Origin of the sequence: Mesorhizobium sp. WSM1497 (genome assembly GCF_001672455.2) — a bacterium.
In the GTDB taxonomy this organism is placed as follows: Bacteria; Pseudomonadota; Alphaproteobacteria; order Rhizobiales; family Rhizobiaceae; genus Mesorhizobium; species Mesorhizobium ciceri.
This window is the reverse complement of sequence record NZ_CP021070.1, coordinates 1,700,001-1,757,671: the sequence shown is the minus strand read 5'-3', so window position 1 is coordinate 1,757,671 and position 57,671 is coordinate 1,700,001. Positions and strand designations below refer to the sequence as shown.

General features: G+C 59.2%; 43 protein-coding genes, 1 tRNA gene, 2 rRNA genes and 1 pseudogene (2 of these 47 cut by a window edge). 11 read left to right on the top strand and 36 right to left on the bottom strand.

Features of this window, described 5'->3' with window-relative positions; genetic code table 11:
* The 14 genes from A9K65_RS08580 to A9K65_RS08515 all read right to left on the bottom strand — a co-directional run.
* Positions 1-1,167, bottom strand: the 5' portion of a protein-coding gene (locus tag A9K65_RS08580) for a GMC family oxidoreductase (RefSeq protein ID WP_064995523.1). Its footprint begins 450 nt before the window's first position; the window shows 1,167 of its 1,617 coding nt (coding positions 1-1,167); it begins with the start codon at positions 1,165-1,167; its stop codon lies beyond the left edge, outside the window.
* Complete coding sequence (locus A9K65_RS08575; RefSeq protein ID WP_064995522.1) at positions 1,164-2,678, bottom strand: FGGY-family carbohydrate kinase; 1,515 nt, start codon at positions 2,676-2,678, stop codon at positions 1,164-1,166. Before A9K65_RS08575 ends, A9K65_RS08580 begins: the two co-directional genes overlap by 4 nt.
* 22 nt (positions 2,679-2,700) lie before the next feature.
* The gene (locus A9K65_RS08570; RefSeq protein ID WP_198327620.1) at positions 2,701-3,519 is read right to left on the bottom strand and encodes an aldolase; all 819 of its coding nucleotides are present in this window, start codon (positions 3,517-3,519) and stop codon (positions 2,701-2,703) included.
* A 14-nt stretch (positions 3,520-3,533) separates the two neighbouring features.
* A complete protein-coding gene (locus A9K65_RS08565) occupies positions 3,534-5,231 on the bottom strand; it encodes a glycerol-3-phosphate dehydrogenase/oxidase (RefSeq protein ID WP_064995520.1) in 1,698 nt (565 codons plus the stop codon).
* Between the two features lie 21 nt (positions 5,232-5,252).
* A complete protein-coding gene (locus A9K65_RS08560) occupies positions 5,253-6,248 on the bottom strand; it encodes an aldo/keto reductase (protein ID WP_064995519.1) in 996 nt (331 codons plus the stop codon).
* A complete protein-coding gene (locus tag A9K65_RS08555) occupies positions 6,245-7,225 on the bottom strand; it encodes a sugar-binding transcriptional regulator (protein ID WP_024504451.1) in 981 nt (326 codons plus the stop codon). Before A9K65_RS08555 ends, A9K65_RS08560 begins: the two co-directional genes overlap by 4 nt.
* A gap of 25 nt (positions 7,226-7,250) precedes the next feature.
* Entirely contained in the window at positions 7,251-8,174 is a 924-nt protein-coding gene (locus A9K65_RS08550; protein WP_224674565.1) for an ABC transporter permease, read from the bottom strand.
* A gap of 76 nt (positions 8,175-8,250) precedes the next feature.
* Positions 8,251-9,786, bottom strand: a complete 1,536-nt coding sequence (locus A9K65_RS08545; protein ID WP_064995518.1) for a sugar ABC transporter ATP-binding protein — start codon at positions 9,784-9,786, stop codon at positions 8,251-8,253.
* A gap of 93 nt (positions 9,787-9,879) precedes the next feature.
* The gene (locus A9K65_RS08540; RefSeq protein WP_013529471.1) at positions 9,880-10,911 is read right to left on the bottom strand and encodes a substrate-binding domain-containing protein; all 1,032 of its coding nucleotides are present in this window, start codon (positions 10,909-10,911) and stop codon (positions 9,880-9,882) included.
* A 185-nt stretch (positions 10,912-11,096) separates the two neighbouring features.
* The gene (locus A9K65_RS08535; RefSeq protein WP_086081297.1) at positions 11,097-13,223 is read right to left on the bottom strand and encodes a recombinase family protein; all 2,127 of its coding nucleotides are present in this window, start codon (positions 13,221-13,223) and stop codon (positions 11,097-11,099) included.
* The gene (locus tag A9K65_RS35110) at positions 13,220-13,570 is read right to left on the bottom strand and encodes a hypothetical protein (RefSeq protein WP_157678459.1); all 351 of its coding nucleotides are present in this window, start codon (positions 13,568-13,570) and stop codon (positions 13,220-13,222) included. Before A9K65_RS35110 ends, A9K65_RS08535 begins: the two co-directional genes overlap by 4 nt.
* Before the next feature lie 49 nt (positions 13,571-13,619).
* Positions 13,620-14,234, bottom strand: a complete 615-nt coding sequence (locus A9K65_RS08525; RefSeq protein WP_245322011.1) for a hypothetical protein — start codon at positions 14,232-14,234, stop codon at positions 13,620-13,622.
* Between the two features lie 690 nt (positions 14,235-14,924).
* Positions 14,925-15,794, bottom strand: a complete 870-nt coding sequence (locus tag A9K65_RS08520) for a hypothetical protein (RefSeq protein WP_064994444.1) — start codon at positions 15,792-15,794, stop codon at positions 14,925-14,927.
* A gap of 10 nt (positions 15,795-15,804) precedes the next feature.
* Complete coding sequence (locus A9K65_RS08515) at positions 15,805-16,347, bottom strand: deoxynucleoside kinase (protein WP_280953814.1); 543 nt, start codon at positions 16,345-16,347, stop codon at positions 15,805-15,807.
* Positions 16,348-17,064: 717 nt separating this feature from the next.
* Here A9K65_RS08515 and A9K65_RS08505 point away from each other — a divergent pair.
* The gene (locus A9K65_RS08505) at positions 17,065-17,454 is read left to right on the top strand and encodes a hypothetical protein (RefSeq protein WP_086081295.1); all 390 of its coding nucleotides are present in this window, start codon (positions 17,065-17,067) and stop codon (positions 17,452-17,454) included.
* Between the two features lie 344 nt (positions 17,455-17,798).
* Here the strand turns inward: A9K65_RS08505 and A9K65_RS08500 are convergent, their stop codons facing one another.
* The 6 genes and pseudogenes from A9K65_RS08500 to A9K65_RS08475 all read right to left on the bottom strand — a co-directional run bounded on the left by A9K65_RS08500 (position 17,799) and on the right by A9K65_RS08475 (position 27,086).
* Positions 17,799-18,734 (bottom strand): hypothetical protein, encoded by a 936-nt coding sequence (locus A9K65_RS08500; RefSeq protein ID WP_064994441.1) that lies wholly within the window; start codon positions 18,732-18,734, stop codon positions 17,799-17,801.
* 319 nt (positions 18,735-19,053) lie between these two features.
* Positions 19,054-19,146, bottom strand: a pseudogene (locus A9K65_RS35910) (pseudouridine synthase); the annotation flags it as partial.
* Positions 19,147-19,176: 30 nt separating this feature from the next.
* Positions 19,177-22,296 (bottom strand): helicase-related protein, encoded by a 3,120-nt coding sequence (locus A9K65_RS08490; protein WP_064994440.1) that lies wholly within the window; start codon positions 22,294-22,296, stop codon positions 19,177-19,179.
* Positions 22,286-24,124 carry a phospholipase D family protein gene (locus A9K65_RS08485; RefSeq protein WP_245322010.1) on the bottom strand — a complete coding sequence of 613 codons (1,839 nt, stop codon included), beginning with the start codon at positions 24,122-24,124 and terminating at the stop codon, positions 22,286-22,288. Before A9K65_RS08485 ends, A9K65_RS08490 begins: the two co-directional genes overlap by 11 nt.
* Positions 24,125-24,131: 7 nt before the next feature.
* Positions 24,132-25,334 (bottom strand): DUF6361 family protein, encoded by a 1,203-nt coding sequence (locus A9K65_RS08480; protein ID WP_245322009.1) that lies wholly within the window; start codon positions 25,332-25,334, stop codon positions 24,132-24,134.
* A 408-nt stretch (positions 25,335-25,742) separates the two neighbouring features.
* Positions 25,743-27,086, bottom strand: coding sequence for a hypothetical protein (locus A9K65_RS08475; protein WP_245322007.1), 1,344 nt, complete (start codon positions 27,084-27,086; stop codon positions 25,743-25,745).
* Between the two features lie 722 nt (positions 27,087-27,808).
* Between A9K65_RS08475 and A9K65_RS08470 the strand changes: the two genes are divergently transcribed.
* The 6 genes from A9K65_RS08470 (at position 27,809) to A9K65_RS08445 (ending at position 36,620) form a co-directional block, all read left to right on the top strand.
* The gene (locus tag A9K65_RS08470) at positions 27,809-28,975 is read left to right on the top strand and encodes a hypothetical protein (protein WP_064994437.1); all 1,167 of its coding nucleotides are present in this window, start codon (positions 27,809-27,811) and stop codon (positions 28,973-28,975) included.
* A gap of 133 nt (positions 28,976-29,108) precedes the next feature.
* Positions 29,109-29,606 (top strand): hypothetical protein, encoded by a 498-nt coding sequence (locus A9K65_RS35610; protein ID WP_198327573.1) that lies wholly within the window; start codon positions 29,109-29,111, stop codon positions 29,604-29,606.
* Positions 29,607-29,837: 231 nt separating this feature from the next.
* Positions 29,838-31,043 (top strand): SIR2 family protein, encoded by a 1,206-nt coding sequence (locus tag A9K65_RS08460; RefSeq protein WP_064994434.1) that lies wholly within the window; start codon positions 29,838-29,840, stop codon positions 31,041-31,043.
* On the top strand, positions 31,040-32,851 hold the full coding sequence (locus tag A9K65_RS08455; RefSeq protein ID WP_064994433.1) for an ATP-binding protein: 1,812 nt from the start codon (positions 31,040-31,042) through the stop codon (positions 32,849-32,851). Before A9K65_RS08460 ends, A9K65_RS08455 begins: the two co-directional genes overlap by 4 nt.
* Positions 32,841-33,050, top strand: coding sequence for a KTSC domain-containing protein (locus tag A9K65_RS08450; protein ID WP_064994432.1), 210 nt, complete (start codon positions 32,841-32,843; stop codon positions 33,048-33,050). The genes A9K65_RS08455 and A9K65_RS08450 overlap by 11 nt, the downstream gene beginning before the upstream one ends.
* 180 nt (positions 33,051-33,230) lie before the next feature.
* Positions 33,231-36,620 carry a TM0106 family RecB-like putative nuclease gene (locus A9K65_RS08445; protein ID WP_245322006.1) on the top strand — a complete coding sequence of 1,130 codons (3,390 nt, stop codon included), beginning with the start codon at positions 33,231-33,233 and terminating at the stop codon, positions 36,618-36,620.
* A gap of 516 nt (positions 36,621-37,136) precedes the next feature.
* On the opposite strand, the gene A9K65_RS08440 is transcribed toward A9K65_RS08445, so the two are convergent.
* The 13 genes from A9K65_RS08440 to A9K65_RS08380 all read right to left on the bottom strand — a co-directional run bounded on the left by A9K65_RS08440 (position 37,137) and on the right by A9K65_RS08380 (position 50,776).
* The gene (locus tag A9K65_RS08440) at positions 37,137-37,790 is read right to left on the bottom strand and encodes a response regulator transcription factor (protein WP_064994430.1); all 654 of its coding nucleotides are present in this window, start codon (positions 37,788-37,790) and stop codon (positions 37,137-37,139) included.
* A 115-nt stretch (positions 37,791-37,905) separates the two neighbouring features.
* The gene (locus A9K65_RS08435) at positions 37,906-38,337 is read right to left on the bottom strand and encodes an NUDIX domain-containing protein (protein WP_064994429.1); all 432 of its coding nucleotides are present in this window, start codon (positions 38,335-38,337) and stop codon (positions 37,906-37,908) included.
* A complete protein-coding gene (gene fghA / locus A9K65_RS08430) occupies positions 38,327-39,187 on the bottom strand; it encodes an S-formylglutathione hydrolase (protein ID WP_064994428.1) in 861 nt (286 codons plus the stop codon). The genes A9K65_RS08435 and fghA overlap by 11 nt, the downstream gene beginning before the upstream one ends.
* A 195-nt stretch (positions 39,188-39,382) precedes the next feature.
* Complete coding sequence (locus tag A9K65_RS08425) at positions 39,383-40,510, bottom strand: S-(hydroxymethyl)glutathione dehydrogenase/class III alcohol dehydrogenase (protein ID WP_064994427.1); 1,128 nt, start codon at positions 40,508-40,510, stop codon at positions 39,383-39,385.
* A gap of 62 nt (positions 40,511-40,572) precedes the next feature.
* Entirely contained in the window at positions 40,573-41,223 is a 651-nt protein-coding gene (locus A9K65_RS08420; protein ID WP_064994426.1) for a glutathione S-transferase, read from the bottom strand.
* Between the two features lie 9 nt (positions 41,224-41,232).
* A complete protein-coding gene (locus tag A9K65_RS08415) occupies positions 41,233-42,999 on the bottom strand; it encodes a Rieske 2Fe-2S domain-containing protein (protein WP_064994425.1) in 1,767 nt (588 codons plus the stop codon).
* A 19-nt stretch (positions 43,000-43,018) separates the two neighbouring features.
* Positions 43,019-43,906 (bottom strand): aromatic ring-hydroxylating dioxygenase subunit alpha, encoded by an 888-nt coding sequence (locus A9K65_RS08410; protein ID WP_064994424.1) that lies wholly within the window; start codon positions 43,904-43,906, stop codon positions 43,019-43,021.
* Between the two features lie 28 nt (positions 43,907-43,934).
* Entirely contained in the window at positions 43,935-44,867 is a 933-nt protein-coding gene (locus tag A9K65_RS08405) for an ABC transporter permease (protein WP_064994423.1), read from the bottom strand.
* The gene (locus tag A9K65_RS08400) at positions 44,864-45,991 is read right to left on the bottom strand and encodes an ABC transporter permease (RefSeq protein WP_084015974.1); all 1,128 of its coding nucleotides are present in this window, start codon (positions 45,989-45,991) and stop codon (positions 44,864-44,866) included. The genes A9K65_RS08405 and A9K65_RS08400 overlap by 4 nt, the downstream gene beginning before the upstream one ends.
* Positions 45,988-47,490: an ABC transporter ATP-binding protein gene (locus tag A9K65_RS08395; protein ID WP_245322004.1), complete on the bottom strand. Its 1,503-nt coding sequence runs from the start codon at positions 47,488-47,490 to the stop codon at positions 45,988-45,990. Before A9K65_RS08395 ends, A9K65_RS08400 begins: the two co-directional genes overlap by 4 nt.
* Positions 47,491-47,552: 62 nt before the next feature.
* Complete coding sequence (locus tag A9K65_RS08390; protein ID WP_245322107.1) at positions 47,553-48,515, bottom strand: BMP family protein; 963 nt, start codon at positions 48,513-48,515, stop codon at positions 47,553-47,555.
* A 106-nt stretch (positions 48,516-48,621) separates the two neighbouring features.
* Positions 48,622-49,665: a hypothetical protein gene (locus A9K65_RS08385; RefSeq protein ID WP_198327571.1), complete on the bottom strand. Its 1,044-nt coding sequence runs from the start codon at positions 49,663-49,665 to the stop codon at positions 48,622-48,624.
* Between the two features lie 16 nt (positions 49,666-49,681).
* Positions 49,682-50,776, bottom strand: coding sequence for an aromatic ring-hydroxylating dioxygenase subunit alpha (locus A9K65_RS08380; RefSeq protein WP_245322002.1), 1,095 nt, complete (start codon positions 50,774-50,776; stop codon positions 49,682-49,684).
* Positions 50,777-50,948: 172 nt separating this feature from the next.
* On the opposite strand from A9K65_RS08380, the gene A9K65_RS08375 reads away from it, so the two are divergent.
* The 4 genes from A9K65_RS08375 (at position 50,949) to A9K65_RS08360 (ending at position 53,736) form a co-directional block, all read left to right on the top strand.
* Positions 50,949-51,866, top strand: a complete 918-nt coding sequence (locus A9K65_RS08375) for a LysR family transcriptional regulator (protein WP_064994420.1) — start codon at positions 50,949-50,951, stop codon at positions 51,864-51,866.
* Between the two features lie 462 nt (positions 51,867-52,328).
* The gene (locus A9K65_RS08370) at positions 52,329-53,009 is read left to right on the top strand and encodes a hypothetical protein (RefSeq protein WP_198327569.1); all 681 of its coding nucleotides are present in this window, start codon (positions 52,329-52,331) and stop codon (positions 53,007-53,009) included.
* A 4-nt stretch (positions 53,010-53,013) separates the two neighbouring features.
* Complete coding sequence (locus A9K65_RS08365; RefSeq protein ID WP_064994418.1) at positions 53,014-53,397, top strand: calcium-binding protein; 384 nt, start codon at positions 53,014-53,016, stop codon at positions 53,395-53,397.
* 3 nt (positions 53,398-53,400) lie between these two features.
* A complete protein-coding gene (locus A9K65_RS08360) occupies positions 53,401-53,736 on the top strand; it encodes a hypothetical protein (protein ID WP_245322001.1) in 336 nt (111 codons plus the stop codon).
* A gap of 721 nt (positions 53,737-54,457) precedes the next feature.
* Here the strand turns inward: A9K65_RS08360 and A9K65_RS08350 are convergent.
* The 3 genes from A9K65_RS08350 to A9K65_RS08340 form a co-directional block, all read right to left on the bottom strand.
* Positions 54,458-54,534: transfer RNA gene (locus tag A9K65_RS08350), tRNA-Met, on the bottom strand.
* A 154-nt stretch (positions 54,535-54,688) separates the two neighbouring features.
* Positions 54,689-54,803: ribosomal RNA gene (gene rrf, locus A9K65_RS08345) — 5S ribosomal RNA — on the bottom strand.
* A gap of 269 nt (positions 54,804-55,072) precedes the next feature.
* Positions 55,073-57,671, bottom strand: a 23S ribosomal RNA gene (locus A9K65_RS08340) (it continues 223 nt past the right edge of the window).

Sequence of the window (57,671 nt, the reverse complement as noted above, 5' to 3'; positions counted from 1 at the left end):
GCAGACCGAGACGGTGACCGCGGGAAAGCGATGCAGCGGCTCGCCCAGACGGTCGGTGCTCAGCGGTTGCACATGATATTCCAGATCGGGCGTTGCGAGGCGCGGATCGCTCCTGGCGAAGATGCCGAGCTGGCTTGGCGCCATCGACAGCGGCCCGCTGCGCTTGAGCGCGTATTCCAGCCCCATCGACGCACGGCTGACCAGATTGTGGTAACGCTGGTTGAGCGTGGCAGTGTTGGCGACCTTGAAGACGGTGCGGATCTGCAGATGGTCCTGCAGGTTTTCTCCGACGCCCGGCAAAGCATGACGAACATCCACGCCGATGCCCGAGAGCAGGTCGGGGCGACCCACCCCCGACAGTTCGAGCAGCTTGGGCGAGTTGATGGCGCCGGCCGCAAGGATCGTCTGTCCAGCGCGGACCTGATGCAGGCGGCCGCCTTGGCGGAAAACCAGTCCGGTGACGCGCCGGCCGTCGAATTCGAGACGTTCGGTCTCCGCGCCGAGCACTACGCGCAGGTTCTTGCGCCCCGCTATGCCACGCAGGAAGGCCTTCGATGTGTTCCAGCGCACGCCCTTCCTCTGGTTGACCTCGAAATAGCCCGAGCCTTCATTGGTGCCGGTGTTGAAGTCTTCGGTGCGCGGAATGCCGAGTTCCTCGGCCGCGTCCCGGAAGGCGTCGAGGATCGGCCATGAAAGCCGCTGCCGTTCGACCCGCCACTCGCCGCCGCTGCCGTGCATGGCGCCTTTGCCGCCGTGATAATCTTCCGATTTGAGGAAATAGGGCAACACGTCGTCCCAGCCCCAGCCGGCATTGCCGGCCTGGCGCCAGCCATCATAGTCGGCAGCCTGGCCGCGCATGTAGATCATGCCGTTGATCGATGAACAGCCGCCAAGCACCTTGCCGCGCGGATAGTTGAGGCTGCGTCCGTTGAGACTGGCTTCCGGCTCGGTCTTCATCATCCAGTCGGTACGCGGGTTGCCCATGCAGAAGAGGTAGCCGATCGGGATATCGACCCAGTGATAGCGGTCGCTGCCGCCGGCCTCGAGCAGCAGCACCTTGTTGCGCGGATCGGCCGAGAGCCGGTTGGCGAGCACGCAGCCGGCGGAGCCGGCACCGACGATGACGTAGTCGTAACTGCCGAACGGAGACGGTGAAGCTTCGGTCACGTGCGCGCCTGCTGTCCGGCGATGCGCTCCCACATCGGGGTCATCGCCTGGTTGATCTCGCCATAGAGTCGATACCGCCGTGCGTATGCGTGAGCAACCGTCTCGTTGGGTACAAAATGTCGGGCGGCCGCTGTCATGGCGGCTGCACCGGCACTGTAGTCCGCGAAAATGCCGACGCCGGTGCCCGCCGCGATCGCCGCTCCCAGCGCGCCGGTTTCGCGGCTGCGCGCCACGGTGACGGGCACGCCGAGCACATCGGCGAAAATCTGCGGCCAGACGCTGCTGCGCGAGCCGCCGCCGGACAGCACCACCTGGTCGAAATCGGCGCCCGCTTTGTGCAAGGTCTCGACATGGCGCTTGTGCTCGAAGGCGACACCCTCGAACAGCGCACGCAGCAGATGGGCTCGGCTGTGCCAGCCGGCGATGCCGTAGAAGCCGGCGCGCGCATGGCCATTCTGCTGCGAGCCATAAAGGAAGGGATGATAGATCGGGATGTCGCTGTTGGGATCGACGGACGCCACCAGTTCGCTGCACAATTCGAATGGCGACTTGCCGGCTTCGCCGCCATGTTCGAGGAATTCGCGAACGATCCATTCGAGATTGGCGGCCGAGGTGGCACTGGATTCGATCGCCAGATAGCGCTGGCGATCGAAAGTCGACAGCATGAAGATCGAAGGGTCGCGGATCGGCTTGTCGGTGATGACCTGGTTGATGCTCCAGGTTCCGGCGATGACCGAGGCGGCACCGGTTCTGGTCACGCCCGAACCGACCGCGCTGGCGACGACATCGAACAGCCCGGCAACGACCGGCGTGCCGGCGCGCAGTCCCGTCAGGGCCGCCACCTCCGCGCTGACATGGCCGGCAATGTCGGCCGATTCCAGCACTGGCGGCAGCAGGTCCATGCAATCGCCGAGCCCATAGGCGGCAAGCAGGTCCGGCTCGTAGCGGCGGTCCTGCATCTGCAGCAGGCCGCAGCCCGACATATCTGAAGTATCGCTGCTGCGCGCATCTGTCAGGCGGTTGACGACGAAATCCTTGCACAGGAACACAGTTCCGATGCTGGCAAACAAAGCCGGCGAAAAGCGCTTGAGCCAGGCAAGCAGGGTCGGCGTCTGCGCCGCCCACGGCCGCTGCAGGCAGTGTGCGTAGGTGCGGTCGCCGACATTCTGCTCTGCCCACTCGGCAACGATATCGACGGCGCGTGTGTCGAGCGACTGGATGCCGATCAATGGCGCGCCCGCACGATCGAGCGCGTAGAGCCCGTTGCCATGGCCGGCGCAGCCGATGGCGACGATCTCGCCGGCGTCGATACCGGCTTCAGCGATGCATTGACCAATGACCGAGACCGCATTGCGCCAGAGTTCGTCGAGGTCGCGTTCGACATGTCCGGGCTTTGGCATGGACGAGCGGCCGTCACGGGCGGCGAATGCCAGTTCGCGGCCCGACAGGTCGAAGAGAATGGCCTTGATGACGGTGTTGCCGGCATCGAGACCGAGGATATAGCTTGCCATTGGCGCCTCCCGAGACTGCAGCCTATGCCTGGTTGTACAGATCCCAGGCTGCGCCGCCATCGGCATCGTCGTGAATGATTGCCATCAGCCCGCGCACGACAGCGCTCGGGTTGGCATGCTGGTAGATGTTGCGGCCATAGACCATGCCAAGCGCACCCTGTGCCATCAAGGCGGCCGACTTGTCGAACACGGCACGCAGATCCTCCTTGCCGCCGCCGCGCACCAGCACCGGGCAGCGCGCCGCCTCGACAACGCGGTGGAAGTCGTTGGGATCGGTGGTCGGGTCGGCCTTGACGATATCGGCACCCATCTCGCGGGCAAGCCGGGTCAAGGTGACGATCTTATCGGCGTCGCCGTCTACCATGTAGCCGCCATGCTCGGTGACCGGCAGCATGGCCAGCGGCTCGATCATCAGCGGCAGGCCGTATTTCTCGCAATCGGCGCGCACGCGGGCGATGTTCTGCACGCATTGGCGGAACAGGTCCGGCTCGTCGGGTAGCATGAACAGATTGACCACGACGCAAGCCGCATCCATCTCGATGGCGCCAAGCAAGGGCTCGGCCTCGTTCTGCAGCACCGCCCACATCGCCCGGTGGCGTATCCTGTTATAGGGATTGCCCATGTCGATGCGCATCACCAGCGCCGGCTTGTCCTCGCCAGGCACGGCCTGCAGCAGGTCAACCTGGCCGTAGTTCATCTGGATGGCGTCGGGGCCGGCCTTGACCAGCTGGTTGACCACGCTGGCCATGTCTTCCAGCCCGGCAAGGAAACTCGGCTCGTTGCAGACGCCATGATCGATGGCGACGTCGAGGCAGCGGCCGCCGCCGAACAGCCGGTTCATACGGACTTTCTTGTTTACGCGCATAGGGCGCTCCTTTGATGTGTCTGGAGGTCGATGCCGTGCCGGTCGGCCAGCAAGGCGAGGAAGGTCGAGCGCTCGGTGGCAGCCTCGCTGGCGCTCCAGTCCTTGTGCGCCGCCAGCATGTCGAGAACGGCGTTGACGAGGTCGAAGCTGAGACCGCCTGAAATGGCGATGGTGGTGCGGCGCAAGAACAGGTCGGCAAGGCACTCGACCTGCTCGCGCTCGATGATGCGGCCTATCTCGCTTGCCGAATAGTCCGACAGTGGCAGCATCTGTTCGCCCGCCGGGTGCGAAACGAAATCCCTGGCCAACGTGCCATAGCGCTGCAGAAGCGTTTGCGCGCGCTCGACCGTCAGGCCATGCTCGGCGGCGAATGATGCGCACCAGGCGTCCGGATCGGCCGGAAAATCACGGCCGCCACCGATGGCCATGTCCTGCGTTCCCTGGCTGCGCGCGAGGCCGAGCCGCTTCAGTGCCATGTCGGCGGCCAGCGCTCCAAACGAACGGAAGGTGGTCCACTTGCCGCCGATCATGCACAGTGTCGCCGGCAGATGCCCGCTCGCTTCTACGAACTCGCAAAAATGATCGCGCGGTATGCGGCTGGTAAAACTGTCCTCGCTGGCGGGCAAGGGTCGCACGCCGGCGAAGCGGAACACGATCTGGTTTTCAGCTACTTTGATCGAGGGGAATACAAAGGCGAGCGACTGCAGGATGTAGCGCTGCTCGTCCTCCTCGCAACGCACCTTGTCCGGATCGTCGACCCGGATGTCGGTCGAGCCGATCAGCACCTTGCCGAGATAGGGAAACAGGATGCAGATGCGCCCGTCCTCGTTCTCGTAATAGACCATATGGCCGCCGAGCGCGTCGAACAGTTCTGCATTGTCGACGATGAGATGCGAGCCCTTGGTGCCGCCCATCATCGTCTGCGCCGCCGCCCCGATGGCCTTGTTGGTCAGGTCGATCCAGCCGCCAGTAGCGTTGATGACCAATTGCGCCCGTACCGGCAGTTGTTCGCCCGTCAGCGTGTCGGTAATGGCGAGGCTATCACCTGTCGACGATACCTGAGCGTAGTTCAAGGCGCGGGCGTTCGCCGCGCTCGCCGTGGCGTCCAGCAGCATCTCCAGGCCGAGGCGTTCGGGCCGGCTCACCCAGGCGTCGTAATAGGTCGCCGAATTGCGGATCGCCGGATTGATCGCCGGCCATTTTCTCAAGGTTTCGGCGCGGCCCCTGAACCTGTGCGTCGGCATCAAACGCCGTGCGGCGGTGAACAGGTCGTACATGGCAAGGCCGGTCTTGATGACCAGCGCACCACGCCGGCTCGGCCGCCGCGTCAGACCCAGGAAACGCACCGCACCGTTGGCAAGGCCGGAGAAAATGTCGAAGATCGGCACCGTCGTCGGCAACGGGGCCACATAGTGCGGGGCATTCCTCAGCAGCCGGTCACGTTCGAGCAGCGATTCGCGCACCAGTTTGAATTCGCCGTTTTCGAGGTAGCGCAGGCCGCCATGCACCATGCGTGAAAGGGCGGCACTGGCGCCGCTGCAATAGTCGCCCTTTTCCGCCAGCACGACATCGACGCCTTGCAGCGCCAGTTCGCGAAAGACGCTGATGCCGTTGATGCCGCCACCGATGACGAGCACGGCGATATCAGGCCGGTCGCGCAGACCGGCTAACGTATGGCTACGGTTCATCGGGGCTGTTGCCTTTTTTTCTCAGGCATCCATCGCGGTGAGATGCGCGGCTGCCGCGGCGTCGATTGCCGCAAGCTCGCCTGCCGCAAGCGTGATCTCCCCGGCCCGCGCATTGTCGAGCGCCTGTTCGGGATTGCGCGCGCCGCACAGGGCGAAGGTGATGCCCGGCTGGGCGAGCGTCCAGGCGATGACGATCTGCGCGGTCGACGCCTGGTGGCTCTCGGCGATAGGGGCGATGGCCTCCTTCAGCTTTGCCACCTTCTGTCGGTTGGCCGTGGAAAAGCGCGGGTTGTCCTTGCGCTGGTCGTCGCCGCCGAATGTGCGGCCGGGGTCGACCGTGCCGGTGAGCAGCCCCAGCGCCAGCGACGAATAGCTGAGCGTGGCGATGTCATGGCGGCGAGTGATCGGCAGCAGGCTGCTCTCGATGTCGCGGTCGATCATCGAATAGCGCTCCTGGATCGCATCGAGCTGGCCGGCATCGATATAATGGCCAAGATCCTCGGCGCTGATATTGCTGGCGCCGATGGCGCGGATCTTGCCGGCTGCCTTGAGCTTTTCCAATGCCGCCATCGTCTCGGCGATCGGCGTCGTCGGGTCCTGCCAATGGGTGATGTAGAGGTCGATATGATCGGTGCCGAGACGCCGCAGGCTCTGCTCGACCTCATAGGCGATGCCGTCGGCGCCGAGATAGCGATGCACTGGCTTGTCGTCCTGGTCGAAGAAATGCCCGCCCTTGCCCGAATGCCAGTTCAGCCCGCATTTGGTCGCGATCACCACCTTGTCGCGCTTGCCCTTGATGGCGGTGCCGACGATCGCCTCGCTGCGGCCAAGACCGTAGGCCGGCGCTGTGTCGATCAGGCTGAGGCCGGCATCGATCGAGGCTTCGATCGCCCGCACCGACTCCTTTTCGTCGGTGCCGCCCCACATCCATCCGCCAATCGCCCAGGTGCCCAGGCCCACGGCCGACGCCGATATGCCGGACTTGCCGATCTGCCGCTGGATCTGTCGAGAATTCATGCTGCCTCCTGTTCGGCCAGCTCGAGGATCTGGAGCCCCGTGGCCTCGTCCGTGACGATGGTGTCGAGATGATTTCCGCGCATTGCGGCGAGGATCGGCGCGACCTTGCTGGCGCCACTTGCAATGCCGATCGAGCGCGGGATGGTCGCGAACTCGTCAAGCGTCAGCGAGACCAGCGAACGGTTGAGCGAGTAATTGCAAAGCTTGCCCCGGCGATCGATGAGATGGGCGAGCAGCTCGCCTGTTGCCCCGGACTTCTCGATCGCCTGGCGATCGGCATTCGAGGACGGATGCAGGTCGTAGTAACTGGAATCGTCGGTCAGGATGGATCCGACACCCACCACCGCGACATCGGCCTCGCGCGCCTTGCGAAACACGTCTGCGACGGAGCTGATGCCCATCAGCATCTCGCGCTGCTGCGCGGTATCGGCAAACAACGGCGCATGGATCTGATAGGCGCGGCCGCCGAGCTTGTCGGCCATCAGCGAGGCGACATGGTTGACATCGGTGTAGTGCTTGCCCTGGACCAGCCCGGTGGCGGGAATGATTTCGACGTCGTAGCGGCGCCCCGGCTTGAGACCGGCGACCAGCGCGCTGACGCCCTTGCCGCCGGTGATCGAGATGGTGTCGCCGTCCTTGATGGTGTCGAGCAGCAGCCCAGCCGCAGCCTCGCCGACCCGCTGCAGGGCGGTGTGCGGATTTTCGGAGACCGACGGCACCACCATCGCCCGCTCGATGCCGCCCAGCGCCACCAGCCGCGCTTCCAGGTCGACCAGATGGTCGATCGGCGACTTGATCTTGATCTCGACGAGACCGAGCTGGTGACCGCGCTTGATCAGCCGGTTGACGGTCGCGTGCGAGATGCCGAGTTCCCCGGCGATCTCGGCCTGGGTCTTGCCTTCGACATAATGCAGGACAAGCGCCTGGTGCATCTGACGAACAGCGGCGATGTCGTCGCGGGTGTTGGGAGGGGCCATGGTCTTGTTTCGCCGCCTTTGAGGTTCAGGATTTCTTGCGGTGCAGGAAGTGATCGATCGACACCGCTGCCAGCAGGATGCATCCCTTGATCATGTCCTGCCAATAGACCGAGACATCGAGCAGGATAAGCGAGCTCGTCACCACCGACAGCAGAGCCATGCCGAGGATCGCCCCGAAGATGGTGCCCGAGCCGCCATTCAGCGAGGCGCCGCCGATGACGGCCGCGGCGATGATGTTGAGCTCCATGCCGGCGCCGAAGGTCGGCGTCGCCGCGCCGAAGCGCGCCATGTAGATGACGCCGGCCACTCCGGCGAGGGTCGAGCACAGCACCGTGACCCAGAACTTCACCTGATTGGTCCTGATGCCGGAGAACTGCGCGGCCTTCTCGTTGGAGCCGGTGTAGAAAACCTTGCGGAAGGCCGTGGCGCGACGCAGCAGGAAGTCGAAGATCGCCACCACGACGATGAAGATCAGGATGACATAGGGGATGTTGTTGAAACTGCCCTGGCCGATGGCCTTGAAGGCCGGCGGCAAGGTGAACAGCGACAGCGGCGTGCCCTTGGTGACCACCAGGCACATGCCGCGCACGATGACCATGGCGGCCAGCGACGTGATGAAATGATTGAGCCCTATCACGGTCACGAAGAAGCCCATGGCCGCGCCGATCAGCGCGCTGACGCCGATGCCGATCAGGCTTGCCGTCCAGGGATCGAGCCCGGCGAGGAACAGCGCACCCGAGACCACCATCGAGAAACACACGACGGAGCCGACGGAAAGGTCGATGCCGCCGACGATGAGCAGGACGGTCATGCCGACGACGACGATGCCTTCGATGGAGAAGCTCATCAGCATGGCGCGGAAATTGCCCCATGTCAGGAAGTGCGGCGAGGCGAAGCTCATGGCGATGCACAGCGCCAGGATGATGACGATCAGCCCGGCCTCGCGCATCGAGGCGAGGTGAGCGAAGTTGATGCGCCGCCCGGCGGACTTGATCTCGGCGTGCACGAGCGCTTCTCCTGATTCCCTAGGCGACATTCTGGGCCTGCCTTTGAATTGAACTGTCCTGGACGCCCGAGGCGAGCATGATGATGGCTTCCTCGCCGAGCTCGCTGGCGGCGAGTTCGCCGGCGATCCTGCCTTCGCGCACCACAAGAACGCGGTCGCACAAGCCAATCAGCTCCGGCAGTTCGGACGAGATGATGATGACGCCGACACCGCTGCCGGCTAGCTGGCGCAGCAGCCGGTGAATCTCGACCTTGGCGCCGACATCGATCCCGCGCGTCGGCTCGTCCATGATGATGACCTTGGGACTGACGGACAGCTGCTTGGCGATGGCAACCTTCTGCTGGTTGCCACCGCTCAGCGTCGACACAGTGGCCTCGATGCCGGCCATGCGCACGCCGAGCCTGCCGGTCAGCTCCCGCGCCTGACGATCCTCGGCCTTGCGGTCGAGCAGGCCGAGGCGCCCGGTGAGCCGGCCGAGGTCGAGCGCCGATATGTTCGCCGCGATCGGCAGATCGAGGAACACGCCGGAGCCTTTGCGATCCTCAGAGAGATAGACCAGCCCCGCCTCGACCGCATCGCCATAACTGCGCAGCCGCAGCTGCTTTCCGTCGAGCGCGACGGTTCCAGAGGTCATTGGCCTGAGGCCGCAGACCGTCTGTGCGATCTCGCTACGGCCGGCGCCGATCAGGCCGCCTATGCCCAGAATTTCGCCAGCGCGAAGCTGCAGATCGACGTCGGCGAAGCGGCGCCCATCGGAAAGCCCCTCGACCGACAGGAGAAGGCGCCCAGGCTCTTGCGGCGCCAGCTTGTCGGGATAGAGCTGGGTGATTTCGCGGCCCACCATCTTGCGCACGACATCGTCGGGTGAAACGGCGGCTATCGCATCGGTCGCCACGTAGCGGCCGTCGCGGAAGACGGTGACGCGGTCGCAGAGCGAGAAGATCTCGGCCATGCGGTGGCTGATATAGACCACCGAAATGCCACGTTCCCTAAGCCCGCGCACGATCGAGAACAGGCGTTGCGCTTCGCTTTCGGTGAGTGCGGCGGTCGGCTCGTCGAGCATCAGCACCTTGCAGTCGAGCGTCAGCGCCTTGGCGATCTCGACAAGCTGTTGGTTGGAAATGGAGAGGTCGGCGACCCTGGTGCGCACCGGAATGGGCGCGAGCAGGTCCACGACCTTCTGGGCGTCAGCGTAGAGCTTCTGGAAATTCATCAGCGGCGCGCGCCGGCTGTTGATCGCGGCCATGTAGATGTTTTCGGCAACGGTGGCGTCCTGGCAGAGCGCGATCTCCTGGTGGACGAGCGCGATGCCGAGACGTTGGGCGGCCGCGGGCGAGTGGATCGAAACTCGCTCGCCATCGATCAGGATGTCGCCCTCGTCGGGCTGCAATACACCGGCGATCATGTTCATCAGCGTCGACTTGCCGGCGCCGTTCTCGCCGCACAGCGCATGGATTTCGCCGCGCCGCAGCTCGAACCGCACGTCGTTCAGTGCCTTGACCGGGCCGAACGCCTTGGACAGGCCGCGGATTTCAAGAATGGGCGACTGGGTCACGCCATGCTCCTGCGATGCTTGCGGGGGAGGAAGGAGGCCGAAGCCTCCTTCCCGGTTGGTCCGGCCTTGTGGAGGCCGGGGCGGCGATCGAGACTATTCCTCGATGCCCTTGGTGCCGCGACGCTTGAGGTACTTGTCCCAGTAGAAGTCGTCCGCATTGTCCTTGGAGACGATGGAGAAGCCATTGTCGACGAAGGGCACGCTCATCGGGTTGAAACCCGAACGCTTGGCGTCGTTCATCGGATCGATCAGGCCGGGATGCTTGGCCATCCACAACAGCATGAAGCCCATATAGCCCTGCATGCCCTGGTTGGGATTGACCGAGCCGAAGATCTCGCCGGCCTTGATCATGTCGAGGATCTTGGCGTTGACGTCGGCGAGCATGACGCGGATCTTGCCGCCGCCTTCCTTGGCGGCCTGGGCAGCACCGATGGCCGAGTTGGCCTCCGGCATGAAGACGGCGCCGAGGTCCGGATGCGCCTGCGCCAAGCTCAGAACCGCCTGATAGGCCTTGGTCGGATCCTGGTTCGAAGCGGCGCGGCCGACGAGCTTCATGTCAGGCCATTTGGCTTCCATGCGGGCAACGAAGGCGTTGACGCGCTTGTCGTGGTTGTCCTGGCCGGGATTCTCCAGCACCGCATATTCCCCCTTGCCATCCATCGCCTTGGCAACGGCGTCGGCGGCATAGGTGCCTTCGGCATTGTTGTCGGAGGTGATGTAGGAGACGCGCTTGGAATTCGGCGAGTCGGCGGCGAAGGTCACCACCGCGGTGCCCTGCTCGATGGCGCGGTTGATCGGCTCGATGAACGGATCGGAGTTCATCGGGTGTACCAGTATGCCGGCAGGCTTCTGCGCCAGCGCCTGGTCGAAGGTCGCGATCTGCTTGTTGACGTCGTATTCCGGCGTACCCGTATAGGCGGTCTCGCAGCCGAACTGCTGGCCGGCCTGCTTGAACATTTCATAGACCGGGAACCAGTATTCGACGCCCGAGACCATCACGTTCATGACGTATTTTTCACCCGGCTCGCATTTGAACGGGTTAGGGGTTTCGGCGCGTACCTGCATCGACCCGAAGCAGGTCGATGCAGCCGCCGCGATTGCGAGCGTGCTCAGAAATTTGCGCAAGTTTCCTCCCTTGGCCGAAGCCATCCTCAATGACCGTTGCAGGCACTCAGTGAGCGCTGCCGTATGGATTTGATGATGCCGACCTTCCTCCGAAAGCCGACGATCGGGACATTACAGCCCGGGCGCGCATTGTCAATATAATTCACATAGTGAAATATATTTCATACTCTACTTCAAGGGGATTCCTACGCTCCGGTCGACGAGGCTGGGCGCGGCCGCCAAGATGCCGTACGGGCTGGGCAAGGCCTTACCGGCCTTTGGCCGCGAAACCGGAGAGGGTGGCGGAGTATCCGCACGGGGGGCTCGCATGGTACCCTCCCGCCGGCCGCGTCTTTATCGCCTGAAGCCCCCGATCCTGTCTTTGATAGATCTGTTCCGGGCGCAGCGTGACGCTCTCCATATGTCCGCTTGGCCAGAAAGTCGGCTGCAGCTTCGGCTTCGCTTTCGGGGGCCTGAGCCTGGGCAGATCGATGGCCACCCCAGCCGCATATCAAAACGGCGCGCGGGCATTTGTGGCTGGCGGGCTGTTTTTGAAGTTTGGTTTTGGGGAGAGGATTTGTTTTCTGTCTGGCGGCTTGGCTTGGCTGGTTGCGGGCGCCTGATGACAGGCCGGCAGCACAGCACGGCATAAAACAAAAGAGCCCGCACGATGGCGGGCTTTTTTGAATTTGGTTGCGGGGACAGGATGCCCCCTTTGTCATAACATCGTCGGACTGTTGGCTTGGGTCAGGTCTGGCGAGTTCGAGGATGCCGAACAGCTCGCCTCGCAGCTCGGCATGCACCTCGCCGCGCCTGCCGCCGGGCGTGAGCACGATCTCTCCTATTAATGAGCGAAGCGCCTCGGCGGCCGGACGTCCATCCTCGTGGTCGGCAAGCGCTTGCGTGAGTTGCTCGACCCGCTTTTTATAAAGAGTGGCGATGTTGGGATGTAGGTCGGGCACGTCAGTGGGTGACATCGCCAGACGCGCTGCGATCTCCGCCTTCTGTCTCTCCAGGTCTTCCATTCTTGCTTTCATCGAAGGTTGGTACAGGCCATCCTCGATCGCGGCCATCATGCCGGCGATGGCGCGCTCGATCTTGTCGAGTGCCTTGCGGTCCTGTTCGCCCTGCGCGCGACGCTCCTGGTTGAGGCGGTTGGTCTCCTGGGCATAGGCTCTGATCGCCTCGGCCACGGCATCGGCCGAGACAAGCCTTTCCTTCAGGCCTGCGAGGACGCGCTGTTCGATCTTCTCGCGAGTGATGGTCCGGCCATTGTTGCAGATCCCGCGGCGCTGGTGGTTGAGGCAGGCATAGCGGTCGCGCGTGAACAGGCCGTAGCGCCCACCACAGCAGCCGCAGGTGAGCAAGCCGGAAAGGAGGGAGACCGGCCGCTTCATGGTGTGCAGCTTTCTGGCCCTGGCTTTGCGCGTGGCGATGGCCACCGCCTCGAACTGGCTGGCGATGGATTTCTGTCTCTCCTTCACGGCCTGCCACAATTCGTCCCCGACGATCCTGAGATGCGGCACCTCGGTGCGGATCCATTTGGCTGGCGGATTCGCCCGCGACACGCGCTTGCCGGTGGCGGGATCCTTGACGAAGTGCAGGCGGTTCCAAACCAGCACACCGGTATAGAGCTCGTTATTGATGACACCGGTGCCCCGGACGACATGCCCGCGCACGCTGGTGTCGCCCCAGTGTCGGCCGAGCGGACCAGGAATGCCCTCCTTGTTGAGGTCGACGGCGATCGCCTTGGGACTCTTGCCGGCGGCGAATTCGCGGAAGATGCGGCGCACGATGGTCGCTTCCTCCGGCACGATCTCGCGATCGCCACGGACGGGCTCACCTTCGGAATCAAGTTTCTTCACCACACGGTAGCCGTAGCACAGCCCGCCCCCGGCCTTGCCCTTCTCCACCCTCCCTCGCAGGCCACGATGGGTCTTGAGGGCAAGGTCCTTGAGGAACAGGGCATTCATCGTGCCCTTGAGGCCGACATGCAGTTCGCTGATCTCGCCCTCGGCCAAAGTGAAGATGGTAACGCCGGCGAACTTGAGATGCTTGAAGAGGGTGGCAACATCTGCCTGGTCGCGGCTGATGCGATCGAGAGCCTCGGCCAGCACCACCTCGAAGCGGCCGCGCTGGGCATCGCGCACCAGATGCTGGATGCCTGGCCGGAGCACTGTGCTGGCACCGGATATCGCCGCATCCTCAAAGGTTCCCGCCACGCTCCAGCCCTCACGCGCTACCTGCTCGCGGCACAGCCTCAACTGGTCCTCGATGGAGGCATCCCGCTGGCTGTCGGAAGAATGGCGGGCATAGAGTGCAACACGGGTCATGGCGGCAGATCCTCTCTCCTGTTCCCAAGGGGTTTACCATCCGGCTCCCCGCCCTCTCCCTCTCGGCGGCCCGGCCGGTTGTCGTTGGCCGCCAGCCTCACCTCGAATGCCTCCCGCGCCAGTTGCCGGCCGATCATCCGGGCGATATCCAGAACCACCCGATCCAGCTTGGCCGCAGCCATGGGTTCGGGGCGCCCCTTGGGGCTGGCGAGGTCGCCGTTGTCGTTCGCCGGAACTAAAGCCTGTGGGCCGGTCCTGGTTTCCTCAGCCATCGCGGTCGCTCTCTCGATAGTGGATCGACCTGCCACCAGAGGCGTCCGGACGGCGAAAAAAAGCACGAAGTTCATGTCGTAGGGCCACAGCGTGCAATGACTTGCGACTTGCGGTTTCGGCATGTCAGGAGACCGCTACATCACCACGGAACTCGGCCGCGCCTTCCTTTTTCAGCGCCGCAACCAGCTTGACCGCTGACTCCCAATGCCTGGCGACATCGCTCCGCGTCCTTTCCCGGCTTCGGCTACCAACCGGCAAGCTTCCCGCGATCGCTTTCAAGTCGTCCAGTACGGACGCTATGTGCGGCCACGGGAAATCGGTTGGGTCACCAATATCTCGATCAGCGCCGACGATCATTTCTAACTTGGCGATGACGCCGATGAGCGACGTAGCCGCGACTTCGGCGATCGAATCTTGAAGCTTTAGAGCTTCGGTCATCGCAAAGACCTCGGCTTCGCAAGCTATGAGATGCTCAGAGTCGAGACCCGTAGCAGACATTGACAGTTGCCACGGCGTCGGCTCGCCTGCGGTCAATACCTGGATTCCGGTATTTGCGATCATTCGCGCCTCCATCCGCTGCTGAATTCGGCACAAAAGCAATGAGGCATATCGAGCGCGTTGCCACTCGCTCCATAGTCTCAAAGCGGAATCTGTGGCTTGCAGCCCCGTCCTCTCGAGCTCATCGCGTTGCCGGCCGATGACGAAAGGCAAAGTCGTGGTATTGTCGGAATCAACCATGATCCGAGCTCCAAACAGCTTGGGTTGTGGTCAGGCCGAGCGACGTGTTCGAGCACGTTGTTCGGCCGCAAAGCGCGAACCACAATTTACGTACATACCGTACATTACGGACATAGTCATTGTCAAACACGCCCGATGCTATTGATAACAAAACTGAGCGCTTCGAACTGCGGCTTACGAGTGACTTGCTTGCCCGCGTTGACGAATGGCGCCGAAATCAGCCCGATCTTCCCACCAGATCGGAGGCTTTCCGCCGACTTGTCGAAGCTGGTCTAGGCTCTAAGACGACCGGCAAGCCCGAAGCCGACGGCACATAAGTCCCGAGGAATTGGCAGGCGCTCCGGTCTGATCGCCCGCTAGATAGAGCTAGATAGATGCCATTGAGCGCGCTGATGCTTCGGTAAGTGTTCTTGAGCGCGTCACCAACGCGCTAGGAATGGAACCGGAAACAGTCATTCGCAAAGCGAACAGCAGTCATTCAGAATAGGTCCGCGCATAGCCGCTCGCGAGCGCGCCCTAAACCGCGCCGCAGCGAGCGAGCGGTGGGTTTGCGCCTCATTCAGGTATCCCAAAGCGGACATGCCGGCCAAGGGTCTGGACGGGGCACGCAGTAGACAACGCGGTTTAATTTCTGCAGATGCGGAAGATTCCGGAAATGCTAACGCCGCGAGGGCACCGGCTACCTCGCCTTCACGCACCGATCTTCGCAGCCGCGTTACTTTCGATTATCGGCACGCTAGCCGGAAACAATTCGGGCTTCATCGCGCGGATTTCGTCAACGAACCCGTCGTCCAGCAGGTCGGAACGTATGAGTTCTCCGGCATAACGGACGAATGACATTAGTTTGGCGTCGCTCTCCTTGAATGCGCCTTTGACATTGCTAGACACAACAAGCGCGAACGGCCGTCCCAAATCCAAGCTAAGAAGTACCGACGACCTGATCTGCTTGCGCTGTTCGTCCGTCGTGAACGAATAGCTTGCCTTGATGTCGTGGGTATCGCCGACTACGCGCGGCTGCGAGGTGGGGTTTGACAAGACCTTGGTCACCTCGTAGCCCTTCTCGATGTAGAATTTTGCGTTCTGTTCCCGAAGAGACATGCTGCGCGCCACCGTATCATGGTTGGAGTCGAAGTAGCTGAACAGCAGTGGCTCTTTTGCATCGACGAACACGCAAAGCTCGAAGTGAGAGCCGGGAACCCAGCCCTGAAGCGTTTCTTCGACAAATCGCAGCGTACCGGTCACCAATGCCTTGCGCGTTTCAAAAACCTCCCGATTGCTGCGGCGACCATCCTCGATAATGCCGCTTCGGTCCGTTGCAAGACGATGCAACCTGCCCATGGGAAGGAGTTCAGGTTTAACGAAGGTATCCTCGACCAGTTTCTTAAACAGGAATCCTATGCCACCCAACACTGTAGTGTTCATGACGGCGGCTACCGTGCTGCCTCCCGAAAACCCCTTGTCGATCATTGCCCAGATGAGAGACGCTTCGAGGGACATGAAGCCCACGGTCGCGAGGCAAAACACACCGAAGATAATCCAACGTTGGATTGGGCTTAACATCGAATTCTCACTAAAAGGCGTTGATTAGGATCTCAAGCCGACATTTCGAATTATCGAGCCTTACAAGACTCTCGCGGCGACCCGAAATCCATTCATCGTACAATTTCAACTGTGTGCCTAGATGGTCCCGGATTACTTTGGGGTGACCTTCTATGCGACCAGCAAGCGTTTCAATGTCGGCGGAGAGGTAGAGGATCAAGTCGGGAACAGGCATATCTTCTTTAAATTCACAACAGAGAACCCTCAGCCTTTGAAGCGTTTCGTCGTCAATAAGGCCCGACATGCCATGCATCCGGCAAAAGATCGAAAAATCCTCGTCAATACTACGGTCAAACACCACCTTTTTCCGGTCAGGCAAAGCCTTCCATTGAGAGTGCCTGGAACGCATAATCGCTTCTTGAACCTGCGAGCAGTATTGTCCCGGGTCCTTCACGAAATCAGCGAAAAGCTGAGAAGGCGCAGACTCACGGACCACGCTGTACCCAACCGTTGCGAGCAATCCAGCCATAGTTGTCTTGCCGGCGCCTGTCGGCCCCGAGAGCCAAATTATCAAATTGACCTCCAGAATGGAGGTTCGTAGGTAGGATCTCTTGAATGGCCGTTCAAACGCCAAATAGTGGGAGGTCTTGCCGCACTCCCATTATAGAGAGGCCCCCCATCGCCACCTTAAGCTTCTGCAGGCCGCGCAAAGCCGCACCAGCGTCGCCGTCGCCAGGATATGCGCGCAGAGGTGTCAGATAGAGTTGTTCTGCAGCGACGGCTTCTCGGCAGTTACGATCCAATAGCGGATTGACGGCCTCCGGACCCGCATAAGACATGCCCGCTTTGCGCCTCACTTCGTCATTCCAAGCGACCTAGCAATTGCCTGAAAGCGGACGTTAGGTCTTACCGGATAGCCTTCCGTGTCAGGGCGAGTAGGCGACTGAGAAGTTTCTCTATGGGTTTTCCGCACAAGCGGATTTTCCGGAGTAGTGTTGGCCAGCGTTTCCGTCGTTAGATATATCAGAAAGGCATGAGCTAGGGGCTATATCTAACGTAAAGGTTCATGCGGGGGCGGGTTGGGCATGCTGCGGGCAACTTAGATCGGATATCCATTTGTATCCATCTCCTTGAAGCGTGGACTTCGCGGGATTGGAAGCTGTGGAAAAGAATTTGCTGGAATAGATGATACTCACAAAAAATCAGCGCGACGTAATATCGGAAGCTTTTCGCTCAGTGATCGACGAGGTCGTAGTCGAGCATTACGATGCCCTCACGCAGGAGCATCAGCGTGGAGGGCCAGTTTGACAAGGGGTTTCTCGTGCAGTCGAAGTGGCTACACAATGTGGATCCCAAGCTTCCACAGCAATGCCAACGAATGCTCGACATAACCGCAGCGTCCTTTGTGTGGCTTTACGGCGCGAGGGGCGTGCGAATTCAGCGCGCCGAGAAAGTCATTGAAGGGTTGATGCATACTCGTCACCAAGAACGCACCTGGTCTGAGAACCCTGCGAAATTAATGGGCGACGTTCTCGCCTGTCGACGCGGTGACCACAGCCTTGGAATTCCCGCCGGACCTAACAGGCGAGCTCGGCTCACGTCGATGCTGGAACAGATGGCGGCGGGAACCGCCGTCTCGATTGCTGTTAAGCCGTGGGGTGAAGACATTCGCGACATGTGACTTGAAGGCGCAAACGTGCAGTTCTTCTATAGCCAGTGCAGTGGGCAAGTACCCGTTCCCAATTGGCGCCCTCAGATTTGATAGCCGCAGGCCGCCATACGGCCTCGGTCTACCGTCCGACAAACACTGAACGAACGGAAGGTTCGGTCGGCGATGAACGCGGTCTGAACGGCAACGATCGGTCGTATGCCGAAGGACAGCTATTCGCTAGGTGCGAGCTGAAACCAGACCATCTGGAACGGACACCAATCAACTGCAGGAATTTCAAACAGTTATCATGTTCTCCGTAGCAATTGCTCAGGTCTCCTATCAAAGCCGCCCAAGGGGATGACCTAGCCGCCGACCTATCCATTTCCCGAAAGAAGCTGCTCGGGCTTTAGGTGCCATGATGCAATATCCTGGTCGATGAGGTCCCAGTTTGCATCAAGCTCCGGCATATCAGCTTCCGACACCGCAGCCATGTCGAGCCCTTCGAATTGGTTACCCTGGTACACGGCCAGAGTGGAAATCTCCCCGTTGGCAAACCAGAGCCCGATCAAGTCAGCAATCTCCTTGAGAGCTTTGAGCGCCTCCCTCGCGTCTCGTATGTCAAATTCCTCGAGACTCCTCCCCAGACGACTCTCAGCGTTGCCTGCATGAGCGATGTGGGTAGAGGCATATTCGCTGATGCGATCGAGCTCCGCGAGACGTCTTTCGATCAAGTCCAGAACGGCGGGATCGATCAGGTCAGTTTCGCTCCGATCGGCTTCCTTGACCCCGCTGAGATAATCGAAGTCTCTATGACAAAATTCGCTGAGGGTTAGGGCCGGGTCGCCCCATATGGCCTTTCCCGCAGAGGCTTTCACGGCCTGCCAGTTCTCCTGTCGAAGTGCCTCTAGATCGTAGCGGCACATCCGAAGATGCTCGACATAAATGCGCCGGGTGATTTTAGGCCGGCACGCTTTCACGTCGTTGAGGATCGCCCGAAGTGAATAGACCCCACGAGGGCCAACAAGTGGGTGCGGATCGAGCAACTTCCTAGCCCCGAGGAGTAGACTGGACCAGTAGCCTTTTGCCAACAGATCGAAAAGCATCTGATTTAGCGATGGCCCATCACCGTCTGGACCTTCCGCTCGCTGCCGTTGGCTGGCGAGACTGACGATCCTGATCGCTGTTCGGAACGCGGCATGATCCCAGAGCATGGCTCCCATGGCGGTTATGACACCGGTGGTGTCATCGGTGTAGGCCAGCTTCCAGTTTGCAACGCGCTGAAGCAGAGCGTCGTCCGCCTGTTTGCCCACAATGCCCTCTCAGACTTCGAGTATGTACTTGGCCGAACCGGTATAGCGCCCCAAACGGTTAACATCCGAGTAGCTGATTTGAGAACGCTGCGCCCATTTTCGCTAACTGCGTCAGCTTTGGGTCGCTTGGCGTCATCAGTGCATTTACCAACAATGGATCGAATGCCGAACAGCAGCTATCGCTGGGCGACACCCCTGACCGGACCGTCAACTCACGGCCCCGAACTGGACATAGAGCAGATAAGTAGGCAGCGGCGGTTACCAGAGGGGATTGCTCCCCAGCGTCGTCAGGCGAAACGCCTAAGGTCGAAGGCGGTCCATCGCCGATCACCGGATGGCCGATATGGGCCATGTGAACGCGCATCTGATGGGTACGGCCTGTCTCCAACCGGCATTCGACCAGGCTTGTGGCTCGTGCTGAAGGTTGTTTCGAAGCTTCATGCTAAGGCCGCAATCTGATCTGAAGTTCATCGAACTCGCTTGCATCGAAGCCATTGCCGACCAGCCGGACAAGGTGGGCCAGGAGATCGTCCTGTCTTGGCTGCCCAAACGCCAGCCGGTAGACCGTCAGGCTTCGTTTCAGCCATTGGAGCCGCTTCTCCTCTCGGCTCAATGGTATCAGCGGCACGCGCCGCTCTACCTTAGTCGAGCCCTCAAAAATCCAATATGGAATGAGCTCGTCGCGGCTTTTGGTAGCGCGTCGTGCTGCGGCGAACATGGCGGCCCAGGGGTCTGCAGGTGGCTTTCGGCCTTGTCGCACTGCGTGAGCGTGTGCCTCGGCGACGTTCAGGCGAATGGCGTGGCCCTTGAAGCGGTGGACCCGCCCTTCGCGCTGCTCCAGATCGACCGGGTTGCCTGGCAAGTTCCAGTGATAGACCCGGTGGCAATACGGATGGAAGTCCAAACCCTCCTGGCCGATCGAGGTCGTGGCAAGGACGAATGGCCTGAAGGGCGAGTTGAAGGCTTCGCGGACCGTTGACAGCCGAACGGCACCACCTTCCTCATCCTTGAGCTCGGCCAGGCGCATCGCAAACCGACCGCGCATCTTGATTGGCTTTCTGAAGACAATGCGCCCGTTCTCGGCCCTGACGTCGTCGACCTCGATCTGAGATGGGCGAATGGACAGCGCCCTGACCATGGCCTCTGCCACGCCTTTGGCGCGCTCGGTCGGTGACTTGGCGACCAACCCTTCGCCTTCGACGAGGTAATGGGCGTATTCGTCGAGAACGGATTGGAGATTGTGTGCTGCGGAATGGGCGAGAACGCTGCGCCAATAATGCTCATCGCTCTCCTGGCGTAGCAGCGCCACGGTCTCGTGCTGGTTGAACAGGGTCCTGAAACCCCAGGCCACGTGGGCCGCGGCCTCCAGAAGCTCTGGGGCATCCCAGGCAAGTTCGGGCGCAATGCGTCGAATGGCTCGGACCGAGCATACCGCGGGGCTTCCCAGCGCAACATCCACGAGCAATTCCAATGCAGTTTCGCTGCCGTCTTCTCCGATGCCTTTTGCGGAGATCAGCTCGGCGACATGGTCTCGGAAACCTGCTTCATTGCCGGTCGAGGCGAAGGCTCCGCTCCGCAGCCATTCCGATGCCCTATTGCCAGCCGCGACGTCCAGCAACGCCGCCGTCGACCATTCCCAGTCTCGCGCGCTCAAGGTTTCGCCATCCTTGGCCTTGGGAAGCCCAGCAAGACGTTCGGCGAGCTTGTGGCGCAATGCGGTCCGCATCTCCTCGATGGAGGGCCGTTTGGCAGCGGCCGCAAAAACAGCAAATGGGTCGCCCAGTTCGGCCAGCAGAGGGGAGGGATAGATGAGGTTGAGCGTGCGCAGCGTGGCCGGCCGATTGTTGGCATCCAGCCGAAACTGCAAAGGCCGGCGTTTCGCTGCGTCGGAATAGGCCAGCTTTGTTTCCGCAGCGCCCATACGTCGTTCGGCTTCGTAGGAGATGAGGGCTGCGAGCGCGTCCGGGACCATCTGCCAAGCGGAGAAGACCAACGCCTTGGTCAGCGGCGGCGCCTTGGCGGCTTCCCCATAGTAGGGAAGCGACGGGGTGATCCAGAGGTGCTGATCAAGCTTGGCGTCGAACAGGTCCGACATCAGTGCTCTCAGCCGGGCATTACCCGGCTCCACTGGCTGGTACTTCTCGATGTCGTCCATCCGCAGTGCCAACGCTTCCGCCTCGGCAACTGCTGCGACAAGAGCGGGGTTGGGCTTCGCCACCGCGTCCTTAAGCAACTTCTTAAGCTTGTAGTCGCGCATGAAGTTCAGCAGGTAGGGCGCGGACTTCCAGTATTCGATGATCTCCGGCGCCCCAGCGCTTCGCGCGACCTGCGCCGCCACCATCGCTTGACGAAGATCCTCCGCGGCTACCTTCGCTTCCATCTGTGGCTCGCTCAGCATCGAGTCCCTCTCGATGGTGCTGTCGACCCTTTCGGTGCGGCTCATCACCTTCTTGAGGCGAGCTTCGATGCCCTTACGAGCCTTCTTCGCTTGCTTGGTCGCCGCCGGCAACTGCTGGAGGAAGCGTCGAAACTGGCGCATCTCCAGGTCGAGTTCATCAGCGACCGCGGAGGCGCGATCACGACCGTGCAGGAAGCCGATCGTCTTAAGGAAGTCCTTGTAATGGTCGCCGTCATCGGGCGAGTCCTCGGACAGCGTCAGCATCTTGTATGGGGTGGCCGAGAGCAGCAGGGTGCGGGCACCCGTTTCCTGATCGCCATACTCGAAGAGGGCGCGCGCCAGCTCGGCGGCATCGTCCTCGCCCGATAGCAGCTCGCGGAAACGCTGAAATTCGTCGAGGATGATCAAGTCTGGTTGTAACGCCACTACGCAAGCGTGCGAGAGCGTCTTTCTCAGTTTGGCGACCAGGGACGTGCGCGCCCAATTGGATGGCTTCGGGTATTTCTTCCGGTACGTGCCGAAGAGCTCGCACACCTCGCCCAATTCGGCCATGAGCACTTTGTTCTTCGAGACGGCGGACTGGAAGCGATGAACGAGCGTCTTGTCGATGCCTTCCAGGGTCATCTGGCTGACCTGCCAGTTCCAATTCTTTCGGCTAGCGCCCACCTGCAAAGCGTTCTTTAGCGAGGCCAGTGGTGCCAACGGTTCGAGTAATCGCAGCAGCAGCGCGCGCTCTTCCATCACTCCGTTCGACGAATGCAGGTTGAAGGTCGTGCCGGGCGTGAGGCTGATGAAGTTCACGCCGTTCGCGTTGATTGTGTTCTTCTCGCGCATCCGCAGCGGCATCAACGTGATGCGCGTGGGCAGGGCCATCGCTTCCTTGCCCATCACGTTCAGCCGGTTGAGGTTCTGTGCCGCAATCGACTGATTGGAGCAGATGTAGACGATGTCGATGCGCTTCGCTTTGGGCCAGAGCATCTCGATGGTCTTGGCGACGATACCGCGGGCGACCATCGTCTTGCCAAGGCCGACCTCGTCGGCAACGAGGAATTGGCGCACTTGGTCGGACCCGTGCAAACGGTCGAAGACGTAGTCAACCGTTCTGCGTTGGAAGTGCTTGAGCTGTGCCAGAGATAACGACGCATCGAAAGGCTCACCGCGCATCTTGAGTCTCCAAGACCGTGCGGAACACCCGCCAGAGTTCCTTGAAGTGCGGTGGGAGGCGGTCGTCGGTGTCGTCCTTGGCGCTGGCTTCCATCCGGGTCACGAGCCGATCGACGGCGCCGAGGCGCCCGTCACCAGCGCAAAGGGCACGCATGAGATCTTCAAGGATTGGCTCGTCATCTGCGCCGGATCCCCAATCCCCCTTGGCGTTGCCGTTCGTCTTGTTGGGCGGCGGCAGTGGATGTTCGATGAAGGACGCCAGAAGGAGCCGAAGATAAGCCATGAACTTTTGTCGGCTGTCGACGACCCAATTGAGGATGGCAAGATCGCGCTCCTCCGGCATGCCCTCGACGTCGAGACCCGTGCTGAAGATCTCGCTGCGACCCGTTGCGAGATCAGTGATTTCGATCGCGATGAAGCGGGTGAGGTCAACCAGCGGGACCGAACCGAGATCGATGGGAGAGTCGGTTCGGATGCCGTCAAGCACGTCCTTGGCGTGACCTTCTCCAAGAGTGATCGGCCACGCGCGAATCCGACCGAGCTCTTCAAGCTGCAAACCGTCACTCGGGATCAGCCACAGCCGCCAACGCTTGGTATCGTCCTGGAGCGCTTCGCAGCGAAGCGACAGTACTCCGCGTGCCAGAGTTCTTCGTGCATCGAGAAGGCGCTGCTCGGCAGCGATCTCTTGGGCTGCAGTCGCTTCGACCTCGTCCGGCTCGAATGCCCTCAACATCCTGCCGAAGCCCTGGTCGCCCAGGATGTCGTCGATGGAGCCGAGCTTGGACTTCTGACCATGGAGGCTCGCGAAAACCTCCACGTTCCGAGTCGACTGTCCCCGTTTGTTGAGAAGGGCGGTACGGGTGGCGTTGCCCGACCCCAGCGTGAGCGTCGTGCGTCGGCCTTCTTCCTGAACGAAGATTTTGGCGTGAAGGCCCTGCTGCTCATTCGGCAGAGGCTCCTCGCCATCGTCGCCTTCTGCCATTTCGTCGAGCACCAGGACCTGCTCGAACTTGCCCAACGTCGCCTTAGGGATGCAGGCAAGCTGGTCGGGCCTGCTGATCAGTTTCTTAGCCGCGCGCGGTGCCAAGGCAGCCAGATGCTCCAGGGCCTCTTCGTCAATGAACGGGGACATCACGGCGATGCTCCTGCTCTTGGCTGGCTTCCAGCCCCCGGCTCCAATGCCATTGACGTGTAAATCTAAGGCGTCGCAGCCCGGAGGCATGTCCCATTCGACGTATCTGAGTTCGTCGGCCATCGCCAAGGTCATGCGTCGCCGCGCGTCGTCCATCGATCCAACGGCCATGCTTGGCAATTGTTTAAGCAGATCGTGCAGTGGCCTGTTGCCAGCGGAGGGCCTCGATAGGACCGTCCCATCGAGCGACAGCGCAGCGTCCCAGGATCTATCGCGCGTCAGGTTGCGCGACAGGATCAGCAAGCGCATTTTAATTGGATCGTCGTGGTCGAGCGGCTTGAAGCGCATTGCCCACAACTTGGGATGGAAGCTGCCATCGCCCGGCGACTTCACTTCAACGATGGTCTTCTCAAGGAGTGAGGTCAGGCGTGATCCCTCGCCCCTGTCGGCATGGATCTGCCCGGCATCGGCGTAGACGACAAGTCTTTTAGCGGTGCGTTCAACGGCTTCGAGCAGTGCGACGTGGTCACTCAGGACATCGTCTCGGTTCTTAGACACCAAGAAGGCAATGCTGACCGAGATTGCCAAGGCCGTCTCGAAATCCATGGAGAAGGTTGTGGCCACCCCGCAATCGAACTCGTAGCCCGGGGGAGCCTTCAGGCTATCGCCGTAGAGAAGCCGCGTTTCCGGATCCAACGTCGACCTAGCCACGGGCAAGGTCCTGCAGATGACGGCTCGCTTGCGACCAGCGGAACTGGAGGCGGTAGGCGCCGGACGCCCCCTTCCAGCGGCTCAGTGCTGCCTGGTTGGTAAAGCGCGACAGTCCCTTCTTGAGGCGCCGCTCTCGCTCCTTCACCAATGCCAGCCCCTTGGCCTTGTTTCGCTTGAGGCCGCCACTGATCTTGAGCAGGTCGGTCCAATCGGTTACGAACCGTCGCGCCGGTTCGAGCACCCGATGCGCGGGGTGGCGGATCTCGTCCCAGAAGTCTTCCAGCGACCAGTGCTTCAACCGGGCAAGATCAAGGTCCTGCTGCCACTTCGCGATGCCCGACTTGTAGTCCTCGACCCAGTCCTCCTTGCCCCGGAGCTGGCTGAGCTGCAGATTATAGTGAAGGGCAGCACCGTACATGGCCTCCGAGAAGATCGAGGCGTGCTCGACGAGCCGGCGCATGCGGGCCGGGAATTCGGAGACGTGCGGATGTGCCCAGATGTAGCCGGCCCGAGCATTGCCGCCCTTCCGAGCGAGGAAGGTCAGCAAGCTATCGGGATTGCTGGCGTTGAGGCGGTCCACGATGAATTCGGCTTCCTCATCGCTCAGTGCAAAGCTCGTGTTTTCGAAGAGGCCTTTTGGCGCCGCGGGAAGCTGCGGATGCCACAGCGCTAGCCTGGAACGGTTCGCATCATAGTCGTCTTCGGCGTGGTCCCTGCTGGACTCTTTCGGCCAGGACGGCAGCGAAGCGGCATAGGAGTCGATGGATCCGGGGAACAACCGGATGCCCCAATTCTCCAATCCAGCCCAATAGACGCTGGCCGGCAGCCTCTTCAATTCGCGGCCGGCATTCACGCCGATGACGCCATTGCTCTCCATGCCTGTGACCAGGGCATTACGAAGCTTGAGCTGATCGGACCGCATCTGATCCAGCACCTCGATGGAGCTGCGATGCCGAGGAAGCCGGGAGAAGATCCAAGGCACGAACAGCATGTAACGGAGGCGAGTTTGAACGGTGCTGGTGCCGGGGAAGAGGTGATCGGCAATTGAATCCCGGATCGCGCCCAGCCCCAGCTCGTCCCTTGCCTCATGCTCGGTGAAGAGCTGCATCAGTGCGTTCGCCCGCTCGCGCTCCTTTTCGTCGAAATCAATCCATCCGATTGAAGACAAGAGTATCCCCACATGTGCGGTGCACACGAAAAACTAAATGTATGAAGCGCTTGGTGCGCCCCTTCACGAGCCATAGCAACGTGCACGAATAAATAGATTCGAGCAATTAGGGGGTAGAGGTATTAGTCAGGTTTTTGCTGTTTTGACGCGCAGTGGAAGAATGCGTCGAATTATGGCTGGTAATCGATAGAAGGGCCTCGCATGTATGAGCTGCGTGGATCGCCGCGAGCTCCAAGCAGCGGGGATGATGGCGCAGGATTGGCTCTAATGAAAGAGGGGTGCGTAGCAAGAGTTAGGGGGCAGCGTCGATGCTTCTCAACCGGCCCCTTCGCTTCACGGAAGCGGGCACCTTAACGCCAAGCGCTTTCCGAAAGCGGACAGTCCGGATGCGGTCCCGTTGCCGCCAAGAACAAGTCTAGGCAGCACAAATCTGGTCTAGACGAATTTTGCCTGGTATCGCTCCTGCGGTGCCAGCCAGCTTTCGATGAAATCTAGCGGGTCGACGCTTTCCATCATTGCCCTCGCGAGAGCCAGACGCTCCTCCAGGCGCTTTCGGCGATCTTTGTCGTCCGTAGTGTTCAACCGCTCTTCGGCATCCACGAAAAAACGCTCTACCGTCATCGCCTTGCCCCACCGTTCAATAATTTCCGCAAGCTGCTGCTGGCTATCTGCTAGTGCCTGAGCCACCTTGCGGGCGTCCTCCTGCTTTAGATAGCGCTCCCACTCCTCCTCTCTTTCTTTCTTCCTCTTCGCCGCCGCCACATCCTCGGCGTCCATAAGGCGCTGAACAGTGCCCTTGGCCGCCTTCACTGTTTCCACGATTTTCGGGATCAGAGCGTCAATCGCTTCATGCTCGGTCTCTTGCCAGGTCACGGACCAGTCGACGCCCTTTTTCGGCGAATAGGCAACAACCCGAAAGCGCCCGCAGGGCATGTCCTGCTCGTTTGTCCAGGAATGCGTTAGCTGCCAAGGCTTGGCGGACCGGATGAGCCTGCTGTCCTCCCGATGGTATTCGCCATCGAAGTATCGCACCGTCACTCTTTCGGTCATTTCGGTGATGGCGAGCCCGATCGGCACCGTGTCAACATAGAGGACGGTAGGTCGATCCGGAGCCCAGATGCTCCCGGAGTGATAGTGCCCGTATTTGCGATCCTTGCTCTCCACCTCCTGTTCTTTGATGCGGATGCGATCAAGGTCGTCGGCAGGCGGCGCGACTTGAACGCGGTATCCCTGTTCGTCCAACGCGAGATAGAGATCGTTGGCGATCGAGAGTGCGCGAAGCAACTGGGTCTCTGAGGAAATCAGATCCGGCAGGATTCTCTTGTAGGGCCTGAGGAACTCGCCCTGTTTTACGTCGCGTGTTTTTCGCATGTGCTCTTCAACGCCGAAGAGCAGCCGATGGCGCGCCGGGCGATGGGGTTTCGCGGCAGGTCTGGCCTTGCGAACAGAGCCTTCTTTCGCGGTTCTCTTTTGGCGTGGCTTTGGAGTCGGCGACGTTAGCTCAATCAGTTCGTCCGATGCCGCCGGCAGTGGCGGCAAGTCTACCGGGAGTCCGAGCAATTTACGCGTCCAATATCCCGACCCAGGATAGGGAACCTGATATCGCTTACATATCGATGCCAGCACCGTGCCGGAAATTCCGAGCTCTGGAGCGATTTTGCTGAGAGGCCTCTCGCAGACTTGATTGTAAAGCTCAAGGCGTGTCAGTTGCACGGCGAAATACGTCTCAATTCGATCGTGGCCGATATCGCACCGCGAGCAGCGGCTGGTGATGCACATCGCTCGTCATTCGCCTACCAGCGATTTGGATAACTTTTAAGACAGCGTGGCGCCGGCGTATCCCTTCATAGTAACCGGCCCAACGTTCGCACTTTGAGCGATCGAGGTCGCAGACTGCCGGTCAAAGATGCGATCTCGACAAGGATGCAGGCTGCCCTCATGCAACGCGGCAGCCATCCAGGGCCTAACCTCACGGCGGTGAGGAACCACTTCCAAATATCCGTGGACAATCGCAATCGTCGATTGAGAAGCACATTGTAAATTGTTGAGCTAAAATAATTGTTTCGGATCTTAGCGCACATTGCGGCAAAACCTCACAATGTGCCGAGGGCGCAGAAAATACTAGCAAAAACAACCAGCCGACCGCAGCACAATGTGCGCCCTTTTATCTTGCCATCGATCTTCGGTCGTGTTTCGCGACCTCCCTCGACAGCACGAAACCTCGCTTTGCCACGCGGGAATGTCCGACTACCCCCTGTTGCACGAGGAACGACGAAAAGAAGCAGAACGTCTCCAGAGCGCCCCGCTAATGCTCACCGAGAGCGCTGCTAGGCTGCAGCCAATCTGCAGCCGCCAGATGACGTAGGCGCATCCCTTGGCACGATCTGGGGCACACTGGAGTTGCCAGATTTGACCTTGGATGGCACTGGCCGGCCTGTCATATCGACACTGCAATGGCGTGCAAAAAGAAGCCTGGCTGAACAACATGGAGGTAAGCCGACGTGTGGCAGAAAGACATTCTTGTGTTGCCAGACGATCTGATTGCGTTCGCCTGGTCTGCGCCAATGCGGGACTTGGCGGCGAAGCTCGAACTGTCCGACGTCGGACTGAAGAAGCTGCTGACGCGATGTGGAGTTGCGTCACCACCGCAAGGCTATTGGAACAAAGTCCGCGCCGGAAAGAGGGTGCCTGCGCTGCCCAAGGCACTACTGCGGCGCCCCGGTGAATTGGGTCGAGCGAGTGTGGATGCACGCTTCAAAAAGGTGCTGTCGATTGCAGCCCCTCTCCCATCAAATGGGCCATTTGCATCCGCCTTGGTTCCAGAAGATCTCGAGGAACTCCAGGCACAGGAGCTGAAGGCGATTGGCAAAATTTCCGTCCCTCAGTCGCTGGACAGGCCGCACAAAGGGCTCGTCCAACTGCTCAAGCAGGAGCAGCGTCGGCGCGACAAAAATGCAGAGCGCGAGTGGACCATTGACGAACCCAAGTTCGACAATCCGGTGGGCAAGCGGCGGCTGAAAATCTTCAATGCGCTGTTTTTGGCTCTCAGCAAGCGCGGCCATGATGGGGGTGCCTACGAGCGCGACGGAGAAATTCATGCGCGAGCAACCATCGGAGACACCTATCTTGGATTGGACATAAGAATAGTCGGCAGCCACCGCACAGTGCGTCAGTACGGGTATCTGCGGCCGGCGCCAGACCTGCCAGCATCAACCCCGCTTGCCCTGCGGATAGATCCTGGTTTCGACCGCAAGAATACGGTTTCTTGGCAGGACGACGGTGACATAAAGGTTGAATCTAGGATTGCTGAGATCGCGGCTGCGATCATCGTGGCGGGGGAGAAGAAGTTCCGACTTGGCCTGCGGGAAGCCGAGGAGCGTGCAGAGCGGGAGCGGATTGAAAAGGAGAAACAGCGCGAGGAATGGCTAGTCCAACTCAACCAAAAGCGCGTGCAAAACCTGCGGACCAGCGGGGAGTTGCTGCGTCAGGCTGAAGACATTCGCGCACTTGTTGAGCGCGTCCGTCGCGCGATCGATGAAGGTTCGGCTGATATCGATGCCTCGGCGCTGGACGCATGGCAACGTTGGGCCCTCGCAGAGGCAGACAGGATCGATCCAGTGCGGTCTGGTCAAATTCTAACGCATCTCAACGAGCCGTCGCTATCGTAAATCGGCGACGCCCATCTGCCCGGCTGTAGCCGAACATCGCAGCGAGCGATTTGAAATAGCGAAGTGAAGAGACGCGCGACGCCGTGGATCTTACACTACGAAGTTTGCACCTTAGCATTTTCAGATCGCGCAAATGACGATCGAAGAACGCAAATATCCCACTGAGCTTGCATCCCCGCAGCAGCTCCACGAGCTGGCGGAAGAATATCGCAAGGCGGCACACCTGCTCCTGCAACAAGGCCGGCCCGGCAAACCGTTGACACGCGCGCCGTTCAGATTGTCGGCAATCCATGCGATCGAACTCTATCTGACCGCGCTCTTGCTCCACTGTGGGCACAATCCCAATCAGATCCGCAAAATGCAGCATGACCTGTCGGCGCGAACAGAACACGCATTGGAAGCCGGTCTGCGTCTTCGCACGAAAACTGCCACCCATCTTCATGCGCGTGAGCGCGCGGCAGAGTGGGGCGAATGCCGGCGAGCGCAACTCGGCTTGGCGTCGAGCGGAGCAGATCGGACAAGTTCAGAAAATGATGGTCGTGGGCGGTCTTGCGAGCGGGCGGTCCCGCTTTGCGCAGGCGGCATTCCGCCTGCTCGTGCCGACATTTACGACTGGACCTCACGCCGATGAACAGATCGGCTGCAGCGAGAAGCTTGATCGGCTCATCCAGACGTGGGTGCTATGATCGAGGCGCGTTCGAATTCCCTGTCGACATTGCCGACTGCACTCAGAAACTTAGAAACTTCAAGTTATACCAAATATATTCAACGATTTAGAGCTGTGCCTGCTTGCGTTTGGGACGAAGCTGCTTACACGTGGGCGGCCGCCCCATAGACGTCAATTGCCTGCAGAGGAGAGCATATGAGCGTCAATGTTCACAATCCCGATCAGTATATGGCTTCCCTGCGAACAATCATTGCCCAAGGAAGAAAGAAAATTGGTTTGTTGATTGGCGCGGGTGCCCCTGCAGGAATGCGCAAGATCGATGGTACATATCCGTTGGTACCGGCGGTTGCAGGGCTGACCAATCAGGTTCTAGCAACCTTAGCGCCGAAATATGGTGCACAGATCGCCGGCTTGAAGGCAGAGCTTCCCAAAGATGACATTGAGACCATCCTCTCCCGAGTCAGGTCTCTCGCCAAGGTCATCGGGAAGAGCAAAGTTCATGATCTAGACGGACCCGGTTTCGAAAAATTTGGTGAAGAAATCTGCGCAGAAATCGGCAAGATCGTGGATGCTCGACTGCCTAAGCCGGAGTCAGCGTACTCTGATTTAGTCAACTGGATAACGGGAACGTCTCGCGACAGCGCCGTGGAGATATTTACTACGAACTATGATCTTCTGCTCGAGGAAGCCTTCGAGGTCGTCGGCGCTCCTTACTTTGATGGTTTCACAGGCGGCCGAGAACCGTTTTTCGATCCCGTATCGGTAGCAAGGAATGACCTGCCCGCGCGTTGGACACGTTTGTGGAAACTTCACGGCTCGCTCGGTTGGTGTGCAGGGGAGAAGGGAGAAGTTATTCGAACCGGAAAAAGCAGCGCCAGCCACTTGGTATTTCCAGAACATCTGAAATATGATCAAACGCAAAAGGCGCCGTATACTGCATTGCTCGACCGCCTTAAGACGTTCCTGGGGACGGATGACACGCTTCTCATATCCATCGGGTTTTCATATGCTGATGCCCATGTCGCTGCACGGATCGACGAAGGTCTAGCAGGGAACACCTCTGCTAGTGTGTTCGCCTTCATGTTCAAGGCGCTTGATGAAGAAGTCGCGGCATGTGACCTAGCGAGCAAGCGTCCGAATTTCAGCGTGTACGCTCGGGACAAAGCCATGATGAATGGCACCCCCGGGGCTTGGGTTGTTCCTGCCGAGCTGCCGAGCAAAGACTGGGGTCCGATCCGCTCAACTTATTGGGGGAAGCCGCAATCGGCCGACCCTGATCAGTTTCTGCTTGGAGCTGTGGAGCCGTTCTGCAAGTTTTTTGCGGCGTCGCGTTCGGCACAGATCTTTTCGCCTATTCCCGCACCTACCGCTTCCGTCCCAACCCTCGTCGTCCCCGTATGAACGCGCCAACGCTTCTGGGTCATGTGGGGGCAGTTTCCGGCTCCATGATAAGCGTTCGGCAATTCGCCGGAATTTCCTCCGGCATCGCCATCATAGGGGGTAGAAGTTATCGCGTTGGGCAGGTCGGAAGCTTTGTCCGGATTCCGCAGGGCTACCATGACCTCTACGGTATCATTGCAGATGTTGGTGCGACCGCGACTCCGGAAACTTTGAAGGACGCCGCTGCCCGCGGGGAACGGTGGATGACCGTCCAACTCGTTGGCGAGATCGTGGAGGCCGCATTCGAGCGTGGTGTCAGCCAGTATCCGTCTATCAACGACGAAGTTCATCTCGTCACCGAAGCGGACCTCGAGAAGATTTATGGCACCTCGGAAGCGGGCCAGGTAACAATCGGGCGGCTGACGGCTGCCGAAAGCATTCCGGTCCGGATCGACCTTGACCGGCTGGTAACGAGACACTCCGCAGTCCTTGGATCCACAGGTTCGGGCAAGTCCACAACCGTAGCGAGCTTGCTGCGCTCAATCTCATCAGGACAAGGTGATGAGAAGTCCTTCCCGTCAGCTCGTATCCTGCTGCTTGACGTTCACGGCGAATACGGAAAGGCCCTGAGAAATGTTGCGAGGATTTTTCGGGTCAATCCGACTGAAGGAACAGAACCACTTTTCATTCCTTACTGGGCTATGGAAATTGGCGATCTGCTGAATTTCCTGATGGGAAAGAGCGAGGAAAAGGCACTCTCTGGGATTCTTGATAAGATAGTAGATGCCAAGCGTGCCGTGGCGACGGCGGCTAATTTCCCCGGCTTTGAAGTAAATTCGCTTACCTCGGATAGTCCGATACCGTTCAGCTTAAAGCAACTTTGGTTTGAACTGATAGACCCAGAGATAAAGACTTGGCTTGATCAACAGCGCAGTCAGACTGCAAAGACTGAGGATGGTGACGCAGACGCTCTGAAACAGCCTCAGTATCCCCTTCCTGGGGCGGGCAGTTCTCCACCCTTCACGAACAATGTTGGGGTCCTTTCTATTCGGAGGCAGCTAGCCCTCCTTCGATCGCGGTTGCTCGATCGTCAATACGATTTCATGCTTCATCCTGGAAAGTGGGAACCGAAGCTTGATGGAAGCGTCGAGGCAGACCTTCCGCAATTGCTTGAGGGATGGATTGGCCACGACCGCCCCATAACCATCTTAGACCTATCGGGCATTCCGAGCGCCGTGATGACGAGGCTCATCGGTGGCATCCTGAATATCATCTATCAGGGTCTATTCTGGGGGCGGGAACTACCGGCAGGCGGACGCAAACGTCCCCAATTGATTGTGATGGAAGAGGCCCACCGCTATCTCGGAAAGGATGGCGAAAGTCCGGCTCGCGAAATGGTCCAAAGGATTGTGAAAGAGGGGCGGAAATTTGGTGTTGGGGCAATGATTGTGAGCCAACGTCCGTCGGAAATTGACGACACGATTCTCTCTCAATGCGGAACGTTCTTTGCGCTCCGCCTGTCGAACGGGAGTGACCGTTCCAAGGTGCAGGCTGCGCTGCCGGATAATTTGAGCGGTGTCATCGACAGTCTTCCCGTTTTGAGGACGGGAGAAGCGATTGTTATTGGAGAGGCCGCTCGCCTTCCCGTCCGGTGCCGCGTGACGCTACCTCATGAGAATGATCGGCCAAATAGCGGTGACCCACTGGTGGCTTCCGCTTGGTCGGAAACGCAGACAAAGGCTGACTATGAAACGCTCGTCGCGGCTTGGCGCGCGCAAAATGCCAAATGGAAGAAACCATCGACAGAAGGGGGACAAGATGGAACGTGAACCAGTAAGTTCGTCTAGCATCGTTTCAATAGGGTACGAGCCTGAAAGCGAAACTCTGGAAGTTGAATTCAAAAACTCCGGCATCTACCAATATTTCAACGTGCCGTTGTTCATGCACGAGCGCTTGCTTATGGCAGACTCCATCGGAAGTTTTTTCAACACAGAAATCAAGGAAGCGTACCCCTGTTCCAAGATGTGACTTGCCGCAGCCAGGTGACCTGTATTGGTCACGGACCGAACATCATTGTCGATCTCTTTTACGACCTATTCCATGCATGCACGCGAATAGGCTGATGGCTGTCTGCATTGACGTCATTCTTTCGCTTGTCAGGAATTCCATTCCCTCTGAGGTTCATCCATGAGGCAGTCCGGGGGCAGAATGCATCTTACTGCGACGGATTTGGTGGGCCATTTGAATTGCCGCCATCTGACCCACCTTGACCTGGCAGTTGCCAAAGGCGCTCTGGCCAAACCAGCGTCCTACGATCCGTTTCTTGAGATCCTGCGCGAACGGGGAGCACTTCACGAGCAAGCGTATATCGACAATCTGAAAGCTTCGGGCCTCGATGCCATCCGTATTGAAGGCATCGATATCACGGCGACAACGGCCGGGCAGACCATTGATGCGATGCGAGCTGGAACCCCCGTCATCGTTCAAGGCGCTCTGTCAAACGGACGGTGGAGCGGTCGGACAGACGTGCTTTTCCGCGTTGAGATGCCGTCAGCGCTTGGATCCTGGTCCTATGAGGCAGTCGACACCAAATTGGCTCGCGAGACCAAGGGAGGAACGGTCCTCCAGCTTTGCCTTTATTCCGATCTCCTCGCCAGCACTCAAGGCTTGACCCCTGAATTCATGCACGTGGTCCCGCCATGGGTGGATTTCAAGCCACACCAATATCGATTCGCCGATTACGGCGCCTTCTATCGCCGGGCTAAATCCGGGCTTGAGCTGTCTGTCGATACGGCTGGCGACTCCCATACCTATCCCGATCCCAACACTCACTGCGATGTTTGCCGATGGAATGCGCAATGCGACAAGCGGCGTCGAGCCGATGATCATTTGTGTCTCGTGGCCGGCATATCCAAAGTGCAGATCAATGAGCTGAAAACTCGCGGCGTTGCGGCGATGGCATCGCTAGCCAGCATGCCCCTGCCCTTGCAATGGAAGCCCGAGCGCGGTTCGGCCCATTCCTATGAGCGCGTTCGTGAGCAAGCGCGGTTGCAGGTGGAGGCAAGAGTCAGTGGCAACCTCGGTTTCGAACTCCTCCCTGTCGAAGCAGGCTTCGGGCTGTCCTGTCTTCCAGAACCATCGGACGGAGATATCTTCCTGGATCTTGAAGGCGACCCGTTCGTCGGCGAACACGGGCTTGAGTACCTGTTTGGATATCATTTCAGAAACGAAGCGGGCGAATGGAGTTATGTCGGAGATTGGGCCTTCACCCGTGTCGGCGAGAAAGAGGCTTTCGAGGCGTTCATCGACTTCGTGAAGATTCGTCGGCAAGCGTATCCGGAAATGCACGTCTTCCACTACGCGCCCTACGAGCCCGGGGCCCTCAAACGGCTGATGGGCCGGTACGCAACGCGTGAGGAAGAATTCGACAACATGCTGCGGTCGAAGTTGTTTGTCGATCTATACGGCGTTGTCCGCAACGGTCTTCGTGCCGGCGTTGAGAGCTATTCGATCAAAAGGCTAGAGCCGTTCTATGGCTTCACCCGCGAGACAGCTCTTCCGGACGCAAACATCGCACTGCTCAGTCTTCAGTCGAGCCTAGAACTAGGACAGCCAGACAAAATTCGCGAACAGGACCGATCGGTGGTCGAGAGCTACAACCGCGACGACTGCGTCTCGACGCAGTTTCTTCGCGACTGGCTAGAAATGCTCCGCTCACAAGCGATTGAAGCTGGCGAGACGATTACGCGGCCCCAGCCCGGCGACGAGGTCGCAAGCGAGAACGTCGCGGCATGGCTCGCGAAGATCGGTCCGCTGATTGAACGGCTAACGGCAGACTTACCAGCCGATCCGGCGGAACGCGACGAGGAGCAGCACGCGCGATGGATACTCGCCAACATCCTCGATTGGCATCGGCGTGAAGCAAAGGCGACGTGGTGGGAGTTCTTTCGCCTTCGCGATCTATCGGCCGACGAGCTGATGGAAGAACGCAGCGGCCTCTCGGGCCTCACGTTCGTCGACGAAGTCCCTGGAGCCGGAAAGCTGCCCACGCACCGCTATTCATTCATTCCGCAGGAAACAGACATTCGTGTTGAGGACGACCTCCTCAATGTCGGCGGCGACAAGATTGGAACTGCGGTTGCCTTATCGCAGCAGAACCGCACGATCGACATTAAGAAGACAGGCAAGTCCGTCGGTGTTCATCCGCAGGCGATCTACGGCTCCAAGAATTTCGGCTCTGATGAACAGGCGAATTCCCTCGTGCGCATTGGCGAATATGTGGCAGACCATGGTCTCGCTGGCGACGGGCCATATCGCGCGGCGCGCGATCTGCTGTTGCGTCAACCACCTCGTCTGCGGGGTGAGCCGATCAAGACCGATGGGGAAACAACTTTGGCCGCGGCGATGCGGGTTGCCACGCTGTTCGATGGCGGCATCTTCCCCATACAAGGCCCTCCGGGCACTGGTAAATCGTTCACCGGTGCGCGGATGGTATGCGCGCTTGTTCGCGAAGGTAAGACTGTCGGGATCACCGCGAACAGCCATAAGGTCATTAGGAACCTGGTCGATAAGGTCATTGAAGCGGCCGACGAACTTGGCGTCGACCTAACGTGCATCGTGAAGCCGAAGGAAATGGAATCCAATCAGCATCGCTTGGCCTTCGCGAAGACCAATGGCGACGTGCATGGCGCTTTGAGCGGGCCTTGCAAAGTCGCGGGGGGAACAAGCTTTCTCTGGTCTCGTGCCGATGCGTTCGCATCGGTCGACGTTCTCGTCGTCGACGAGGCTGCTCAAATGTCCCTGGCAAATGTACTGGCGGTTTCGCAAGCAGCCCACACGGTCGTGCTGCTTGGTGATCCTCAGCAGCTGGATCAGCCGATGCAGGGAAGTCACCCAGATGGAACCGACGTATCAGCGCTGAACCATATCCTTGATGGCAATAACACCATCGGTGCGGGCCAAGGCCTCTTTCTCGAAGAAACCTGGCGACTCCACCCGGACCTCTGCGCATTCACTTCGGAACTGTTCTATGAGGGCAAGCTGAAGTCGAGACCGGGACTAGAAGGCCAGGTCATCTCCACTGGTCCAATAAGCGGTTCCGGCCTGCGGTACCTCCCTATCGCCCACAGTGGAAATCAGAATTCCTCACCCGAAGAGGCAGACGCCATTCATCGGCTTGTCGATCGAGTGCTGCGATCGGATACGCGTTGGATCGACCGGAATGGCAAAGAAGCGGCCATCGCCCTCAACGATATTCTGGTCATCACGCCCTACAACGCGCAGGTCTTCGAAATCCTGGAACGTCTTCCAGGCGCTAGAGTCGGTACCGTCGACAAGTTTCAGGGTCAGGAGGCCCCGATTGCGATCTATTCGATGGCGTCGTCAACGCACGCAGATGCTCCGCGTGGGATGGAATTCCTTTATTCCCTGAACCGCTTCAACGTTGCCACGTCACGAGCCAAATGCCTGTCGATCCTCGTCGCGTCACCGGAGGTGTTCGAAGCGGATTGCAAGACACCACGGCAGATTCAGCTTGCCAACGCGTTCTGCAGATATCTTGAGATGAGTTCGGAAATCGAACTGCCAGTGAATCCTTGAATGAGCTGGTGTCAGCCTACCAACAGAGCGGCGACCTGAGCTTTTCCGAAGTGCCTGATTGGGGAAGCCGAGCTTGGGCCGTTGGTCCACCCGCATCGCCAAGATCGGTGACTAATCGGACTCCCCTCAAAATTGGAGAATTTTTGACTGGGCCGCGTGCCTCCGATAGCAAAAAAATGCCTCTTCGATAGTGGGTCTCGCGATGTAGCGGTCTCCCGCTACCAAGATTCGTTAAGCCATTGAAATATCTAAGAAATTCATATTCATGGCAGCGCCTCCGGTTGAAATTGATCAATAATTTCACTGCGGCGTATTCGGTTGCGGACCTGGCAAGGGCTTCGAAGCGGCAACCGGATAGTGCTGACCAGCGCTCGCGTGCACATTCCCTGCCGTTATTCAGCTTCGCGGTCCATCGACCCGACAGAATGCCTAAGAAGCGCGGGCTATTTGATCTGACCACCGGCCGGCAGCACGAACACGCGGCCGATCTGCTCGCTTCATCTCACTCAAGCCTAGTCAGGAGGCGCGATGCGCATTTTCGCGGAAGTAGAGCGCAACCGCCATGGCGCGGTTGCGCACTTCGAGCTTCTCGTAAAGGTTCTTCAGATGGTATTTGACCGTGTTTTCGGAGATGCCGGTGCGCGTCCCGATCTGCATGTTGGTCCAGCCATCGGCAAGTGCTGCCAGTAGTTCCCGCTCCCGATTGGTCAGACGCGAAATCGGCGTATCGTTGATCTTCATTATGTCGATGTATGGAATGCAGATGCGTCCATGGGCGACAGCGAATAGGGTCTCGAACAGTATGCTTGGATCGTCGAACTGATAGCAAAAACCCCGCACTCCCGACCGGACGGCCTGTTTCAGGACAGCGATGTCGTGATCGCTAGAGAATATGGTTATGCGTGGGGTAAGTTGTCGACGGCATAACTCCGCCAGGACATCGCTGCCATCCATGTCGGACAGGTTCCAGGCAAGGACCGCAACGTCGAACGCAGGCGCCGCTGCGGCCGCGAGAAAGGCTTTGCCACTATGGACGCTGCCGATCAATTCAAAGCGGCCGTCGCGCTCGGCCAGCTCGCTAAGCGCCGTCATCACGAGCGGGTTTCGCTCTGCGATCAGGATCCTGACCCTGTTTTCTCCTGCAGCTGCACGTCGCCGGCCGTGGTGCATCAACTGGACATGTCCATGTGCGTTTCAATTCGACAAGGCTAGCTCGAGCGCCGACGCTTAGGTCTGGGGATCCGTGGAGCGTCCGATGCAGTTGCCGGCGCATACTCCTCTACGTTCAGATCAACTCGAAATGACCCTTCCCGAGGGCGGTTTGAGCAGCTTGAGCAATTGGTTGGGGCAACGCCTGAGGGGAATACCAGCCTTCGACTCTCATAGACTCGGCCGGCCTCTCCCTTGGAATTCGCGAAAGCATCTTTGCCGCGTAGACGACAGAAACAATGTGGCTCCCGTCGGCGACATCGAACTGCTCGGCAACCGACAAAACGCGATGTGGCCAGACAAGAATCCCCAAACTGTCGTGGAGCGTCCGCACAATCGCAACCTCAAGCGGCTCCATATGGCGGACAACACCTCCAGGCAGATCCCAATGGGCCGCATACGGGCCTTGCGCGTCCCTTACCAGCAGAATTCTGCCTTTGTCGTCGCTGACTGCCGCTCTGCAGAACAGGATAGGCCCTTTCAGCGATTGGAGATGATCAACGGTCACTACCGATCTCCAGACGTCTGGCGTGCCACCTCAGGTGATCGTCCATGAAGGTCGAAATGAAGAAATACGAGTGATCGTACCCGTCCTGCATGCGCAAGGTCAGTGGTATGCCGGCCCTGGTGCAGGCGTCTTCCAGCAGCCATGGCCGAAGCCCGTCCTTGAGGAAGCCGTCGGCCGTGCCCTGGTCGACGAGAAGCTCCGGAAAGCGGCGGCCATCCTCGATGAGCGACGTCGCATCGTAGACCCGCCACGTGGCCTCATACCCGCCGAGATACTTTTCGAAAGCCGCCTTCGACCAGCCCGCGGTGCTGGGTTGAACGATCGGGGCAAAGGCGGAACAGCTCTTGAACCGCTCGGGATTTTTCAAAGCGATCGTCAACGCGCCGTGACCGCCCATCGAATGACCGAAGATTGCCTGGCGCGTCATGTCGGCCGGAAATTCCCGCGCGATCAGTGCAGACAGTTCCTCGACGAGGTAAGAATACATCCGGTAGTTCTTCGCATAAGGCTCCTCGGTCGCATCGAGATAGAAACCGGCGCCGGTGCCAAACTGCCAATTGTCTTTCTCGTCGGGAATATCGGCGCCGCGCGGGCTGGTGTCGGGGCAAACGATAATCAGGCCTAGTTCGGCGGCCATCCGCCTGTACTCGCCCTTGTCCATCACATTCGCATGGGTGCAAGTGAGGCCAGAGAGGTACCACACAACCGGGCAAGGCGTTTCACGGGCCTGCAGCGGCACGAAAACGGCGAACGTCATGTCGCAGGCGCAAGCGTCCGAGGCATGGGAATAGACGCCTTGCATGCCGCCATGCGACTTCGCCTGGGAGGTAGTTTTCAGCCGCTCTGGCATCGGGATCCTTCCTACGATTTTCAACGCCAACCACGGCCAGCTCTGCGGCACGGGCCGAGATTGCGACAGTTTTAATGAATCGACCGGCGGCACGGGACATTCCGGAATGTCCTTTCGTGCCGCCGGTCTTACGCCGATGCTGGGGAGGCAGAGTTGGGGAACACAGGCCTTCAGCGCGGCGTATGGCTGATCCGGTCAGTAGACCACAACGCCGCGAATGCTTTCACCGGCGAGCATCAGCTCGAAGCCCTTGTTGATGTCTTCCAGCTTCAGCGTGTGGGTGATCATCGGGTCGATCTGGATCTTGCCGTCCATGTACCAGTCGACGATCTTCGGCACGTCGGTGCGGCCGCGCGCGCCGCCGAAGGCGGTCCCCATCCAGGTGCGTCCGGTGACCAGCTGGAACGGCCGTGTGGAAATTTCCTGGCCGGCGCCGGCGACGCCGATGACGACCGACTTGCCCCAGCCGCGATGCGAGGCTTCCAGCGCCTGGCGCATCACCTTGGTGTTGCCGGTGCAGTCGAATGTGTAGTCGGCGCCACCGATCTGGTCGGCGCCACGCTTGGTCATGTTGACGAGGTAGGGCACGACATCGCCGTCGATCTCCTTCGGATTGACGAAATGCGTCATGCCGAAGCGCTCGCCCCAAGCCTTCTTGTCGTTGTTCAGGTCGACGCCGATGATCATGTCGGCGCCGGCCAGCTTCAGGCCCTGGATGACGTTGAGGCCAATGCCGCCGAGGCCGAAGACGACCGCGGTCGCGCCTTGCTCGACCTTTGCCGTGTTGATGACGGCGCCGATGCCGGTGGTGACGCCGCAACCGATGTAGCAGATCTTGTCGAAGGGGGCGTCCGGGTTGACCTTGGCCAGCGCGATCTCGGGCAGCACGGTGAAGTTCGAAAAGGTCGAGCAGCCCATATAGTGAAAGATCTTGTCCTTGCCGATCGAGAAGCGCGATGAACCATCGGGCATCAGACCCTGGCCCTGCGTCGCGCGAATGGCCGTGCACAGGTTGGTTTTTCGCGACAGGCAGGAATGGCACTGGCGGCATTCGGGCGTGTAGAGCGGGATGACGTGGTCGCCCTTCTTGAGCGAGGTGACACCCTTGCCGACATCGACCACCACGCCGGCGCCTTCATGGCCGAGGATGGCCGGAAACAGACCTTCCGGATCGGCGCCCGACAGCGTGAATTCGTCGGTGTGGCAGATGCCTGTCGCCTTGATCTCGACCAGCACTTCGCCCTCGCGCGGACCGTCGAGGTCGACCTCCATGATCTCCAGCGGCTTTCCGGCGGCAACAGCGACAGCGGCGCGGGTTTTCATACTTTCTTCTCTCCCAAAATTTTCTTTGGCTGAAGCCGTGGCTGCTGCCCTACGTAGTCGGACTAAGCAGCGATCTTGCCAGGACCTGCAGGGAACACGCCCGACATCACCGTAAATCCCTTGATGCGCTTGACACGGTCGCACCAGCGCCGAATAGCCGGATAGTCCTGGCGCGGAACACCGCCTTCCTCCGACAGGATGATGTAAGGAAAACAGGCGATGTCGGCGATGGTCGGGTGACTGGCCGAACAGATCCAGTTGCGGCCCTGCTGTTCGCCGAACCACAGATGCTCGTCGAGGATACGGAACAGCCGGTGCGCGCCTGCGCGGACGGCATCGATGTCGAAATTGTAGAACAGGCCGTCATGCAGGCGCGCCGCCGAGGCGGTCCCGGTGATGCCGTCGGCGAAAGCTAGCCACTGGCTGACCTCGCCCAGCAGCGCCGGGTTGTCCAGCGGATACCACGTGCCTGATGGATCGTATTTCGCGGCGAGATAGACAAGGATCGCCTGCGCGTCGCGCAGGATCAGCCCGTCATCGTCGAGCACCGGGAGTTGCCCAAGCGGATTGAGCTTCAGGAACCATTCGGATTTGTGCTCGCGGCCGGGGTAGAAGTCGACCGGCACAGTCTTGTAGTCGATGCCGAGAAAACTCATCAGCAGCCGCAATTTGTAGCAATTACCTGACAGTTCGTAGTCGTAAAGCATGATCATCGGCTGCTCCTAGATGTCCAGCACGAGGCGTGCCGATTTGGCCCGAGAGACACAGGTCAGGATCTTGGTGCCGCTGCGGCGCTCGATAGGCGACAAATATACGTCCTGGTGGTCCGGCTCGCCCTCAATCACGGTTGCAAGGCAGGTGCCGCAGGCACCTTCCTCACAGGAAGACGGCATGTCGATGCCGTTCTCCCGCAACACCTGCAGGATCGACTTGCCGAATGGGACTGTCAGGGTAAGAGAGGACCTGGCCAAGGCGATCTCGAAGCTCGAACTATCGTCGATCTTGTTGGTGTTCTTGAAATATTCGAAATGTATTGCAGTCTCTGGCCAGCCTGCGCCTGCGGCAGTGCTGCGCACCGACTCCAGCATCGGGCCGGGACCACAGATGTAGACGCGCATCCCCGATCGATGTCCCGAAAGTAACCGCTGGAACTCCGCAGACGATTCATCTGGCGAAAGCCCCAGATGCAAGCGGACGTTGTCGCCAAGCGCCGCAAGCCGCTCGGGGAACGCGAGCTGTGCCTGATTTTGCGCGAAGTAGTGCAGTTCGTACCCAAGCGTCGAATGGTGCAGCGCCTGCGCCATGGCCAGCAGGGGAGTGATGCCGATGCCGCCGGCGACCAAAAGCGTCTTGATCGCATCACGGCGCAGCGGAAAATTGTTGCGGGGCTCGGAGATCGCCAGCACGTCGCCTTCACGCACGGTTTCGTGCATGCATTTTGAGCCGCCCTTCGAATCCCTCTCCAGCTTGACACCAATGGTAAAGCTGTCGGTCTCGCCAGGGCCGTTGGTGATCGAATATTGCCGGACCTCACCATTGGGCATGTGGACATCGATATGGGCGCCCGGCTGGAAGGTGGGCAAAATGCCCTTGATCGGGCGAAGCTCGAATCCGGCTATGCCGTCGGCTGTGCTCCACTTCCGCGCAACGACCACGCGCAAGGCAGCGTGGCGTCCGGTGCCCTTCAGTTCCGGGATCCCGGCCAATTCAGCCGGGAGAGGTTCAAATGCAGGTTCAAGCTCCACCGGTTGAGTTTCGGGTGGGGTGGACGCTTCGACGACATCGCGCAATTGCGCCAATCTCTCATTGTGGTGCCGCAGGATCGCCAAGCGCGCCTCTACCGTGACCGGACCGCTGACAACGCCGCGCACGACTGCCCGACGAGCATCGATCGGTTGGACGAAGAACACCACAACAGTGCTTTCTTCCCCTTCGGTTGAACGCAGGGTCAGCGTCCCATCAGTGACCGTTTCGACCTGGGTCGTCGCAAGATTGCTCGCCAACGCACCATTCGGCTGAAATCGATGGGAAGCCAGCCACTTGGCCACTTCATCCGCCGGAGCGTTGATTGGCATGGCACGCAGCACAAGACCGGCATCTGCGGCCAGTTCTTCGATGACGGGCACGTCCCCCTGGGGCTCCTCGCCAGACCAGACCAGCCCGTACCGCTCCGCCACAGGGAAAGTCCGGTTGGTTATGGTGCGCGCCGGGACATCCGCGGGATGGGCCGGGATATAGGTGCAGCCGGCCGTGCGGCTCGAATACCGCCAGCCATGATACTGGCATTTCAACTCGCGGCCATCATTGATACCGATTGACAGCCTGACGCCGCGATGCAGGCAGCGATTCTCCCAAACATTGATGAAGCCGTCGTCCGCGCGCCAAGCTGCGAACTCGCGACCAAACAGGCCCGCATGAAAGACGTGCCGAAATGGCAGGTCAGTCGCGGACGCGATCGGATACCACCGATACCTTGTCGATTCCGACATTGTCTTCTCCTTGCTCCTGTCAGGAGCCTGCTGGGATGACCCCGAAGGTCACGCCCTTTTGTTGCAACCAGCGCCGATAGACGATGCCGGACTTGTCGGCTCTGATGGGCGTTTCGGACCGAGGATCCAGCGGCAGGCGCCTTGGCACCTGGTTCTCCAGGATCGGCTTGTCCTGGCCGAAGATTGTTTGCTGGAAACGACGGATCGAACCGTCGTTGTTCAAATTGTCGACGACACTGAGCAGCATGTGTACACGGCATGATTCCTGCTCCATCGGCTGAGCGAAAATCGCCACGACGTCGCTCTGGCTGGGGTCGACCTGACTGGGCATGGTCAGCAGGCTGCAGAATGGGCTCATGACTCGGTAGGTGTAGACAATATTGCTGCCAGCCGTGTCGGCATCGGAACGCCGCGACCGGAATGACTTGCATTCCGTAGCGAGAATTTCCCGCTGATCCCCTGTGACCTCGACATTGTATTCGACGATCTCGGTGAACGGTTCATCGCCCAGGTAGCCGGGATGGACGAAGGCGAAATGGCCCATGTCGAGAAAGTTCTCTACTGCCCGCGCCGCGGAAACGCGTACACCGAACGTACCCGCATTGACGTTTCGCCGACCCGGCAACGCGTATTCTTTGAGCTCGAACAGATCGGCAGCCGGAGCTCCCATGCAGACCCAAATGAAGCCGTAGCGCGATAGCAGAGGCAAATCGCGACCCTGGCCGTGTCCGGCGCTTCCACCCACGGCCTTGGTAGATGCCCGGAAACGCTGATCTTTAACGTGCTCGACACATATCTGCTGGCCGAGCAACCTGGTATCCACTTTGCCGGATCGGATCAGGTCCTCGCATGCGCTTACCGCATGCCAACTGCTCGCCGTATCGGCGTCTATCACTGGGTTGTCCATCGTATTCCTCGGCGCAATAGGGCTCAGGTCATTCGCGCGTGTAGGCGACGCCCAGTTGGGCGGGTCCACGTGAGCGGTTACCATTGCCAATCATCAAGATCAGCGCGGCGATGTAGGGCAACGCAAGCATCAGTTGGTATGGCACATTGATGCCTTGGCTTTGCGCCTGCAGTTGCAGCGCGTCGAGACAGGCGAAAGCGACGGACGCTATCATGATGCGACCCGGCTGCCAGTTGCCGGCGATGACGATCACGATTGCAAGCCATCCGCGACCGGCTACCATGTCGGGCACGAACCTGCCTGTGGCTGCGATTGTCAGCGCGGATCCAGCCAGGCCGGCGCATGCGCTGCCGAACAGGATCGCCCCGTACTGTCTCAATGTGACACTCAGGCCGGCAGTGTCGATGATCCGCGGATTTTCGCCCAGACACCGCAACTCCAGGCCGGGTCGGGTCCGATAGAGGAAAACGGAAACAAGGGCCACAAGTGCAAAGCCGATGTAGGTGGGCAGCTTCTGACTGAACAGCGCCTCGCCGACGAGCGGGATCTCAGACAGTAAAGGTATCGGCAGCACCGGGAAAACGCTGACTACGGGCAGCTCGCCGGTGTTGAAGTAAAGTGAGTAGCAGTACAATGATAGACCGGATGCCAGGATGTTCATCGCGATGCCCGCGATGATCTGATCCACCTTCAAAGTTACCACCATCAAGGCGAAGATCGAGCCCATCAACATACCTGCGAGCATCGCCGCAAGGACACCGATCGCAAGGGATCCTGTCGCAAAACAGGCAACGAACCCCACGAAGGCGCCCATGATCATGGTCCCTTCGACGCTGAGATTGAGAATGCCCGCGCGTTCCGTGATCAGTTCGCCAAGAGCGGCGATCATCAGCGGCGTGGCGATGCGAATGGTGGCGACCAGCGTGCCGGTGAGAACGGTATTTACAAGCAAGTCGTTCATGGCGTCGGGTCCAAAACGGTTTGGCGTCTGTGGATACGCAGTGAAAGCGAATGGCCGGCGACCGCTCGCGTCGAGATCACAATGATCAGGACGATCGCCTGCACGACGTACACGATTGCGGTTGGTACGCCTGTCATCACTTGCATGAGGAAAGACCCGTTAATGAGCCCCCCGAAGAGCAAACCAGCGATGACAACTGGGAATGGACGCAGTCCACCGAGCATTGCCACAGCAATGCCCATGAAGCCGTAGCCTGCCGAGATATCCGCCTGGAGGCGATGGTGGACGCCGAACAGTTCGCCTGCTCCGGCAAGGCCCGCGAGGGCGCCGCTGATCATGGAGACTATCACAAGCGTCCGGCCGACATGGATGCCTTTGAAACGGGATGCCGTCGGATTGTTGCCGATGGCCCGGATTTCATAGCCCAAAGAGGTGTGGTTCAACAGCACATGCAGCCCGGCCGCCGCCAAGAGGGCGACGATGAAACCGACATGAAAATTTGAGCCGGGCGCAAGTATCGGCCACTCCGACGCCTTCGAAACCACGTCGGTTTGCTGGTAAAAGCCGCCGGCCTTCTGCCAGGGTCCGGAAAGCAGGAACACCAGCAGATAATAAATGATGTAGTTGAACATAACCGTCGAGATGATCTCGTTCACGTGCCGCACGGACCGCAGCAGGCCCGCGAGGGCGCCGTAGAAAGCTCCTGCCAATGCGCCAAATGTGATCGTGACGAGCAAATCCGCGACGGGCCCTAGCCCGGGCAGCAACATCTGGCTGCCCAGATAGGCACCCATGGCACCACAAATCAGTTGCCCCTCTTGGCCGATGTTCCAGAACCGGGCGCGATAGGCCACCACCGTGGCCAACCCAGTCAGGATCAGCGGCGTCGCTCGGGCCAAGGTATCGACAAGGTTGTTTGTGCTGCCGACGGCGCCGAGAATGAGACTCGACAGCGCGTCATAGATGTTAGCCCCCGACAGCCACAGGATCACGCTGCATATCCCAATTGCGATAAAGATAGCGCCCCCCGTGGAAAGCACGCTGCTGAGTGTTCCACGCTCTGCCTTTCGCCAGACAAGGATCTGAAGATCGAGGACGGGGCTGATGTGCAATGTCATGGTCATGCTGCATCTGCCTTGCGGCCAGCCATCAGGTAGCCGACCTGCTCAACCGTGGTTTGGGATGTTTCCAGAATGTCCATGATCCTTCCCCCGAAAATGACCGCGATACGGTCGGAGAGGTTGAAGATGTCATCGAGGTCCTCTGTTGCCATGAGAATCCCGATACCTTCACGCCGCTTTCGCAGCAGCTGTTCATGAACATATTCGATGATGCCGACGTCGAGCCCCCGCGTCGGCTGGTTGCAAAGGATGCACTCCCGGCCTTCAAGGAACTCCCTTGCGAGAATTATTTTTTGCGCATTGCCCCCAGAAAGCAACTCGGTGAGCACGTTGATCGAGTTGGCTTTGATCTTGTATTCAGCGAAACATTGTTCAGCGAATTGGTCGATCGCCTTTGCATTGAGGAAAGGTGCGCGGCTAAATTCGCTACTCCGGTGACGGCCAAGGATGAGATTCTCGGCGATCGAGAACTGTGGAACCAACCCGTCCTGGAAACGGTCGTCGGGGACATAGCCCACGCCTTTGGCTATGATTTCACGAGGGGCAAGCCCAGTGATATCCTCTCCATTCAACTCGATACGTCCTTGGCGGGGCTTGCGTACGCCGATCAGCGTTTCGAAAAGCTCTGACTGACCGTTTCCGGCAACGCCCGCAATCGCAAGAATCTCTCCTCGCCGTAGCGTCAGGGAAACGTTCTTAAGGCCGCCATCGCCGCGATCGTTCGGAGAATCCAGATTGGTGATCCGAAGCAGGTCCTCTCCACCTCCGCCCTTCTCAAGGTTCTTCTGCACGCTGAGCGCACGCCCCACCATCATCGCAGTCAGCTTTTCGGCGGATGTCGACGCCGACTCTACGGTCGCGATCTTGCGCCCCTTGCGCAGCACGCTTACGCGATCGGACTTCATCACCTCATTGAGCTTGTGGGTGATGATGACGATTGCCAATCCCTCCGACCTCATTCGAAACAGTACCTCGAACAGACGCTCGGATTCCTGAGGCGTCAGGACAGCCGTCGGCTCATCCAAGATCAAAAGCCTGACGTCCCGATAGAGCGCCTTGAGTATCTCGACCCACTGTTGCTCGCCGACCGACAGCTGTCGGACAGGCACATCCAGGGGGACGCTGATCTGATATCGTGCGCACAGGGACCGAAGTTTTCCGCGGGTCGCTTCAGGGTTGAGAAGGAACGGGGTGTCTCCCGTTCCGACCATGATATTCTCGAGGACGGTCAACGGTTCCACCAGCACAAAGTGCTGATGAACCATGCCGATGCCGTGTGCGATGGCCGCCGCAGGCGACGTCAGTTTTGTTGACGAACCATCTATCAGGATTCGTCCCTCATCCGGCTGCAAGAAGCCGTAGAGGCACTCGGCGAGCGTCGATTTCCCGGCACCGTTCTCGCCGAAAAGGCAATGGATTTCGCCGCTTCTGATTTCAAGCGAGACGCTGTCATTGGCGACGACATCGCCGAATCTTTTGGTGAGACTTTCCGTCACAAGCATAGAAGTCATGTCCCAATCATTTCAGCCGGTCAGCATCCTGAGCAGCGGCCGATCAACCTGCGTCAGTCCGATTTCGGTTCGCTGGTGTTCAGCGGAACGGTAAAAGCACCCGACATGATGTCAGCTCGCTTCGCATTGACCTTCTGGATGACATCAGGCGGCAGCTTGTCAGTGAAGCCATGAAATGGTGCGAGGTCGGAGCCGCCGTCCTTCATGCCGAACCAGACAGGATCTGTCGACGCCTCGATTTTCTTGGCTTCCGTCTCATGCCGGTACCAGACATCGATCGTATTGAGGATCGTTGGATCCCATTTGGCGACGGTGCTGGTGACAATATTGTTCGGCGCGAGCGAATTCATATCGACAAAATTGCCGTAGCATTGGATGTTTTTCTCGATGCAAGCCTGAAAGGCGCCACCGAGCTGCAGAATGTTGTCGGCGCCGGCTGCAATCAGCGCATACGATGCTTCGTTGGCCTTTTGCGGATCATACCAAGCTTGGATGAAGGTTACGCGGCCCTTGACGTTCGGATTGACGTCATGGGCGCCTTTCAAGAACGCGTTTATCTCGTCGTTGGCATCATCAGCAGGAAAGCTGCCTACAACGCCGACCATGTTGTTCTTGGTCGTCAGCCCGGCCACCATGCCCATGAGATATGCCGGCTCGTGCACGCGCATATAATACCAGAGCATGTTGCCGCCCAGACCCTCATTGCCGGAGCCGTGGACTTCCCAAATGATATTGGGATAACGCTCTCGCAGCGCCTTCACCTGGTCAGAAAACGTGCTGGTCGCGATGATGACGTCGAACTTTCCCGCTTCGGCGTAGGACTTCATCACGGCTTCAGCCTTGTCGCCCCAGACATGCTCGGAATATTTGAGATTGATCTCCAGTCCGTGAGGCTTCAGCGCTTTGACACGTTGGAACGCCTCGTACCATGACTTGTCCCAAGGCTGATCGAGGCCGACACTGAAGATCGCGGCGATGTTGAGTTCCTTCGGTTCGTCGGCAAGAACGCGCTCCATCGTCAAGGACGTTGCCAGGGCTAGTAGACTTGCGGTGAATGTAAGCTTCAAAGACATTTTCAATTTTTTATTCCCCTTTTATTGTGGAGATACGGTCTCCATCCGGTCAGTTGGTGGCTGTTTTCTCCCATTCATCGCGAATCCATTGAGCGATCGCGACTGACTGCTCGAACAGCGAGTATCTCGCGTTCATTCCATAATCGATCAGATCGATGATCTCGGTGGTCACATATTTGAGACGGCTGCCGGGATCGCGGCGGTGATGCGCGAGCACCCTGCGGACGACCGCCTTGCAGGGCTCGACCTTGTAGGCCTGCCATTCCGAATGGAACTCACCGGGCCGTGGACGATGGAAGGGGTACTGGCAGGCGCGTCCGAAGTTGCCATGCTCATCGGTCGCCCAAAGATTCTTCGGACCACCTGGTGCCACGGGACGGACGGAATGCCAGACCGTCATGTTGCGAGCGATCCAGTCGTCGATGATGTTATCGGGCTCGAATGGATCCAAAATCAATTCGCCGCTTGCAACCGCGGCTTCAATGCCACTGCGCCTCTGTTCTTCGGCGCTATCCAGTTTTAACAAGACGTGACTGTGATCGAGGAGAAAATTGAACGGGATACCATGCGAGCCGACCATGTCAGCCACCGCATTGACCCTTCGGAAATCCTCCGACCACATGTTGATGTGGACCTCGAAAGTGATCTCGATACCGACCTGCTGTGCTAAGTCGTAAGCGGCAAGATAGAAGTCGACCACTTCCTGGTTGGAAAGCTGATGACCGTCGGCATGCTGACTGAACAACATGATGTTATGACATTGACCGCCGCTTTCCGAGGTCAGCGAAAGATTGTTCTTTAGCAGCGCTTCGTCCTTGCCCATGGTATAGGTCCAAAGGCCGGTAATCATCGGAAGGTCATATCTGGCAGCGGCGGTTATGTACTCCTTTTCCTGGCCCGGCTGTGGCATCCGGTCGAAGTAGTCGAAAACCCCACTTTCCTTGACCATCCGAAACTGCTCGTCGATGGGCGGTGGGTTGCCCGGCAGATGCTGCGCACCGCGCCCATTGCAGCCGAGCAGGAATGAAGGCGATCCAACATCTCCTCGTCCATCCGAAGACGGAGATGAGCGCGCGTTTACAGGTCCGTTCACAGCACGATCTCCTTCACTAGATCTGCGTCACGATGCCGAGTTCCTCAAGCCATTTTTGGAACTCCATGAGCGGCTTGTCGGCGGGCCCAAGCGGCAGCTCTACCTGACTCCAGAATGGCGGGATCAGCCACGGACGCTGGCTCTCGAGAATCGGCCTGTCCTGGGATCGAACGTGGGCCGAGAATTCTTCGTAGGCGTGATCACGATCGGGCTGCATGTCGTAATTCCGCGAAAACGCCCAGAAATTGGTTGTGCGGTTGTAGGCATTCGGGCAGGTCGCAAGCCACACGACGTATCGACCGGCCACGCTGTCCTTGACCAGCCTGATGACGTTGGGCATGCCCACATAGTCGGTATAGACCAGCTTCACCTTTTCTTGCGCCGCGGCGCCGTCGGCCGACATGTCGGTCGTGGCGATGTTCGGCGGCTGTTCGGCTTCATATTGCAGGACCAGATACTGGCCTTCGCGCCAGACCTTATGCTCTGGGGGAGATGGGTCATCCCTGGTTCCCAGGATGCCTTCATGCACCCACGGAAAGTGCGTGTCGTCCAGTGTGCCCATGATCATGCGCGTAGAGGACGTCCTGGTAACCTCGTCCTCGACCATCGTCACGGTGCGGTATGAGTTGTCGAGCCATTCCGGGTAGTCTGGAATATCGAAGTGCGGCTGCTCGGCAAGGCACACCCAGATCAGGCCGTACCTGGTCGTGACGCGATAGCTGTCGACCTTCGCCGATGGCGGAATCTTGCGCCCGGCCACCAGTTGCGGAATGCGCTCGCATTGCCCGTCACCACCATAGGACCACCCATGGTACGGACACATGACCAGGTCCTTTCCATCAAGGTCAATGATTTCGCCGAGGGACAGTTGCGCCTGGAAGTGGCGGCACAGATCGCGCAACGCGCGGACTTCGCCATTCAAGCGGGCCAGCGCGATCCCGACGCCAAGAAGCTCAACTCGAACGATCTTGCGCTCGGATAGATCCGCTTCACGCAACACGGGGTGCCAGAACGGACGCATTCCTTCGTAGAAGTTGCTAATCGCCTGGGCTGTCGGCCTCTCAACTTCCGCGGCTGGAGGCGTATCGGTGATTGGGGCGTTCAAGGTCACAGTCGTTCTCCGGAACCGCCTCTGCCTCTCGTTCGCGGCCAAGGACCGCAGCTTGTGATGCAGGAGCCATTTCGCTCTTCAGGTTCCCCAAAACACTAGTCCCGAAACCGCTTGCCGGGTAACGAAAGGTTTTTTATTCTTTCTTGAAAAATTTTCAAAAGTGGAGGCGTAAATGACCGATCACAGCGATATGGCCGTCTTCAACAAGATCGTCGAATGCGGCAGCATGACACGCGCCGGTCGCGAATTGCGCATGACACCTGGCGCGATCACCAAACGGATCAACAAGCTGGAACAGCGCCTTGGCGTGAGACTTCTCAACCGAACCACGCGAAAAGTGGTGCCAACGCAGGCGGGACACGAATATTACGACAAGGCCTCGTCTATTCTTCGCGACATCAATTGGCTCGAAACTTCGCTGTCGACCTTGAGCGAAAATCCGCGTGGCCTCCTGAAGGTCACAGCGCCATCCTTGTTCGGACGCAAGCAGCTTTGCCCCTTAATAGTGAACTTTAGGAAAAAGTACGGTGACGTCCATATCCACCTGCGGCTGACCGATCTCGACGTCGATCTGGTGCGCGATGGCTTTGATCTTGCCGTTCGCAACCTGCCCCTAAGTGATACCAATCTCGTGATGCGGAAGCTCGTGGATGACCGCCAGGTTGTGTGCGGCACGCCGGAATATTTTGCACGGCGAGGCCGACCTCAAACCCCCGCCGATCTTCTGCACCACGACTGCCTTCTGCTGCGCTTCCCTGGTTCAAAGCAGTATCGATGGCATTTCGTCGAAGATGGACGAAACACATCCTTGCTCGTCAAAGGCCCCATCGATTCAGACAGCAGCGAGGCCCTTTACGACTGGATGATGTCCGGAGCAGGTCTTTCCTTGCGCTCCACCGCCGAAGTCGCTGACGATCTTCGAGCCGGTCGCCTGGAAGCAGTCTTGACCGATACGATGCGCACCGACCGCGCGTACAATGTCCTCTATCCTCGGCGAGAGCCGTCACCTCAAAAGGTCAAAATCTTTATCGACTTTCTGTTTGAGAGCATTGGTCGACACCCGTCCTGGGACGCAGACCTCGGCTTCTAGACGAAACCCATTTGGAGGTCGGAGACACGGACGATCCTGAAATAGTGGTCGGAGAGGTTCAGGATGCGACAGTCGGTACCGCGGCGCCCAGACTTCGTTTTTCCAGAAACTGGAGCAGTTCGAATCTGAAGATCCTTTGGCTGGCCTCCTATCGTTGAATTTTGGGACCGGAATACAGCTGTGTCGAAGTATGCCGCTTTTTCGGCCATAACAGCGAAGCCTGAACTGGCAGGTCAGTGAGCGTGGGGAAAGGCGCTAGCGCTCGACTAAGCCGCGTGCCTCCGATAGCAAAAGAACGCCTCCTCAACAGTGGGTATTGCGATGTAGCGGTCTACCGACTCGAACCCCCATAGATGCTTGGATCAAAATTGCACCACAGCGGATCCAGACAGGAAACGTCTATACCTGCCCCTGCCTGCGGGCAACTTGTCGACATGCGGGATTTACACCAAGTCATCTGGCATGAGCGACCCGGCCACGAGCCGCTTGAAATCGAACTTTGAAACCCAAGGAAATCTCGCTTTCGGCGCGCTGCTTATATTGCTGAGTTCATGGCGACGGCAGTTACCAAGTGAAAAATCGTGCCTTGCGCAACTATTCACTTTAGCAGATGCTCATCTTCGGCCTTGGGAGGGCTCGGGGATGAACAGAAGATCGTTGATGGCGCTTGGCGCCACTGTGCTGCTTTGCGGTTGTCAGACTAGCAACCAAGCCGACTACATGCAGACCGGATACGGACCAAGTTTCGAGGTCGCGCATGCTCAATGCGAGATGCAGAAGAGGTCGGCGGATCAAGGCTATCTTGCCATCGGATCACCGGCTTTTGTTGCAGGCGCCGGTCTAGGCAACGCGCTCGGCAACGCCGTCGCCGAAGACCAATATATGAAGAACTGCCTGATCCTAAACGGTTGGAAGCGCGCGCCGCACGGTCAGGGCGCCGCCGCGGTGGCGGCCGTCGCCACCGGTGCACCACCAACTCCCTACGGGATACAGCGAGCGCCGGGCAGTTGGCTGAACACCGCCCTTCTGGATTGGTCGGCCGCCAACAACAAATGCGTCGCCGGCGACAAGGCCGCTTGCGCCACTCGAGCCAGGCTTGGCGCGCAGCTCAGAGCCGCTGGCGTCAGCCCAGCGCCGGTCTAGAGCGATGCGGCCGAACCTCGGGATCTGTATTGGCGTCGCTCTCGCCCTCAGCGGTTGCGGCGCGGACTATCTGAACAATTACGACAGCGTGACCCTCGCGGCCGGCGACGCCAACCGCGCCAACACCCTCGCCCAGACCGTCGACCCGTTCAACCCGAGCAGCCGGAACACGCACATCGAGGGCAACGGCCAGCGGATCGCAGGCGTCGTCCAGAGGTATCGCGGGGTCGCCCCTGCCTCCGGGACGGTGCCAAACAGCGGGGGCGATCTCGACTGCGCCGGCGGCAAGGGAAACAATCCGGTAGTGCCGCCGAACACACCGATAAGCGGACCGGACGTGAATGGCCTGGACCGAAATCACGACGGCATCGGCTGCAACAGTCGTTGAGAAATGGGCAAGCGCTATCGAGACAGAGATGTCGCGGACAACGAGTATAACCGTCGCCGGTATCGCCGACGTAGGCGGCCGCCCGAACGGGCGCAATGGTGGGTTGGTCTGCTCGGCCTCTTGGCGCTGCTGGGCATCGGCTTAGCCGTCCAGATTGGCCCCGAATTCACCAACTGCAACATCAAAGGCAACATCAGCTACAACACCGCCGAGCGCATCTACCATGTGCCGGACCAGGAATATTACAGCGAGACGCGCATAAGCCTTCTCAGGGGCGAGCGCTGGTTCTGCTCTGAGGAAGCAGCCAGAGCCGCCGGCTGGCGCAAGGCTCGGCGGTGACGGACACTAGCCACTGGCCGGCCTCCCCGGTTTACAAACCTCGTGACTACGTACTCATCCTCGAGCTTTCGGAAGCGGGTGATCTGCCGCCGACTTGGGAGGAGTGGTGGGACGATTTCAAAGCGTCTGAAGCTGTGCAACGCCGCCAAGGCTTTCCAGCTATCAGAGTGCACCTCCACGCCGGCAAATACAAAGCCTGGCTCCAAGACAACTCGCTCTCGTCGTCCAGACAAACCCTGCAGCAATTCGCTCAGCAACGGCTGGATATGAAACGAGCCCGGAAAGCGGAACGTGCGGAATCGCCATCGACACCGTGGACGCAGGCGCCGGCCCTTCCAACGCACTGCACGCACCGGCCGATAGCGGTTCTGGCCTATCTCCTATTGGCGATCGCGCTAGGCACTTTGCTGCTCGAGCTGTTTGACCTCGTTCAAGGCTCACGGCCCTGAGCACATCGAGCGTAAGCTCTGCGTTAACGGCTTGTTCGCCGCTCGCCGTTTAGCATCCGCTCATGGACACCAATTTCGATGACCTCATTGATGCCGTGAAGGCACCCCCAAAGCGCGCTCGGCTCGGCATCGCGATGGCAACGATGGCCATCGTCGCCGCTCTGTCCGAGTGGTGACCTTTTTGGCGCGATACCGGCGTTTCGCGTATCAGAACCTCGAAACGCAAAAACCGCCCCGGTCAGACCGGGACGGTTATTGATTTATGATAGAATTGGTTGCGGGGACAGGATTTGAACCTGTGACCTTCAGGTTATGAGCCTGACGAGCTACCGGGCTGCTCCACCCCGCGTCAATTTTTGTGTAAGCCGAGGCCTACAGATAGGTATATGGCTGACCAAATGAAAGGGCCGCTTACGCGGCCCGTGATCCCTTGGCGGGCCATTTCATAAAGAGAAGATTTTTCTCCATCCGATTTGGATGTGAGATCAACGTGCGTTTGGCAGACCTGGCAGCGACCTACTCTCCCGCGTCTTGAGACGAAGTACCATCAGCGCTGGAGCGTTTCACGGCCGAGTTCGGAATGGGATCGGGTGCAGCCGCTCCGCCATAACCACCAGGTCGGCAAAACGCACGTTGTTCGAGAAGCTTTTGAGCGAAGGGCACAAAGAGACATCGGCAGCGGAGCTGTCGGGTGCCTCTCGGGGCTGTTCGCTGGTCTTTGTGTGCCTTTACGGTTCTTGGTCTGGCGCCTTTCGAAGCGAAGCTTCGCAAGGTCGACCGACCGTCGGCGCTGATGCGCCGCACCCACGTAGCGCCGCCCGCAGGGCGGAACAAGCGTGAGTGAGAACAGACCATCTGACTTTGTCAGATGGGCATAAGGAATGAGAACGATCAAGCCGATCGAACTATTAGTACCGGTAAGCTTCAAGCGTTGCCGCTCTTCCACACCCGGCCTATCAACGTGGTCGTCTTCCACGGTTCTCAGGGAATACTCGTTTTAAGGTGGGTTTCCCGCTTAGATGCCTTCAGCGGTTATCCCGTCCGGATATAGCTACCCTGCTATGCGGCTGGCGCCACAACAGGTCCACCAGAGATCCGTCCATCCCGGTCCTCTCGTACTAGGGACAGATCCTTTCAATATTCCTACACCCACGGCAGATAGGGACCGAACTGTCTCACGACGTTCTGAACCCAACTCACGTACCGCTTTAAATGGCGAACAGCCATACCCTTGGGACCTGCTCCAGCCCCAGGATGCGATGAGTCGACATCGAGGTGCCAAACAACCCCGTCGATATGGACTCTTGGGGGTCATCAGCCTGTTATCCCCGGCGTACCTTTTATCCGTTGAGCGATGGCCCTTCCACGCGGGACCACCGGATCACTATGACCGACTTTCGTCTCTGCTCGACTTGTCAGTCTCGCAGTCAGGCAGGCTTATGCCATTGCACTCAGCGAACGATTTCCGACCGTTCTGAGCCCACCATCGCGCGCCTCCGTTACTCTTTAGGAGGCGACCGCCCCAGTCAAACTACCCACCATACATTGTCCCGGACCCGGATAACGGGCCGCGGTTAGACATCCATAGTAATAAGGGTGGTATTTCAAGGGTGGCTCCACCTGAGCTGGCGCCCAGGCTTCAAAGCCTACCACCTATCCTACACATGCCACTACGAATGCCAATGTAAAGCTATAGTAAAGGTGCACGGGGTCTTTCCGTCTAACCGCAGGAACCCCGCATCTTCACGGGGAATTCAATTTCACTGAGTCTATGCTGGAGACAGCGGGGAAGTCGTTACGCCATTCGTGCAGGTCGGAACTTACCCGACAAGGAATTTCGCTACCTTAGGACCGTTATAGTTACGGCCGCCGTTTACTGGGGCTTCGATTCAGAGCTTGCACCCCTCCTCTTAACCTTCCAGCACCGGGCAGGCGTCAGACCCTATACGTCGTCTTGCGACTTCGCAGAGCCCTGTGTTTTTGATAAACAGTCGCTACCCCCTGGTCTGTGCCACCCTCCTCTACTTGCGTAGAAAAGGGTCACGCTTCTTCCGAAGTTACGCGTGCAATTTGCCGAGTTCCTTCAGCATAGTTCTCTCAAGCGCCTTGGTATACTCTACCAGACCACCAGTGTCGGTTTCGGGTACGGTTTATAAGGAGGAGCTATTTCCTGGAACCACGCAGCAGCCCGTTCAATCCGATAAGATTGGACTACCTCAATGATCCGTCACTACCTCCAAGCCCACGAATATTAACGTGGTTCCCATCGACTACGCGTTTCCGCCTCGTCTTAGGGGCCGGCTAACCCTGCTCAGATTAGCTTTAAGCAGGAACCCTTGGTCTTTCGGCGGGGGAGTCTCTCACTCCCCTTACGTTACTCATGTCAGCATTCGCACTTCTGATACCTCCACCACCCCTCACGGGTATGGCTTCATCAGCTTACAGAACGCTCCGCTACCGCTTGGCCCTTGCGGACCAAACCCTAAGCTTCGGTGTATGGCTTTAGCCCCGTTACATTTTCGGCGCAAAGACCCTTATTTAGACCAGTGAGCTGTTACGCTTTCTTTAAATGATGGCTGCTTCTAAGCCAACATCCTGGTTGTTTTGGGATCCTCACATCCTTTCCCACTTAGCCATAACTTGGGGACCTTAGCTGTAGGTCAGGGTTGTTTCCCTTTTCACGACGGACGTTAGCACCCGCCGTGTGTCTGCCGACTAGTACTCCCAGGTATTCGGAGTTTGGTTAGGTTTGGTAATCCGGTGAGGACCCCTAGCCCATCCAGTGCTCTACCCCCTGGGGTATTCGGTCGACGCTCTACCTAAATAGATTTCGCGGAGAACCAGCTATTTCCGAGTTTGATTGGCCTTTCACCCCTAGCCACAAGTCATCCCGAACTATTGCAACAGTTATGGGTTCGGTCCTCCAGTAAGTGTTACCTTACCTTCAACCTGCTCATGGCTAGATCACTCGGTTTCGGGTCTAATGCGACGAACTGAACGCCCTGTTCAGACTCGCTTTCGCTGCGCCTACACCTAGCGGTTTAAGCTTGCTCGTCACACTAAGTCGCTGACCCATTATACAAAAGGTACGTGGTCACCCAGGACGAACCTTGGGCTTCCACTGTTTGTAGGCAATCGGTTTCAGGTACTCTTTCACTCCCCTTGTCGGGGTGCTTTTCACCTTTCCCTCACGGTACTAGTTCGCTATCGGTCATGCACGAGTACTTAGGCTTGGAGGGTGGTCCCCCCAATTTCAGACAGGATTTCACGTGTCCCGCCTTACTCGAGGACGATTGATTGCATTACGCGTACGGGACTGTCACCCACTATGGCCCTACTTTCCAGAAGGTTCCGCTTGTCTCTCAATCGCCACTGGCCTGGTCCGGGTTCGCTCGCCACTACTTCCGGAGTCTCGGTTGATGTCCTTTCCTACGGGTACTTAGATGTTTCAGTTCCCCGCGTTCGCCACTTTACCCCTATGTATTC

Coding starts and splice junctions, on each gene's coding strand:
- A9K65_RS08575 (WP_064995522.1), bottom strand. CDS start 2,678: ATGGCAAGCTATATCCTCGGTCTCGATGCCGGCAACACCGTCATCAAG.
- A9K65_RS08570 (WP_198327620.1), bottom strand. CDS start 3,519: ATGAACCGGCTGTTCGGCGGCGGCCGCTGCCTCGACGTCGCCATCGAT.
- A9K65_RS08565 (WP_064995520.1), bottom strand. CDS start 5,231: ATGAACCGTAGCCATACGTTAGCCGGTCTGCGCGACCGGCCTGATATC.
- A9K65_RS08560 (WP_064995519.1), bottom strand. CDS start 6,248: ATGAATTCTCGACAGATCCAGCGGCAGATCGGCAAGTCCGGCATATCG.
- A9K65_RS08555 (WP_024504451.1), bottom strand. CDS start 7,225: ATGGCCCCTCCCAACACCCGCGACGACATCGCCGCTGTTCGTCAGATG.
- A9K65_RS08550 (WP_224674565.1), bottom strand. CDS start 8,174: ATGCGCGAGGCCGGGCTGATCGTCATCATCCTGGCGCTGTGCATCGCC.
- A9K65_RS08535 (WP_086081297.1), bottom strand. CDS start 13,223: ATGACCCGTGTTGCACTCTATGCCCGCCATTCTTCCGACAGCCAGCGG.
- A9K65_RS35110 (WP_157678459.1), bottom strand. CDS start 13,570: ATGAACTTCGTGCTTTTTTTCGCCGTCCGGACGCCTCTGGTGGCAGGT.
- A9K65_RS08525 (WP_245322011.1), bottom strand. CDS start 14,234: ATGGTTGATTCCGACAATACCACGACTTTGCCTTTCGTCATCGGCCGG.
- A9K65_RS08520 (WP_064994444.1), bottom strand. CDS start 15,794: ATGTTAAGCCCAATCCAACGTTGGATTATCTTCGGTGTGTTTTGCCTC.
- A9K65_RS08490 (WP_064994440.1), bottom strand. CDS start 22,296: ATGCGCGGTGAGCCTTTCGATGCGTCGTTATCTCTGGCACAGCTCAAG.
- A9K65_RS08475 (WP_245322007.1), bottom strand. CDS start 27,086: ATGTGCATCACCAGCCGCTGCTCGCGGTGCGATATCGGCCACGATCGA.
- A9K65_RS35610 (WP_198327573.1), top strand. CDS start 29,109: ATGACGATCGAAGAACGCAAATATCCCACTGAGCTTGCATCCCCGCAG.
- A9K65_RS08460 (WP_064994434.1), top strand. CDS start 29,838: ATGAGCGTCAATGTTCACAATCCCGATCAGTATATGGCTTCCCTGCGA.
- A9K65_RS08455 (WP_064994433.1), top strand. CDS start 31,040: ATGAACGCGCCAACGCTTCTGGGTCATGTGGGGGCAGTTTCCGGCTCC.
- A9K65_RS08450 (WP_064994432.1), top strand. CDS start 32,841: ATGGAACGTGAACCAGTAAGTTCGTCTAGCATCGTTTCAATAGGGTAC.
- A9K65_RS08445 (WP_245322006.1), top strand. CDS start 33,231: ATGCATCTTACTGCGACGGATTTGGTGGGCCATTTGAATTGCCGCCAT.
- A9K65_RS08440 (WP_064994430.1), bottom strand. CDS start 37,790: ATGCACCACGGCCGGCGACGTGCAGCTGCAGGAGAAAACAGGGTCAGG.
- fghA (WP_064994428.1), bottom strand. CDS start 39,187: ATGCCAGAGCGGCTGAAAACTACCTCCCAGGCGAAGTCGCATGGCGGC.
- A9K65_RS08425 (WP_064994427.1), bottom strand. CDS start 40,510: ATGAAAACCCGCGCCGCTGTCGCTGTTGCCGCCGGAAAGCCGCTGGAG.
- A9K65_RS08420 (WP_064994426.1), bottom strand. CDS start 41,223: ATGATCATGCTTTACGACTACGAACTGTCAGGTAATTGCTACAAATTG.
- A9K65_RS08415 (WP_064994425.1), bottom strand. CDS start 42,999: ATGTCGGAATCGACAAGGTATCGGTGGTATCCGATCGCGTCCGCGACT.
- A9K65_RS08410 (WP_064994424.1), bottom strand. CDS start 43,906: ATGGACAACCCAGTGATAGACGCCGATACGGCGAGCAGTTGGCATGCG.
- A9K65_RS08405 (WP_064994423.1), bottom strand. CDS start 44,867: ATGAACGACTTGCTTGTAAATACCGTTCTCACCGGCACGCTGGTCGCC.
- A9K65_RS08400 (WP_084015974.1), bottom strand. CDS start 45,991: ATGACCATGACATTGCACATCAGCCCCGTCCTCGATCTTCAGATCCTT.
- A9K65_RS08395 (WP_245322004.1), bottom strand. CDS start 47,490: ATGCTTGTGACGGAAAGTCTCACCAAAAGATTCGGCGATGTCGTCGCC.
- A9K65_RS08390 (WP_245322107.1), bottom strand. CDS start 48,515: ATGGAGCGCGTTCTTGCCGACGAACCGAAGGAACTCAACATCGCCGCG.
- A9K65_RS08375 (WP_064994420.1), top strand. CDS start 50,949: ATGACCGATCACAGCGATATGGCCGTCTTCAACAAGATCGTCGAATGC.
- A9K65_RS08370 (WP_198327569.1), top strand. CDS start 52,329: ATGAGCGACCCGGCCACGAGCCGCTTGAAATCGAACTTTGAAACCCAA.
- A9K65_RS08365 (WP_064994418.1), top strand. CDS start 53,014: ATGCGGCCGAACCTCGGGATCTGTATTGGCGTCGCTCTCGCCCTCAGC.
- A9K65_RS08360 (WP_245322001.1), top strand. CDS start 53,401: ATGGGCAAGCGCTATCGAGACAGAGATGTCGCGGACAACGAGTATAAC.